General features: G+C 61.6%; 44 protein-coding genes and 1 pseudogene. 11 read left to right on the top strand and 34 right to left on the bottom strand.

What is annotated here, in order from left to right; translation table 11 throughout:
• The 5 genes and pseudogenes from MUU54_RS22660 to MUU54_RS22680 all read right to left on the bottom strand — a co-directional run.
• Positions 1-131: pseudogene (locus tag MUU54_RS22660) on the bottom strand (sugar ABC transporter permease); the annotation flags it as partial.
• Between the two features lie 136 nt (positions 132-267).
• The gene (locus MUU54_RS22665) at positions 268-1,581 is read right to left on the bottom strand and encodes an ABC transporter substrate-binding protein (RefSeq protein WP_247246223.1); all 1,314 of its coding nucleotides are present in this window, start codon (positions 1,579-1,581) and stop codon (positions 268-270) included.
• Positions 1,582-1,724: 143 nt separating this feature from the next.
• A complete protein-coding gene (locus tag MUU54_RS22670; protein WP_247246224.1) occupies positions 1,725-2,678 on the bottom strand; it encodes a sugar-binding transcriptional regulator in 954 nt (317 codons plus the stop codon).
• Positions 2,679-2,764: 86 nt separating this feature from the next.
• Positions 2,765-4,612: an ABC transporter ATP-binding protein gene (locus MUU54_RS22675; protein ID WP_247246225.1), complete on the bottom strand. Its 1,848-nt coding sequence runs from the start codon at positions 4,610-4,612 to the stop codon at positions 2,765-2,767.
• Between the two features lie 27 nt (positions 4,613-4,639).
• A complete protein-coding gene (locus tag MUU54_RS22680) occupies positions 4,640-5,803 on the bottom strand; it encodes a M20 aminoacylase family protein (protein WP_247246226.1) in 1,164 nt (387 codons plus the stop codon).
• A gap of 324 nt (positions 5,804-6,127) precedes the next feature.
• On the opposite strand from MUU54_RS22680, the gene MUU54_RS22685 reads away from it, so the two are divergent.
• The 3 genes from MUU54_RS22685 to MUU54_RS22695 all read left to right on the top strand — a co-directional run bounded on the left by MUU54_RS22685 (position 6,128) and on the right by MUU54_RS22695 (position 9,915).
• The gene (locus MUU54_RS22685) at positions 6,128-7,837 is read left to right on the top strand and encodes a peptide ABC transporter substrate-binding protein (RefSeq protein ID WP_247246227.1); all 1,710 of its coding nucleotides are present in this window, start codon (positions 6,128-6,130) and stop codon (positions 7,835-7,837) included.
• A gap of 148 nt (positions 7,838-7,985) precedes the next feature.
• Positions 7,986-8,996, top strand: a complete 1,011-nt coding sequence (locus tag MUU54_RS22690) for an ABC transporter permease (protein ID WP_247246228.1) — start codon at positions 7,986-7,988, stop codon at positions 8,994-8,996.
• Entirely contained in the window at positions 8,989-9,915 is a 927-nt protein-coding gene (locus MUU54_RS22695) for an ABC transporter permease (protein ID WP_247246229.1), read from the top strand. The genes MUU54_RS22690 and MUU54_RS22695 overlap by 8 nt, the downstream gene beginning before the upstream one ends.
• A gap of 234 nt (positions 9,916-10,149) precedes the next feature.
• Here MUU54_RS22695 and MUU54_RS22700 read toward each other — a convergent pair whose 3' ends face one another.
• Both MUU54_RS22700 and MUU54_RS22705 read right to left on the bottom strand, forming a co-directional pair.
• Positions 10,150-11,103 (bottom strand): sensor histidine kinase, encoded by a 954-nt coding sequence (locus MUU54_RS22700; RefSeq protein ID WP_247246230.1) that lies wholly within the window; start codon positions 11,101-11,103, stop codon positions 10,150-10,152.
• 315 nt (positions 11,104-11,418) lie between these two features.
• Positions 11,419-12,213 (bottom strand): response regulator, encoded by a 795-nt coding sequence (locus MUU54_RS22705; RefSeq protein WP_247246231.1) that lies wholly within the window; start codon positions 12,211-12,213, stop codon positions 11,419-11,421.
• A 169-nt stretch (positions 12,214-12,382) separates the two neighbouring features.
• On the opposite strand from MUU54_RS22705, the gene MUU54_RS22710 reads away from it, so the two are divergent.
• Both MUU54_RS22710 and MUU54_RS22715 read left to right on the top strand, forming a co-directional pair.
• Complete coding sequence (locus MUU54_RS22710; RefSeq protein WP_376742255.1) at positions 12,383-12,562, top strand: NepR family anti-sigma factor; 180 nt, start codon at positions 12,383-12,385, stop codon at positions 12,560-12,562.
• Complete coding sequence (locus tag MUU54_RS22715) at positions 12,559-13,122, top strand: RNA polymerase sigma factor (RefSeq protein WP_247246232.1); 564 nt, start codon at positions 12,559-12,561, stop codon at positions 13,120-13,122. The genes MUU54_RS22710 and MUU54_RS22715 overlap by 4 nt, the downstream gene beginning before the upstream one ends.
• On the opposite strand, the gene MUU54_RS22720 is transcribed toward MUU54_RS22715, so the two are convergent.
• Entirely contained in the window at positions 13,119-13,499 is a 381-nt protein-coding gene (locus MUU54_RS22720) for a hypothetical protein (protein WP_247246233.1), read from the bottom strand. The genes MUU54_RS22715 and MUU54_RS22720 overlap by 4 nt on opposite strands.
• A 121-nt stretch (positions 13,500-13,620) precedes the next feature.
• Here MUU54_RS22720 and MUU54_RS22725 point away from each other — a divergent pair, with 121 nt between their 5' ends.
• Positions 13,621-14,376, top strand: a complete 756-nt coding sequence (locus MUU54_RS22725) for a Crp/Fnr family transcriptional regulator (RefSeq protein WP_247246234.1) — start codon at positions 13,621-13,623, stop codon at positions 14,374-14,376.
• On the opposite strand, the gene MUU54_RS22730 is transcribed toward MUU54_RS22725, so the two are convergent.
• The 13 genes from MUU54_RS22730 to MUU54_RS22790 all read right to left on the bottom strand — a co-directional run bounded on the left by MUU54_RS22730 (position 14,377) and on the right by MUU54_RS22790 (position 27,197).
• The gene (locus tag MUU54_RS22730; RefSeq protein WP_247246235.1) at positions 14,377-14,868 is read right to left on the bottom strand and encodes a hypothetical protein; all 492 of its coding nucleotides are present in this window, start codon (positions 14,866-14,868) and stop codon (positions 14,377-14,379) included.
• Entirely contained in the window at positions 14,868-15,206 is a 339-nt protein-coding gene (locus tag MUU54_RS22735; RefSeq protein ID WP_247246236.1) for an ElaB/YgaM/YqjD family protein, read from the bottom strand. The genes MUU54_RS22730 and MUU54_RS22735 overlap by 1 nt, the downstream gene beginning before the upstream one ends.
• Positions 15,207-15,448: 242 nt before the next feature.
• Entirely contained in the window at positions 15,449-16,264 is an 816-nt protein-coding gene (locus MUU54_RS22740; RefSeq protein ID WP_247246237.1) for an ABC transporter permease, read from the bottom strand.
• Positions 16,264-17,214, bottom strand: coding sequence for an ABC transporter permease (locus MUU54_RS22745; RefSeq protein ID WP_247246238.1), 951 nt, complete (start codon positions 17,212-17,214; stop codon positions 16,264-16,266). The genes MUU54_RS22740 and MUU54_RS22745 overlap by 1 nt, the downstream gene beginning before the upstream one ends.
• Before the next feature lie 69 nt (positions 17,215-17,283).
• Positions 17,284-18,795 (bottom strand): ABC transporter substrate-binding protein, encoded by a 1,512-nt coding sequence (locus MUU54_RS22750; protein ID WP_247246239.1) that lies wholly within the window; start codon positions 18,793-18,795, stop codon positions 17,284-17,286.
• A 127-nt stretch (positions 18,796-18,922) separates the two neighbouring features.
• Positions 18,923-19,828, bottom strand: coding sequence for a LysR family transcriptional regulator (locus tag MUU54_RS22755; RefSeq protein WP_247246240.1), 906 nt, complete (start codon positions 19,826-19,828; stop codon positions 18,923-18,925).
• An 18-nt stretch (positions 19,829-19,846) separates the two neighbouring features.
• Positions 19,847-20,596, bottom strand: coding sequence for an ABC transporter ATP-binding protein (locus MUU54_RS22760; RefSeq protein ID WP_247246241.1), 750 nt, complete (start codon positions 20,594-20,596; stop codon positions 19,847-19,849).
• On the bottom strand, positions 20,593-21,426 hold the full coding sequence (locus tag MUU54_RS22765) for an ABC transporter ATP-binding protein (RefSeq protein WP_247246242.1): 834 nt from the start codon (positions 21,424-21,426) through the stop codon (positions 20,593-20,595). The genes MUU54_RS22760 and MUU54_RS22765 overlap by 4 nt, the downstream gene beginning before the upstream one ends.
• Entirely contained in the window at positions 21,423-22,355 is a 933-nt protein-coding gene (gene nikC, locus MUU54_RS22770) for a nickel transporter permease (protein WP_247246243.1), read from the bottom strand. The genes MUU54_RS22765 and nikC overlap by 4 nt, the downstream gene beginning before the upstream one ends.
• Complete coding sequence (locus tag MUU54_RS22775) at positions 22,352-23,419, bottom strand: ABC transporter permease (protein ID WP_247246244.1); 1,068 nt, start codon at positions 23,417-23,419, stop codon at positions 22,352-22,354. Before MUU54_RS22775 ends, nikC begins: the two co-directional genes overlap by 4 nt.
• A 17-nt stretch (positions 23,420-23,436) precedes the next feature.
• The gene (locus MUU54_RS22780) at positions 23,437-25,047 is read right to left on the bottom strand and encodes an ABC transporter substrate-binding protein (protein WP_247246245.1); all 1,611 of its coding nucleotides are present in this window, start codon (positions 25,045-25,047) and stop codon (positions 23,437-23,439) included.
• A 42-nt stretch (positions 25,048-25,089) separates the two neighbouring features.
• A complete protein-coding gene (locus tag MUU54_RS22785) occupies positions 25,090-26,139 on the bottom strand; it encodes a dipeptidase (protein ID WP_247246246.1) in 1,050 nt (349 codons plus the stop codon).
• 140 nt (positions 26,140-26,279) lie between these two features.
• Positions 26,280-27,197: a LysR family transcriptional regulator gene (locus tag MUU54_RS22790; RefSeq protein ID WP_247246247.1), complete on the bottom strand. Its 918-nt coding sequence runs from the start codon at positions 27,195-27,197 to the stop codon at positions 26,280-26,282.
• Positions 27,198-27,293: 96 nt separating this feature from the next.
• Between MUU54_RS22790 and MUU54_RS22795 the strand changes: the two genes are divergently transcribed.
• Entirely contained in the window at positions 27,294-28,481 is a 1,188-nt protein-coding gene (locus tag MUU54_RS22795; protein ID WP_247246248.1) for an acyl-CoA dehydrogenase, read from the top strand.
• A 254-nt stretch (positions 28,482-28,735) separates the two neighbouring features.
• On the top strand, positions 28,736-30,172 hold the full coding sequence (locus MUU54_RS22800; protein ID WP_247246249.1) for an NAD-dependent succinate-semialdehyde dehydrogenase: 1,437 nt from the start codon (positions 28,736-28,738) through the stop codon (positions 30,170-30,172).
• 72 nt (positions 30,173-30,244) lie between these two features.
• Here the strand turns inward: MUU54_RS22800 and MUU54_RS22805 are convergent, their stop codons facing one another.
• From MUU54_RS22805 to MUU54_RS22855, 11 genes are all read right to left on the bottom strand, one after another.
• Positions 30,245-31,267: a sulfate/molybdate ABC transporter ATP-binding protein gene (locus tag MUU54_RS22805; RefSeq protein ID WP_247246250.1), complete on the bottom strand. Its 1,023-nt coding sequence runs from the start codon at positions 31,265-31,267 to the stop codon at positions 30,245-30,247.
• On the bottom strand, positions 31,264-32,160 hold the full coding sequence (cysW, locus tag MUU54_RS22810; protein ID WP_247246251.1) for a sulfate ABC transporter permease subunit CysW: 897 nt from the start codon (positions 32,158-32,160) through the stop codon (positions 31,264-31,266). Before cysW ends, MUU54_RS22805 begins: the two co-directional genes overlap by 4 nt.
• Positions 32,161-32,162: 2 nt before the next feature.
• Entirely contained in the window at positions 32,163-32,984 is an 822-nt protein-coding gene (gene cysT, locus MUU54_RS22815; protein ID WP_247246252.1) for a sulfate ABC transporter permease subunit CysT, read from the bottom strand.
• 74 nt (positions 32,985-33,058) lie between these two features.
• Positions 33,059-34,045: a thiosulfate ABC transporter substrate-binding protein CysP gene (cysP, locus tag MUU54_RS22820; RefSeq protein ID WP_247246253.1), complete on the bottom strand. Its 987-nt coding sequence runs from the start codon at positions 34,043-34,045 to the stop codon at positions 33,059-33,061.
• Positions 34,046-34,220: 175 nt separating this feature from the next.
• Complete coding sequence (locus tag MUU54_RS22825) at positions 34,221-35,300, bottom strand: enoyl-CoA hydratase/isomerase family protein (RefSeq protein ID WP_247246254.1); 1,080 nt, start codon at positions 35,298-35,300, stop codon at positions 34,221-34,223.
• Between the two features lie 14 nt (positions 35,301-35,314).
• Positions 35,315-36,910 carry a GMC family oxidoreductase gene (locus MUU54_RS22830; RefSeq protein WP_247246255.1) on the bottom strand — a complete coding sequence of 532 codons (1,596 nt, stop codon included), beginning with the start codon at positions 36,908-36,910 and terminating at the stop codon, positions 35,315-35,317.
• 83 nt (positions 36,911-36,993) lie between these two features.
• A complete protein-coding gene (locus MUU54_RS22835) occupies positions 36,994-37,995 on the bottom strand; it encodes a branched-chain amino acid ABC transporter permease (RefSeq protein ID WP_247246256.1) in 1,002 nt (333 codons plus the stop codon).
• Between the two features lies 1 nt (position 37,996).
• On the bottom strand, positions 37,997-38,884 hold the full coding sequence (locus MUU54_RS22840; protein ID WP_247246257.1) for a branched-chain amino acid ABC transporter permease: 888 nt from the start codon (positions 38,882-38,884) through the stop codon (positions 37,997-37,999).
• A gap of 2 nt (positions 38,885-38,886) precedes the next feature.
• Entirely contained in the window at positions 38,887-39,588 is a 702-nt protein-coding gene (locus MUU54_RS22845; protein ID WP_247246258.1) for an ABC transporter ATP-binding protein, read from the bottom strand.
• Position 39,589: 1 nt separating this feature from the next.
• Positions 39,590-40,372: an ABC transporter ATP-binding protein gene (locus MUU54_RS22850; protein WP_247246259.1), complete on the bottom strand. Its 783-nt coding sequence runs from the start codon at positions 40,370-40,372 to the stop codon at positions 39,590-39,592.
• A 6-nt stretch (positions 40,373-40,378) separates the two neighbouring features.
• Positions 40,379-41,587, bottom strand: a complete 1,209-nt coding sequence (locus tag MUU54_RS22855; protein ID WP_247246260.1) for an ABC transporter substrate-binding protein — start codon at positions 41,585-41,587, stop codon at positions 40,379-40,381.
• Positions 41,588-41,757: 170 nt separating this feature from the next.
• Between MUU54_RS22855 and MUU54_RS22860 the strand changes: the two genes are divergently transcribed.
• From MUU54_RS22860 to MUU54_RS22870, 3 genes are all read left to right on the top strand, one after another.
• Entirely contained in the window at positions 41,758-42,690 is a 933-nt protein-coding gene (locus MUU54_RS22860) for a LysR family transcriptional regulator (protein WP_247246261.1), read from the top strand.
• Positions 42,691-42,807: 117 nt separating this feature from the next.
• Positions 42,808-44,778, top strand: a complete 1,971-nt coding sequence (locus MUU54_RS22865; protein WP_247246262.1) for a hybrid sensor histidine kinase/response regulator — start codon at positions 42,808-42,810, stop codon at positions 44,776-44,778.
• Positions 44,779-44,807: 29 nt separating this feature from the next.
• Entirely contained in the window at positions 44,808-45,083 is a 276-nt protein-coding gene (locus MUU54_RS22870) for a BON domain-containing protein (protein WP_247246263.1), read from the top strand.
• A gap of 92 nt (positions 45,084-45,175) precedes the next feature.
• On the opposite strand, the gene MUU54_RS22875 is transcribed toward MUU54_RS22870, so the two are convergent.
• Positions 45,176-45,358 (bottom strand): hypothetical protein, encoded by a 183-nt coding sequence (locus tag MUU54_RS22875; RefSeq protein ID WP_247246264.1) that lies wholly within the window; start codon positions 45,356-45,358, stop codon positions 45,176-45,178.
• A gap of 294 nt (positions 45,359-45,652) precedes the next feature.
• Entirely contained in the window at positions 45,653-46,873 is a 1,221-nt protein-coding gene (locus MUU54_RS22880; protein ID WP_247246265.1) for an IS256 family transposase, read from the bottom strand.
• Between the last annotated feature and the right edge of the window lie 134 nt (positions 46,874-47,007).

Here is a 47,007-nt window from a genome sequence, read left to right on the forward strand (position 1 = left end):
TTGAGGAGGTTGTAGTTCTGGAACGAGAACCACAGCGTCATCGAGAGCGGCACGATCATCCAGACCAGCAGAAGAATAACGGACGGCGCCATCATCAGGCGGGCCAGGCCCCGTGTGTTCTGTGTTGCCATGTCGACGCCCTCCTCCGTTTGCCGCGCGTCTTACCGAGCAAGAGACGCATGCAAAGCGAGCTTATTCTTGAGTTATCAGGCAGAGGTGGAAAAGGCCGCCCGGCACGAGACCGGGCGGCAACTGCTCGGGAGGAGCTTACTTGATATAGCCGGCGCGCGTCATGTCGCGAACCGTAGCCGACTGCGCCTGCGAGAGGGCGTCGTCAACCGACGACTGGCCCGCAACGACTGCAGAGAACAGCTGGCCGACATTGGTGCCGATCGCCTGGAATTCAGGGATCGCGACGAACTGGCCGCCCGTATAGGGAACCGGCTCTACCGTCGGCTTGGTGATATCGGCGGCCTGCATGGCAGCAAGCGTCTGCTCCGCGAATGGAGCCGCTTCCTGGTACTGCTCGTTCTCATAGAGCGAGGTGCGCGTGCCCGGAGGAACGTTGGCCCAGCCTTCCTTGGAAGCAACAAGCTCTGCATAATCTTCGCTGGTCGCCCAGGCGATGAACTTCTTCGCTGCATCGACCTTCTGCGAGCTCGCCGGGATGGCGAGGTTCCACGACCACAGCCAGTTGCCGTGATTGTCGACGCCTTCCTTAGACGGGAAGATCGCGTAGCCGACCTTATCCGCAACGGTGGAATCTTCCGGATTGGACACGAAGGAAGCAGCTACGGTGGCATCGATCCACATGCCGCACTTGCCCTGCTGGAAGAGCGTCAGGTTTTCGTTGAAGCCGTTGGAGGAGACACCGGCCGGACCGGCATCCTTCATCAGGTCGACGTAGAACTGCAGCGCTTCCTTCCACTCCGGCTGATCGAACTGCGGCTGCCAGTTCTCATCGAACCAGCGCCCCCCGAAGGAGTTGGTCAGCGCCGTGATGAACGCCATGTTCTCGCCCCAGCCGGCCTTGCCACGCAGGCAGATGCCGTTGAGGTCCTGCGAGCGGTCGGTGATCTTGCGGGCAGCTTCGCCGATGAATTCCCAGGTCGGGTTCTCCGGCATTTCGAGGCCGGCTTTCTCGAACAGGTCGGTGCGGTACATGATCATGGCCGACTCACCGTAGAACGGAGCGGCATAGAGCTTGCCGTCGACGGTCAAACCGCCGCGGATGGACGGCAGCAGATCGTCCACGTTGTAGTCTTCACCGAGATCGGCGAGCTCCGTGAGCCAGCCCTGCTTTGCCCAGATCGGCACTTCGTAGTTGCCGATCGTCATAATGTCATACTGACCGCCGGACGTCGCGATGTCTGTCGTCACGCGCTCACGCAGAACGTTTTCTTCGAGCGTCACCCATTCGAGCTGGATGTCGGGGTTCTTGGAGGTGAAGTCCTCCGTCAGACCCTGCATGCGGATCATGTCGCCGTTGTTGACGGTCGCGATGGTGAGGGTTTCGGCCGAAGCCACGCCGGAAAGCGCCAGCGCCGAGCATGCGCCCAGCAGGATTGTCTTGAAAGTCATGATCTTCCTCCCGAAGATGGAAACGAGCATTCGCTTTGCCCATGAGCAATTACCCACCTTCAGCTAGAGCAAGTCAACGGAAAATCATCGCTGCGGCGCAGCGAAAATCTCTATGCATCTGAAAACACAATGTAACTTTTTGCTCAGGCTCGCAGCAATTGCTCAGCTGTGGCTTCGTCGGTGATCAAGCCGTTGATGAGGTGGCCTTTCAACGCAGCCGCAATGGCCGGAAGTTTCTTCTTTCCCTGAGCAATCCCGATCACACAGGCCGTGTCGCAGGAAGGGATTGGCACGCTGGCGACGCGGTCGTTGATCGAGTCGGTCAGAAGCTTGCCGTCGTGGTCGAACATCCAGCCGCAGATCTCGCCTGCCGCACCGGCGTCGACGAGCTTTGCCATTTCATCTCGCGCCAAGAAGCCATCGACGCAGAGCGGCCCGTCGGGCCCAAGCTCGCCGATGCCGACGAAAGTCACGTCGGCTTGGGCACCAAGGGCAAGGGTGGAGCGGACGAGCGCCTGTTCGTGCAGCGTGTCCCGCTCCTCCGCCGAGGAGCAGAGCACCGGCAGCGGCATGGGAAAGTGCCGTGACTTGATGGCGTCTGCCATGGAGAAGATGACGTTGTAATAGGCCGCCGACCCGTCTGGACCGATGTTTCCAGTCAGAGACACGATGCGATGTTGCGGGCATTCCATCGGCGGCAACTGGTCCACGGCCGCTTTCAGCGTGCGGCCCGTGCCGACGGCAAGGATGATCGGCTCCTGTCGCCTCAGCCAGCGCTCGATCTCGGCAGCGCCGGCCTCGGCGATACCGACTGTCGTGGACGCGGCGCCGGGATCGCTCGGAACGACCTCGACCTGGCGCAAACCGTACTTGCTGCGCAGCGCCTCCCCCAGTTCGAGACAGGCAGCGATCGGATGGTCGAGCCGGACCTTGATCAGCCGTTCGGCGACCGCCAGCGATACCAGCCGCTGGGCCGACTGGCGGGAAATACCCATCGCGGTCGCGATCTCGTCCTGCGTCCGCCCGGCTACGTAATACATCCAGCCCGCGCGCGCCGCATCGTCCAGCCGCCCTTGAGCATCCGACCGTTTTCCCATTAAAGCACTCCTCCCGGCGCCGTTGCTGCCATGCTTCGCGACCGCCTGTCAAACGGACGTTGCAGCAGTGGATCCCCCAACGGAGATCAGGCGACCTGCACCAGATGGCCCGGGGAAATTTCCCGATACTCCCTCAAGGGCGGCACATAGCCGGCTGGGCGAATGGGGCTCTTGATCTCGTCGATCGCCATGTTGCGCTTGATGCCGCGGCGCGAAGGATCCGGGATCGGCACGGCGGCCATCAGCTTGCGGGTGTAGGGATGCTGCGGATTGTCGAAGACCGCCGCCCGCGGGCCGATCTCGACGATCTCCCCGAGATACATCACCGCCACCCGGTGACTGACCCGCTCCACCACCGCCATGTCGTGGCTGATGAAGAGGTAGGCAAGCTTGAGGCTCTGCTGCAGGTCGAGCAGCAGGTTGCAGACCTGCGCCTTGATCGAGACGTCCAGCGCCGAAACCGCCTCGTCGGCCACGATCACCTTCGGATCGAGCATCAGGGCGCGCGCGATGGCAATACGCTGTCTCTGGCCGCCGGAAAACTCGTGCGGGAAGCGCCGCATCATGTCGGGCGAAAGCCCCACCTTCTGCAGGAGATCCGCCGCCTTCTCGCGCGCCTGCGCCTTCGTCCCGAGCCGGTGCTCGATATAGGGCTCCATCACCGCTGAACCGATGCTCATCCGCGGATTGAGGCTGGCGAAGGGGTCCTGGAACACCATCTGGATCGATCGACGCATGGAGCGCAGTGTCGTCTTGTCGAGCTGCATCACGTTATAGCCGTCGATCGTCACTTCGCCGCTGGTGGGCGTTATCAAGCGGGTCACTGATCGACCCGTCGTCGACTTGCCGCACCCCGACTCGCCGACCAGGGCCAAGGTCTCACCCTCATGCACCTGGAAGGAGACCTTCTCCACTGCATGAACGGCACCGGTCTTGCGGCCAAACAGGCCGGAATGGATGTCGAAGCGCGTCGTCAGATCCCTGACCTTGAGGATCGGCGTCTTCGTTTTCGCGACTGTGTCCCTGACGTCCTCCAGCTCCACCTGCTCGCCCGTGCCGACATCGATGCTTGGGAAGCGTAGCGGCAGCTTGCGGTCGCCCATCGACCCCAGCCGCGGCACCGCCGAAAGCAGCGCACGCGTGTACGGATGCTGCCCGCGGTGGAAGATCTGCTCCGTTGGCCCGGTCTCGACCGCCTCGCCGCGGTACATCACGATGGTCCGATCGGCGACCTCGGCAACCACGCCCATGTCGTGGGTGATGAAGAGGACTGACATCCCCTCCTCGTCCTGCAGCGTCTTGATAAGATCGAGGATTTCGCCCTGGATCGTTACGTCGAGTGCCGTCGTCGGCTCGTCGGCGATCAGAAGCTTGGGCTTCGACGCCAGCGCCATCGCGATCATCACCCGCTGGCGCATACCGCCGGAGAACTGGTGCGGGAATTCGTCGTACCGGTTGCGCGCGTTGGGGATGCGGACTTTTTCGAGAAGACGGATCACCTCCGCCCGCGCCTCCGCCCGCGAGATGTCCCGATGCACCGTCAGGGCCTCGGCGATCTGCCTGCCGATCGGGAAGATCGGATTGAGCGACGTCATCGGCTCCTGGAAGATCATCGAGATCTCGTTGCCGCGCACCTGGCGCATCTGCTCGTCCGGCAAGGTCAGGAGTTCGCGGCCCGCGAGCTTGACGCTGCCTTCGATGCGGCTGGCGTTCTTCGGCAGGAGGCGCATGATCGAGAGCGAAGTGACGCTCTTGCCCGATCCCGATTCGCCGACAATGGCGACCGTCTCCTTCGGCGCGATCTCGAAGGAGATCCCCTTCACCACCGACCGCCACTGGTCTTCGACCTTGAACGACGTCGTCAGGTTGCGGACCGACAGAACCGGCTCCGTCAGGCCAACCACACCCTCGACCGCAGACTGCGCAAGCGACATGGGCTTCTCCTTTCCAGGACGAGGATGTCAGGCCGCAAGAGCCGTTTCGGCAAGCGTCACCCAATAGCTGATGCCATAGGGCAGCGCTTCGTCGTTGAAATCGTAGGCCGGGTTGTGGAGGTTTGCGGTGTCGCCGTTGCCGATGAAGATAAAGGCGCCGGGGCGACGCTCCAGCATATAGGAGAAATCTTCCGCGCCCATATGTGGGGCCATGCCGAGATCTACGGCGTTGGCGCCACCGACTTTACCGGCCACTCCGGCGGCGAAGTCTGTTTCGGCATCGTGGTTGAAGGTCACCGGATAGCCGCGGCGGTAGATGATGTCGGCAGACGCGCCGTGCGCGAGCGCGGTGGCCTGCACCACTTCCTTCAGCCGCTTCTCGGCAAAATTGCGCGTTTCCGGCAGAAGCGTGCGCACCGTGCCGCCGAGCTTCACCGTGTCCGGGATGACATTGTTTGCCTCCCCGCCATGAATGGAGGCGACTGTCACCACCAGCGAATGAAGCGGATCCGTCTGCCGCGAGACGATGGACTGCAACGCGACGACGACATGCGACGCCGTCAGCACCGGATCAATGGAATTGTGGGGCTGCGCCGCATGGCTGCCGCGGCCGTTGATGGTGATTTCGAACGTGTCGGCCGCCGCCATCACCGATCCCTTGCGGATTGCGAACTGGCCGAGCGGAAGGCCGGGCGAGTTGTGCATGCCGTAGACCTGGCTGATCGAATACTTGTCGAGGAAGCCATCTTCCACCATGGCGAGCGCCCCTGCCCCGCCCTCTTCCGCCGGTTGGAAGATGACTGCAACCGAGCCTTTGAAGTTGCGGGTTTCGGCTAGATACTGAGCGGCGCCAAGAAGCATGGCTGTATGGCCGTCATGGCCGCAGGAATGCGCCTTCCCCGGCGTCTTGGAGGCCCACGGCTTGCCGCTCGTTTCCGATATCGGCAGCGCATCCATGTCGGCGCGGAAGCCGACGACAGGGCCGTCTCCTTGCCGCCCCTTGATGATGGCTACCACGCCTGTGCGGCCAATCCCCGTTTCGACCGTGTCGCATCCAAACGAACGCAGCTTGTCTGCAACGAAGGCGGCCGTCACGTGCACGTCGTAGAGGATCTCGGGATGCTCGTGCAGGTGGCGTCTCCATCCCGCGACCTGTTCCTGCATCTCGGCGGCACGATTAAGCACTGGCATGCGATGACCTCGTTTTTCTTGTAGTCGTTCCCACTCTTTTGTGGTGGGATACTGTGCAGCCCGAGCGCGACTTGGCAAGCTTCAATTTTCGCGCTTGAACGAAAAATAGGCCTATGCTTAGATGGCCCAAAATTTGGTCAGGCACAACTGGGAGTGCCTGATCATCCGTGTGCTCATCAGCTTCGCATAAAGGAGGATCGATAGGGAATCTTCTGCGAAAACAGCAATCTAAGAAAACCGCGTTTCGCAGCGACGGGAACCGCCGGACAAACCGACGGCGAAGGCCTTTTACAACCCTAACAAGAATCATAAGGGGACATCAGCATGAAGAAGTTGAAGATCCTGCTTTCAGGAGCAGCCGCTTTCGTGGCGATTTCAAGCTCTCTCGCGCATGCCGAACGCGGCGCTGACGGGGAGCTCAAGATCCTGTTCTGGCAGGCAGTGTCCACCATGAACCCCTTCCTGTCCGCAGGCACGAAGGAAGTCTATGCCTCGTCCATGGTGATCGAGCCACTGGCGCGATACGACGAGAAGGGCGAACTCGTTCCATGGCTGGCAACAGAGATTCCCACAATCGAGAACGGCGGCTTTGCAGAAGACATGCTCAGCATGACCTGGAAGCTGAAGCCAGACCTGAAGTGGTCGGACGGCACTGATTTTACCGCCGACGATGTTGTCTTCACCTGGAAATACTGCACGGCGCCAGATGGCGGTTGCGCCCAGCGGGCCCAGTATGAAGGGGTGAAGAATGTCGAAGCGGTCGATCCTCACACCGTCAAGGTGACCTTCGAAGATCCGAAGCCCTATCCCTACAGCGCATTTGTCGGCGCCCAGTCACCCATCATCCAAGCCGCGCAGTTTAAGGATTGCCTTGGCGCCGCCGCTCCAGGCTGCACGGATGCCAACTTCAAGCCCGTCGGCACCGGCCCCTTCGTCGTAAAGGACTTCAAGCCGAACGACGTCATCACGCTCGAAGCTAATCCCAATTATCGCGAAGCCGACAAGCCCGCCTTCGCCTCTGTCACCTTGAAGGGTGGCGGCGACGCCGCATCGGCCGCGCGCGCCGTGCTGGAGACCGGCGAGTACGATTATGCCTGGAATGCCCAGGTGGAGCCCGAAGTGCTGGAAACGATGCTGGCTGCCGGCAAGGGCAGGCTGGAGATCTCTTTCGGCACGCAGGTCGAGCGTATTAACCTGAACTTCACGAACCCGGATCCTTCGCTTGGCGACAAGCGCTCGACGACGGAGGCCGGCCCTCACCCGTCGCTTAGCGATCCGGCGGTTCGCCGTGCGCTTTCACTCGCCATCGACCGCGACATCATTATCGAGGCTGGTTACGGTCAGTCCGGCAAGCCGACCTGCAACATTGTTCCCGCCCCTGAGAACGTCGCTTCCACCAAGAACGACGAATGGTGCCTGAAGCAGGACATCGAAGCTGCCAACAAGCTGCTCGACGAAGCTGGTTGGATGCCCGGTCCTGACGGCATCCGCCAGAAGGATGGCGTTCGCTTAGCCTTCCTGTACCAGACATCGACGAACTCGGTTCGTCAGGCAACGCAGGAACTCGTCAAGGCCATGTGGGCGGAGATCGGCGTCGATGCCGAGCTGCGCAATGCCAGCGCCTCCGTCTTCTTCGGCGGCGATCCGGCAAGCCCCGATACCTTCCAGAAGTTCTATGCCGACGTCGAAATGTACACCAACAACTTTGACGGCACGGACCCTGAAAAATATCTGGCGGAGTGGCTGTGCGACAAGATGCCGAGCCCAGCCAACGGCTGGCAGGGCCAGAACATCCCGCGCTACTGCAACCCGGACTACGACAAGCTGGTCGGCGAGCTTTCCAAGACCGCCGATCTCGAGAAGCGCGCTGAGCTGTCAAAGCAGCTCAACGACATGCTGACCGAGGAAGGTGCACATATCCCGCTCGTCCATCGCGGCGACCAGTCGTCCTTTGCCCTCTCTCTCGACGGCATCAAGATGAACTCATGGGACTCCCAGGTCTGGAACATCGCGGACTGGCACCGCAAGAAATGAGGTGACTGCCGAGCCCGGGTGATCCCGGACTCGGCATCTCTTGCCGCCCTGGCACATCGCCCGACACTTTGGCGATGGTCGTAGTTTCAGACACCTGCAGCACCCAGGACCGGAAAGCCTCTGCGGCGCTGCAGTCCGGGGAATTCCGATGTTCACATACACTCTGCGGCGATTGCTGTTTGCGATCCCGACGCTGCTGGTGATCAGCTTCGTCATCTTTGCCCTACTCGATCTCGCACCAAGCGATCCGACAGGCGACCTCCCTCTCACCATTCCACCAGAAGTTCGCGAGCAGATCCGCGCCTCGCTCGGCCTCGACCAGCCATTCCTTATCCGCTACATGAAGTGGCTGCAGCAGTTCTTCATCAACGAGCCGCTCAACATCCTCGAAAGCCTGACCGGCTGGCAGTTCGGCGACGGCGACCGCATGCGCGTCCTGTCCTGGGCAACCCGCAGCCCGGTGGTTGATCTGATCGTCCAGCGCCTGCCCCAGACCCTCTGGGTCGTCGGTCTCGCCTACGTCTTCGGCATCCTGATCGCCATCCCCATCGGCGTCATCTCCGCCTACAAGCAGTATTCTATCTTCGACCAGATCGGCACCTTCGTCTCCATGGTCGGCTACTCTGTCCCGACCTTCTTCACCGGCGTTCTGCTGATCGTCATCTTCTCCTCTTACCTGCAGTGGTTCCCGTCCGTTTATGACACCAATCTGAGAGTCACGGACTTCCAGAGTTTCATCGCGCAGGTGAAGCAGATGGCCCTGCCAGTTGCGGTTCTGGCGCTTTATAATGCCTCCCAGATCGCACGCTTCGTGCGCGCCTCGATGCTGGACAACCTGCACCAGGACTATGTCCGCACCGCCCGGGCCAAGGGTGTGAAGGAAAAGGCGGTGCTGCTCGTACACGTGCTGCGCAACAGCTTGATCCCGGTGGTCACTGTGATTGCGCTCGGCGTGCCGACGATCTTCTCAGGCGCCATCATCACCGAGCAGATCTTCCGGGTGAACGGACTGGGGCAACTTCTGATCACCGCCATCCAAGGCGCTGATATTCCGCTCGTTCAGACGCTGACCTTCATCTTCGCCGTGCTGATCGTCCTCTTCAACCTGATTGCCGATGTTCTTTACGGCATCCTTGACCCGAGGATCCGGTATGACTGACACCACTTTGCAAGCTGCACCGACGGTCAGGAACGAGTCGCCGGTCCGCACCCCGATGAGGGAGATGTGGCGCCAGTTCCGCGCTCACAAGGGCGGCGTTGCCGGTCTTGCCGTCTTCATCTTCATCGTGCTCGCTGTCTATGTTGGGCCTTATATCCACACCGTCGCGCCAAACGCCATCAACATCCGCGACAGGAACCAGGGGCCATCTTTCGCCCACCCGTTCGGCACCGACAACCTGGGTAAAGACATGCTGGCCCAGGTGCTCGCCGGCGGGCGTATCTCGCTGGCGGTCGGTTTCGCGGCGATGCTGCTTGCCCTCTTCCTCGGCACGTTGGTTGGGGTTCTTTCAGGCTACTTCCGCCGAGCTGACGGTCCGTTGATGCGGCTGACGGATCTCTTCCTCGCCTTGCCCCTGCTGCCGCTCCTGCTCGTGATCCTCATGCTTTTCCGCGATACCCTTCGGGCGGCGTTTGGGCCGGAGACCGGCATCTTCATCCTGATCGTTTTCGTCATCGGCATCACCAGCTGGATGCACACCGCACGCATCGTGCGGGGCGACGTGCTGGCGGTGAAGAGTCAGGAGTTCATCGTGGCCGCCAAAAGCAGCGGCATGCGCGAGCACAGGATCATCATCCGCCACATCCTGCCGAATGTTCTAAGTTCGATCATGGTTTCGGCGACTCTTGGCATTGCTGCTGCGATCATCACCGAGTCCGCGTTGAGCTTCCTCGGGCTCGGCTTCCCGTCCGACTTCCCCACCTGGGGGCGGCTGCTTTACGACGGCGCCAACTTCCTGCAGCTGACCCCGTCGCGGGTTCTCTGGCCGGGACTGGCAATTTCGCTGACGGTCCTCAGCGTCAACTACATGGGCGACGCCATTCGCGACGCGCTCGACCCGCGGACGCTGAAGCGCTGATGCGTTGAGTGGCGCGATTTAAGGGCCGCGCCACTTTTTTTTATGCTCCTGCATTTTCTTGGGAACGAAGGCCGGGGACCGCCGTTATGTCAGCGTCTGGAAGCACCCCCCGTCCCCCGCCCTACAAAGCTTCCAGGCGAGACTCTTCAGTCCCCCTCGAAGAGATGAGTTGGCTCGGTTTCGCAAGAAACCGGGCCAATTCAGCAATATCAGGTCGTTTTCCGTTGAGGACGCCTACTCGGCAACATCGAGCGGGAAGGCAAGATGGTAGGCGATGCGGTCACGGGAAATGGCATACTGCGCCTTGCCGTTGACCGACGCCGGTACGACACGCTCAAGAACCGTGCTCCCGAAATGCGACTGCAGCTGCTCTGCATCGTCCACCGGCTTTAGCGCACCCTGTAGAGGCTCGTGCCAGACCATTTCCACGGTATCGTGACCGTCCACATGCTTGCGAACACAGGATACCTCGATCGGCATCTTGCTGCGCAGCAGGGAGCCGTGGCTCACCGCATTGACGATCAATTCATGAAGGGCAAGCCCGAGATGCAGCGAAGCATTGGGGCTGAGCAGCAGGTTGTCACCGCTGACCTTCACCAGATCCCCGTTTTCGGGCAGGTATTTTTCTGTCTGCTGCTGGACCAGTTCGAAGAAATATGCGCCGCGCCAGCTGGAATCCGTGATCAGGTCCTGCGACTGCGAGAGCGAATACAGACGTCCCCGGAACTTGTGCAGGAAGAGATCGAGAGAGCCGGAATAGCGGGCCGTCTGCAAGGCGATGCTCTGAATGATCGCCAGGAGGTTCTTTGACCGGTGGCTGACTTCCCGCAGTAGTGCCCGCAGCAGCCGCTCGCGGTGACGCTCCTCCGAGCGGTCGACAATCGTGGTGACGAGATGAAGCCCGCCTTGCGCGAACTCCACGGTCTGCACCCGGAACTCGAAGAACTGCTCCGCCCCCACCATGACCTCCAGCTGGGCCTTCTGCCCCGTTGCTGTCATGTCGGCCTTGAGCGTCGCGAGGCGAGCCGCAACATCGGCACCGAAAACCACCTCGTCTGATGGAGACTGAAAGTCCTCTCTAGCCCAGATTTCGGGAAGGTTGGTGACGAACAGGTATTCGCGCTGCGCGTTCTGTATGATGATGCTGGCGCCCAGGTCCACCAGCGCCGGCATGAAGAACTCACGCAACTTGTCATCGCTCTGACCAGCGTGCTGCCATGTCAGCGGATGCACCAATGTGTTTCACTCCGTTCGTTCAATTTGAAGCACCGGCGCGGCCGGTACGTCCTGACGTGGCTGCACCTTCTTATAGAGAGTCGCGGCCACTGCAACAACTGGCCACGGCCTTCATATTTAAGGGGCGGGAGACCCGCACCCTTATCGATGAGTGGGAGGGATTGCAGGATAGGTGAGCGCAGGGAAGCAGGGGTTGCTCAGATCGTCTCCGGTGCGGGGACCACCACAGAATCGTGGCTCCCCCCGCTTGCTCCTGCGAGTTCCTGGTTACGCGGCAGCCTTGACGGTCTCGTTGAAGAACAACGCCTGGCTGATGAGAGCCTTTACCATGTCCGGATTGAACGGCTTCGTGACGAGGAATGCCGGCTCCGGACGCTCGCCGGTCAGCAGACGCTCCGGGAAGGCCGTGATGAAGATCACCGGCACCGTGGAGGCTTTCAGGATCTCGTTGACGGCATCGATGCCCGAGCTGCCGTCGGCAAGCTGGATGTCCGCCAGAACCATCTTCGGGTTCGTGGTCTGGAACAGGGACACCGCCTCCTTGTGCGTCCGTGCAATTCCCGTGACCCGGTGGCCGAGTTCCTGGACCATCTGCTCGATGTCGAGCGCGATCAGCGGCTCGTCTTCGATGATCATGATCTCGGTGGCGACCTGGCGGGAGATCTCCTTGGAGGCTTCGTCCAGAAGCTGCGTGGCTCTCTCGATGCTCACATCCAGAACCTCAGCCGTTTCCTCGAGCGTAAAGCCCTCGACCGAAACGAGCAGGAAGGCATGACGCGCCATCGACGGAAGTGCAGAAAGATTGGCGGCTGCGCGCTGCTCCCAAGCGAACGGAGAATCGATCGGCGGGATCTCGATGGCAGTGGAACCAAAGATCGCAACAAAGAGTTTGTAAAGCGAGACACGGTCCTTGGATGTTTCTGGAAATATTGAAACATCTGCGATCAGCGCTTCCAGGACCGCCGCCACATAGGCATCCCCGGAAGTCTGTGATCCGGTGACTGCTCGAGCATAACGACGCAAATATGGAAGGTGAGACGCAACACGCGTGGTCAGTGACATTCGGAATTCTCCCCTGACGCCCGGTCGGGCAATTGACAGGGAATGAACGTGGTGCCGGAAAAAAAGTTCCGCAAGAGGTGGAACTTTTTTTCCGCCTGCGCATTTTGAGATGACGATATCGTAACAGGCTGCCCGCGTGATGAGTGACGAAACCAGAAAAAAGCAGGACATGACCATTTCACATCATGAAATTAAGCCCGGGTCGATGCCGCCTAATGCCTCGATCTCCCGAAAGCTCCGCGAATTTTACGACGCGGTGCAAGAGGAGGGGATTCCTGATCGTTTTCTGGATCTTCTCGAAAAGCTGGAAGAAGCCGAACGGAATACCAATTCGGTGAAAGTAAAATGACGATGACCGAGATTGACGATCGCGGCTTTAAGCGCGACCTTCTCGCATCCTTGCCCAATCTGCGCGCGTTTGCCGTCTCTCTAACGGGACGTCACGACAAAGCCGACGATCTGGTTCAGGACACGATCATGAAGGCTTGGGCCAACCAGACCAGCTTCACCGCAGGTACAAACATGCGGGCTTGGCTCTTCACCATTCTGCGCAATGAATTCTACAGCCAGATGCGCAAGCGCGGACGTGAGGTGCAGGATACCGACGGTCTCTTCAGTGAGCGCTTCTCGGTTCATCCGGAGCAATATGGACGCCTGGACCTCCAGGATTTCCGCAAGGCACTGGACAAGCTGCCGGACGACCAGAGGGAAGCCATCATCCTCGTCGGTGCCGCAGGCTTTGCTTATGAGGAAGCTGCGACCATCTGCGGATGCGCCGTCGGGACGATCAAGAGCCGTGTAAGCCGCGCGCGGAGCAGGTTGCAGGAACTGTTGGGTGTGTCCGGTGAGGGTGAATTCGGGCCTGACGCCGGCCATGCGGCCATCACCTCCCGCGCCTTCGGCGGCTAGTATTCGGCCTCGGGCTTCGGAAAGGACAAGGTGTCAGTCACGGCCCTGATCAGGTCCTCATCGCGAAATGGCTTCGCCACCGTGGCGGAGCCTTTGAATTGTGGCAAGGCGTCCATTGCATCGTTCGCTAAGGTCGTGAAAACGAGGCCAGCTCCTCGTGCCTTCGCATCTATCAAGAGCTGCGGGTCGTTGTCTTCCGCAACGTTGGCATCAATGAGCAGCAAGTCGAAGCGATCCTGCGACAGCGCAAGTGAATAATCATGCGGCATCGCGATGCGAACCCGGCACGCGAACGCATCGAGAAGCACCCGCTCGGCTTCCATCGCAACAAGATACTCTCGATCGACGGCGAGGATGTGGGGGCCTTTGGGAATCATCCGCACCTTTCTCATAAAAATCTCGTAGAACAGCGCGGAGGAGACTGGTCATTTAAAAAAGACACAGTAACGCTAACTCGGGTGCGCTAGAGCGTTGCGCCCGTCGTTTTCTGTGAGTCTCATGGCCAATCCGAAGCCTGTCGTACCCCCGCGTGTCCCCTGTGAGCACTGCCTGCTACGGCGCCGCCCAGTGTTCCGTGACTTTAGTCCGCAGGAACTGGCCTTCGTTTCCAGCTTCAAGATCGCCGAAATGCCGGCCGAACCCGGCATGCTGATCATGGTGGAGGGTGAGCAAAACCCATCACTCTATACGGTGCTGACCGGCTGGGGATTTCGCTACAAGATCCTGGAGGACGGCCGACGTCAGATCCTGAATTACGTCCTGCCTGGCGACATGATCGGCCTCCAGGGCAACGTCATGGCGGAGATGCAGCACTCAGTTGAGGCGTTGACGCGGATGACGCTCTGCACGTTCGAACGCGAGCGCTTCCCGTCCCTCTTCCGCAACCACCCTTCGCTCGCTTTCGACATCACCTGGATGGCCTCGCGCGAAGAGTCCATGCTTGACGAGCATCTTTTGAGCATCGGGAGGCGGAGTGCCCAGGAGCGCGCGGCCTATCTGCTGGCCTTCCTGGACTGGCGAGCCAAAGGCACGATGAACGAAAGAAAAAGCGGCGTCCAGTTGCCCCTCACCCAGCAGCATGTGGCGGACACGCTCGGGCTCTCGCTCGTCCATACGAACAAGACACTTCGCAAGCTTGCAGATCAGGGGCTTGTTCGGTGGCTCGATCGAGGTTGCGCAGTCATGGAGCCGGAAGGCCTTTACCGAGTGGCAGGATGGCGGCCGCCCAATGAAGGAAAACGGCCGTTCATCTGATCAGTAGCGGTAGTCATCCTCTGGCCTTGGCCCAGGTCGCGGGCGATGCGACCTTCCCGTGATGCTGTCCATATTTCGCATCGCGAGATAACCGAGACCGCCCGCGACCGCCAAGATTGCGAGCGAGCGCGACTTCACGACAACAGGGAGCACCGAGAGGGCGGCAGTTGCCATTAATGCACGGCTCCCGCCGTCGATGGCAGCCTGCTTTCGTTTCCTCTCTTCGGCGCGTGCGCGCATCCGAACGACAAGCAGTAGAACCAGGGCCAGCAATACGGCCGCACCCGCAACAACGAGAAGCGCGCCTGCAGCGCCGATCTCTTCCGCCATCGCAACTGCTGCCGCGGCAACCAATGCGCCGTACGCGGTCAACGAGAACAGCAGGACCAGAGCATAGATGACCGCATTGCGGCGCATGCGGCTAATGAACTGGCCGACATCCATCGCCGCAAAAGAGGCCAGGAGCGGCGCCAGTCTGGTCAGCAGCAGCATCAACGGCGCGCCAACATAGCGATCAGGAAGCCGACGCCAGCAGCCATAGCCACCGATTGAATCGGGTTGGTGCGGATCTTTCGCTCCAGATCCCGCTCAAGCGACATTGCCTGCTCGCGAGCTGCTTCCACCATTTGAAGAGAAGCATCTGTGGCATCATTGGTGGCCCGACGAGCGCGGCGGCGATAATCGTCCGCCTTCTCGGACCCGACAGCGGCGACACTGCGTGCCAGTGCGGCCAGATCTTCGCGCAGCTGCTGGAGCTGCACTTCGATGTCTTTGCTCGAAGAGGCCGCTGTCGCGCGGGCCGGATCATTCGATGCGTTAACCTGTGCCATGTTTGTCTCCCGTGTAGATCTCGATCGGATGGTATTGATCGCAGTTGGGCAAATCTGAATTGGTCAAAGGAAGTTGAAAAGGTAAAGCAGGATGATGACGGGGATGGGTATACCGACAAGCCAAAGCAGGATGCCGCGCATCAAGTAAATCTCCAGGGCCGGACAGGACAAAGGCGCGGCCGCCCGCCATGCTGCAAGCAGTGAACGCCGTACTTCCGATTTTGTTCCAGGACCCGCAGAAGTCAGCGCGAGCGCGGATCCAGCAGCTCGCGCAGGCCATCGCCGAGAAGGCTGAACCCTATGACTGCCATCAGGGTGGCAGCACCAGGAAGGACAGCAAGCCACGGCGCTTGACCGATGAAGGTTTGTGCATCCGCCAGCATGCGACCCCAGGTGGGCGCAGGGGGCGTCAGCCCCAACCCAAGAAAGCTGAGGCCAGCTTCCGTCAGGATGGCGAGGCCAAGCTGGATCGTCACCTGCACGATGATCTGGTTGCTGATGTTCGGCAGCACGTGAACGAGGGTGATCCTCAGGGCGGAACGCCCCATGCCGATCGCCGCCAGCACATAAGGGCGCGTCCAGATCTGCAGCGCCCCCGCCAAGGTCAGCCGCGCGAAGACCGGGATCATGAAGGTGCCGATTGCGATGATGGCGGTGAACCGTCCGGCGCCGAGGAAAGCACCAAGGACCATAGCCGAAAGGATCGGCGGGACGGCGAAGATGACATCGCAGATGCGCATCAGCACCGTCTGCAGCAGGTCGCGCCCGGCAGCCGCCAGCAGTCCAAGCACCGAACCGATGCTAGCGCCGGCCGCGACGGCGAGGAATGCGGTTGATAACGAGTTCCAAGCTCCCGCCATCAGCATCGATGCCATGTCCCGGCCGAACTGGTCCGTTCCGAGCAGACCCTGTTCAAGCGGCGGCTTCAGTCGCTGAAGGATGTTGATCTGCGCCGGCGGCAAGGGCGTCCAGACCAGCGACAGGACGGCCGTCAGGATCAACGAGCCAGTGATCAACGCCCCCGCGAGCAGGATCGGGTAACGGGCGAGGATGCGCATCAGGAACGTTCCGCCCGAAGCCGCGGATCAACGAGAATATAGGCGAGCTCGACGAGAAAATTCATCACGATCACCAGCCCTGCGAAAAACAGCACCACATCCTGCATGACGATGACATCGCGCTGTGACAGCGCCTGATAGGCAAGTCGGCCAAGCCCAGGCAAGTTGAACACATTCTCCACCAGGACGGCTCCCGCAACGAGAAACGTCGCTTGCAGCCCGAAGACGGTGATGATCGGGACGAGGGATGCCGGCAAGGCATGTTGCCAGACGGCCCCGCCCTCCCCCAATCCCTTGGCGCGGGCGGTCCGGACGAAGTCCTCGTTGAGCGTCTCAAGCACGGCCGCGCGCGTGACCCGTGTCAGGACCGCCGCCTGCGGCAGCGCAAGGGCAACCGCCGGAAGAAGCAGGGCCTGAAGCGCCAAGAGAGTGCCGGCCTCCCATCCAGGAAAGCCGCCGGCCGGCATCCAGCCTAGATTGGTCGCAAACAGCAGGATGAGCAGCAGGCCGAGCCAGAAGGCCGGAACCGCGATGCCAACATAGGAAAACAGCCCCACGGCAAGATCGATCAGACGCTTCTGGCGCCGCGCAGCCTCAACCCCCAAAGGCACGGCGATAAGGAGAGAGATGAGGATCGCCATGGCTGCTAATGGCAGCGTCACCGCAAGTCGCTCCACGATCAGGCCCGCAACGGGAACGCCGTAGGTGTAAGAGGTTCCGAGGTCGCCCTGCAACACGCCGCTGATCCAGCCGAGGTAGCGCAGAGGCAGGGGCTGATCGAGCCCGAGTTCCCGCTGAAGGGCCGCAAGCGTGTCGGGGCTTGCCGACGTTCCGAGCATGACGGCTGCCGGGTCGCCCGGCAGCAGATCCATGGCGAGGAAGATCAGGAGAGATGTCACGAGAAGCGTGACCAGGAGACTGGTCAGCCGACGCGCGATGAGCGACGCCATTCTACCGCCTCCGCTGACGGGACGCCGAACTTTGCAATCCCGACGCTTTCACCGATGGCATGGCGGCTCCTACTCCTCCCAGTAAACCTCCCGCAGCACGTTGGAGGGAATCGGTTCGTTTTCCCAGAGGCCCCTCAGCTTTTTGTCCCAGACCCCGAGCTTCGGCATGACGAAGAGGTATAGCGCCGGCACATCCTGAGCCAGGATCTTCTGTGCCTCGGCGTAAAGCGCCGCCTGCTCATCCGGATCCGTCGTCTGCTGAACCTTGCCGAGGACCTCGTTGAAGGACGGGTTCTTGTAGTTGAAGTAGTAGGGATCGCGCGCATAGATGTCGATGTCCATCGGTTCGGCATGGGCGACGATGGTCATGTCGTAATCCGAGGCCTTGAAGACATCCGAGACCCATTTTGCCGGGAACTCGGTCGTCTCGATGTTCATCGTCACGCCGATCTGGGCAAACATGGCCTGCATGATCTGGGCGGTGCGCTGGGCATAGGCCATCTGGGGTGCCTTGATGATGAAGGTGAAGCCGTTGCCGTAACCGGCCTCCTCCAGCAGTGCCTTCGCCTTTTCGGGGTTGTAGGGATAGACGCCGGTGAGGTCTACATAGCCTGGGTCGTTCGACGTATAGTGGCTGCCGATAGGCGTCCCGTAACCCGACCATGCGCCCTCGACGATCATGTTGCGGTCGAGCGCCATCATCAACGCCTCGCGCACCCGTGCGTCGTCGAAGGGCTTGCGCGCGTTGTTCATTCCGGCAACCACCTTCATCTCGGTGTCGCCGATGACCGTCACGTGACGGTCGTCGCCTTCGAAGCTTTCCATCAGTTCGGGCGCCGCGAACTCGGGGAACCCATCGATATCCCCGGCCTTGAGCGCCGCAGCCTGGGCCTGCGGCTCGGAGATGAAGCGAAAGACTGCCGTTTCCAGCTTCGCCGCCTCACCCTTGTTCCAGTAGTTGGTATTGCGGGCCAGTTCGACCTTCTCGCCCTTCGACCAATTGACGAAGGTGAAGGGACCGGTCCCAACCGGCGTCGTCTTGTTGTTGTCAGCCGATTTCGTGCCCACCATGCTGGAGGATGGCCAGGCGAGCCAGTAGAGAAGGCTGCCCGTCGGCTCTCTGAGCTTCAGCACCAGCGTCTGCGGGTCCGGCGTTTCCACGCTTTCAATTGTCTGGAAGTAGCGTTTCTGCGGATTGACCGAATCTTCGCCGCGTGCGCGGTCGATCGCGAACTTGGCGACGGAGGAATCAAAAACCTCCCCGTCATGGAAGGTGACACCCGGGCGGAGCTTGAAGGTGTAGGTTCGGCCATCCTCGGAGATCTCCCAGCTTTCGGCGAGCTGGGGCTGGACAGCGCCGTTGCGATCAATGGTCGTCAGGCCTTCGAAGATGTTCTGCCACGTGACCTGGCCGATCGCGACCGGCGCCGCGATGGTGGGATCGAGGCCAGCGGGTTCGATAGACATTCCCAAGGTCACCGATGTCTTGGGCGTGGCTTCGACGGCGGGGGCCGCAGATAATGTGGCGAACAAGACGCTGCCGAAAACTGCGGCGGCACCGAAAAACTTCCTGATACGCATGGCGGCTTCGTCCCTGAGCAGGTGTTGCATGGCGTTTCAGCCCATATGGCACCGCTTCCGCGAACACACAATAGGAAATAAGACGGATCCGTGTAGCCTAAAACGCTACACGAGAACTGCCGGCGGATCACCTGTGTGTGTTGGGGATACCCATGTAGCTTTCGATGAACTCTACTAAGGCTTTTGCGGCGGCAGTGAGCTGCCTATCCGGCGAGACGCAGAGATCGATGGCGGTTCGAATGGCCTTGCCTTCGGCCACCGGCACCGCAGAGAGCAAACCTGCTTCCACCTCACGGCGCACCGAGAGTTCAGGAAGCAAGGTCACGGCCGCACCCCGCAGAACCAGTTCCTTCAGCATATCCAGCGAGCTGGTGACGAAGAGAGGATCGGGCGCCAGCTTCTCACGGTCAAACAGGTCGTCGATCGTTTGGCGCGCCGCAAATCCCCGATCGGGGAGCGCCAGCGGCAGCTCCATCAGCTCCGTGAGCGAAATCTCCTTCGCCTTGGACAGAGGATGCTGCCGGCTGAGGATTACATCGTAAGCGACCTCCGAGCTCAGGCGGACCTTCACGCCCGCTAGCGGCGGAGCAAAGAGCGTGACCGCGATATCCGCCTCGCCCGCAGCAAGGGCCTCGATCGCCTCGCGGGCGCTGCTGATCGTTACCTCGAAGCGCAGTCTGGGGTGGCGCAGGCTGAAGTCCGCAAGCACCGGCGCAATCACGTTCGCGACGGTCGCACCATTGGCATAAAGCACCACCTTGCCGCCCTGCAGCCCCTTCAGGTCCTCGATCAGTTGGTGAACATGATCCAGTTCGCGAAGGGTTTTGCCCGCCCGCTCCGCCAGCAGCCTACCGGCCGCCGTAAGCCGGATGCCGCGGTTGGTGCGCTCGACAAGCTGCGCACCGAAGTATTCCTCGAGGTTTTCGATCTGCCGGCTGACGGCCGTTGGCGCGACGTTCAAATTTTCCGCCGCCGCACGCATGGAGCTGGTGCGCACCAGCTCGTCGAAATAGAGCAGCGCCCTAAGGTTCATGCTCGTGCACCGGCAGCGTCAGTCACGACGGAAGCCCTCGCTCGCCACCATCAGCTGACGGGTATACTCCGCCGAGAGCTGCCGCTTTTCCAGTGCCTCGACCGGCACCGTTTCGACCGCCTCGCCGCTCTTCATCACGGTGAGGCGTTCGCACATGTGGCTGATAACGCCCAGATCATGGCTTACCATCACGAAGGTGAGGTTCCGGTCGCGGCGGGCCTGCTCCAGAAGATTGAGGATCTCCGCCTGGATGGACGCATCAAGCGCTGAGGTAGGCTCGTCGAGAAGCAGGATCTTCGGTTCGACGATGAGGGCGCGGGCGATCGCAATTCGCTGCCGCTGCCCGCCCGACAGCTGATGCGAGTAGCGGAAACGGAAGCCGCTCCCGAGCCCCACCTCGTCTAGCGCACGGGCAATCCGGGCATCCACGTTGTCAAACCCGTGGATGGTCAGCGGCTCCAGCAGCAACCGGTCGACCGTCTGGCGCGGATGCAGTGACCCGTAAGGATCCTGGAAGACCATCTGGACCGTCCGGTAGAACTCCTTGTCGCGTTTGCGGCCGCTATAGCTGCGCCCGTTGACGGTGAGACTGCCCGACTGGAAGCTGGCGAGCCCTGTGGTTGCACGAAGCAGGGTGGACTTGCCGGAGCCGGATTCGCCGACAATGCCGAAGGACTCGCCGAAGTTGACATCGAGGCTGACGCGGTTCAGCGCCGCAAAATCCTCGTACATCACCAGCATGTCGCGGATCGAAAGAGCCGCTGTCATTCTGCCCACTCCTTCTGACGCTCCAGAACCGGCAGCGGATGCCGGTGGCTGCCAATGCGCGGCAGGCAGTTCAGAAGCCCCTGGGTGTAGGGATGGTGTGCCTGCTCGAGAGCGGCGGAGGACAGCTCCTCCACCACGCGTCCCGCATACATGACCAGCACGCGGTCGCAGAAGGTCGAGACGAGGCGGAGATCGTGAGACACGAAGATCAGCCCCATGCCCCGTTCCGACACAAGCTTGTCGAGGATTGCCAGCACCTCGAGCTGGACGGTGACGTCCAGCGCCGAGGTCGGCTCGTCGGCGATCAGCAGGTCCGGGCCGCAGACCAGCATCATCGCGATCATCGCCCGCTGACCCATGCCGCCGGAAACCTCGTGCGGGTAGAGATCGAAGACGCGCTTCGGGTCGTTGATCTGAACCGCCTCGAGCATCTGCAGGACGCGCGTGCGGGCATCTTTGCTGCTGATCCGTTCATGGGTCTTCAGCGTCTCGACGATCTGCCGTCCGATCGTCATCACCGGGTTTAACGAGTATTTCGGGTCCTGAAGGATCATCGCGAGACGTTTGCCGCGCAGCAGGCGCCTTTCCTTTGGTGGCATCGCCAGAAGGTCCATGTCGCCGAAAAGCAGCTTCTTGGCCCGGACCTCCGCCTGACTTGGCGTCAGGCCCATGATGGCCCGCCCGGTCTGCGACTTGCCCGACCCGGACTCCCCGACGATCCCAAGCCGCTCGCGCCCAAGGGTGAAGGAGACGCCGCGCACCGCATCAACCGTTCCGGTTTGTGTGGGAAAGCTGACCCGCAGGTCCTCTACCGTCAGAAGTGGCGTCATTGTCCCGCCTCCTTCGGATCGAGCGCGTCGCGAAGGCCGTCGCCCAGCAGATTGAATCCGAGGCTGACGATCAGGATTGCAATGCCCGGCATGGCGGCAACCCACCACTGGTCGAGGATGAAGCGTCGCCCCGAAGCTATCATCGCGCCCCATTCCGGCAGCGGCGGCTGCGCGCCGAGCCCGAGGAAGCCGAGGCCGGCGGCGGTCAGGATGATGCCTGCCATGTCGAGCGTGACGCGCACGATCAGCGAGGACAGGCACAGCGGCATGACATGGCGCATGACGATGCGGAACGGCGACGCACCCATCAGTTGCACGGCTGAGATGAACTCCGACTGCCGGAAGGTCATGGTTTCCGCCCGCGCGATCCGGGCATAGGGCGGCCAGGAGGTGACGGCGATCGCCAGGATCGCGTTCTCGATGCCAGGCCCGAGAGCCGCGACCAGCGCAAGGGCCAGCACGAGCTTCGGGAAGGCAAGGAAGATGTCTGTGATACGCATCAGCACGGCATCGATCCACCCTCCGGCATAGCCGGACACAGTGCCGACGATTAGCCCGACCGGTGCGGCGATGACCGCGACCAGAACCACGACGAGCAGCGTCAGGCGCGAGCCGTAGAGCAGCCGCGAGAGGATGTCGCGACCCTGGTCATCCGTCCCCAGCAGATAGCCTTCACTACCCGGCGGCAAAAGGCGCGCATTGCGCAGGTCACCCTGCAGCGGATCATGGGGCGCAAGCACCCCGGCAAAGGCTGCGACAAACAGCAGCGCCAGGATGATCATGAGGCCCAGAAGCGCAAGACGGTTTTCGGCAAACCGCCGCCAGACGACGTAAGCCCGCCCCAGCTTGGCCTGCCGGCGCGACTGCGGACGGTCGGAAAGCAGCCACTCCCGCGAATAAGGTTTCACAGTCTGCTCCACGACGCTCATCGGCTGCGGGTCCTCGGATCGAGCGTCCGATAAAGAAGATCGGACAGGAGGTTGATGCCGACGAAGACGGCACCGATCACGACGGTCCCACCGAGCACGGCGTTCATGTCTGCGTTCTGCAGCGAATTGGTGATGTAGAGGCCAAGTCCCGGCCAGGCGAAGATCGTCTCGGTCAGGACAGAGCCTTCCAGCAGCCCTGCATAGGAAAGCGCGATCACCGTGACCAACGGCACGGCGGCATTGCGCAGCGCGTGAAACCAGATGATACGCGCTTCCGACAGTCCCTTTGCGCGCGCGGCAACAACATACTCCTGGCTGAGCTCGTTCAGCATGAAGGAGCGCGTCATACGACTGATATAGGCCAGCGAGAAATAGCCGAGCAGCGTCCCCGGCAGAATGATGTGGCGGAAGAGATCGCGCACCACGTCCCACTCGCCCTGCCAGACGGCATCGAGCAGGTAGAACCCTGTGGCCGGCGTGAAGGTGTATTCATATACGATGTCCATGCGACCCGGATAGGCGACCCAGCCCAGCTTTGCGTAGAAGAGCACCAGCGCGAGCAGCCCCAGCCAGAAGATCGGCACGGAATAGCCGACGAGCCCGATCACCCGCACCACCTGATCAGCAATGCTGCCGCGCTTGACCGCAGCCAGGACTCCGAGCGGAATGCCAAGCACGGCGCCGATGATGGTGCCAACGGTGGCAAGTTCGATCGTCGCCGGAAACACGCGGAGAATGTCGGTCAGCACCGGATTGGTGGTCAGGACGGACGTGCCGAAGTCTCCGGAAGCGACCTGCTTCAAGTAGATCCAGAACTGCTGGTAGAGCGGCAGGTCGAGGCCGAGCTCCAGCCGGATTCGCTCCACCACGTGCTGGGGCGCGCGATCGCCGACGATGGCAAGCGCCGGATCGATTGGGATGACCCGACCGATGAAGAAGGTGACGGCAAGAAGGCCAAGAAGGGTGGTCGCCGCCATGACGAAGAAACGCATGAGCGCGGACGCGAAGGCAGGTACCCGCCGCCTGTGACGGCGGGTGGCTGCGGATGTCTCCGTGAGAGCCAAGGATGTATTCCTTCAGCCTATTCCTTCGAGACCGGCGCGAGGAGGTTGGTGTCGAAGCTCGGGCCGAGCTTGTAGTTCTCGACATTCGCCCGATGTGCCGCCACTTCCGTCTGCTGGAAGATGATGGCAAACGGGCCGCGATCGAGAACTTCCTTCTGGATCTCCTCATACATGCCGGCGCGCTTGGCTTCGTCGCGCTCCAGCAAGGCTGCCGCCGTCTTCTGCGTCAGCTCCGGAATGTCCCAGGCGTTGCGCCACGCCAGCGGCTTTGCCGCAGCGTCGTCGGAATTATCCGGGTTGGCCGCGAAGGTATCGGCGTTCGAATGAGGATCCCAATAGTCCGTGCCCCACTGACCGATATAGATGTCGTGGTTGCGAGCGCGGTACTTGGTGAGTGTCTGCTTGCCGTCGCCTGGAATGAGCTCGAGCTTCACGCCCGCCTGCCCGAACGTCTGCTGCAAGGACTCGGCAATGCCGGTCACCGGCTGCGTGTTGCGCACGTCCATGGTGACGGAGAAGCCATCCGGCAGACCGGCCTTTGCCAACAGTTCCTTCGCCTTCTCGACGTCCAGCGAATAAGGGTTGCTGTCGAGCGAACCGAGCATGCCCTTCGGCAGGAAGGTCTGGTGGATTTCGCCGATGCCCTTGATGAAGGTAGAGCCGATGCCCTGGTAGTCGACAAGGTACTTCAGCGCCTCGCGCACTTCGGGCTTCGCCAGGTTTTCGTTCTTCTGGTTGAGGCTGAAGTAGTAGACGGTACCCTTCGGCGCCGATTCCGTTCCGATGTCCGCATTGTCCGCCACGGCCTCCAGATCGCCCGGCTCCAGGTTGCGGGCGACGTCAATGTCGCCGGCTTCCAGCGCCAGCCGCTGGCCGGAGCTTTCCTTCATGTGCCGGTAGATGGCGCGCTTCAGCTTAGCCTTATCGCCGTAGTAGTTGTCGTTGCGCTCGAGAACGAGAACCTCGTTCGCGCGCCACTGCATCATCTTGAACGGTCCGGAGCCGGCGTAGTTCGTCTTAAGCCACTCGTGGCCAAAGTCATCGTTGGCGACATGCTCCTGCAGCAGCGTCTTGTCCACGATCGACGCCACGTTGGCGGTCAGGCAGTTGAGAACGAAGCTCGGGGCATAGGCCTTATCAACGGTGAAGACAAAGGTCGACGGGTCGGCTGCCTTGGCCTTCTCCGTGACGTTCTCCTTCGTCAGCCCGAACTGGGTCAGGATGAAGGCAGGCGTAAGGTCCAGCTTGACCGCGCGCTCAAAGCTATAGGCGACGTCTTCAGCCGTGATTGGATTGCCGGAAGCAAAGGTCAGGTCTGGCTTTATCTTGAAGGTGTAGGTGAGGCCGTCGTCCGAGACCGTCCAGCTGTCCGCAACGCCCGGCGTGACTTTCGACGTATCATTGATGTCGAGCCTCACGAGCCGGTCATAGGTGTTGCCCATGACCTCACCTGCAGAGATCTCGAACGCTTCGGCCGGATCGAGCGAAATGATGTCGTCGATCGCCCAGGCAAGAACCAGCGTGTCCGGCGGGGTCGCCGCGAAGGCCTGCGGTGTCGCCGTTACCAGGAGTGCAAGCGCAGCGCTGGTGGTCAGCAGGCGGACGCGTTTGTTCAGCAAATCGATCATTTTCTTGTTCCCCATTTGATGAGCTGCTTTTCGATGAAGGCACTATTCATGCCAGGCGGAGGCCATGATTCTCAGCCAGTTCTCCCGGCAAATCTTGTTCAGGTCGGCACCAGCGTAGCCCGCGTCCTTGAGGGCCGCAACCAGATTTTGGTTGCCTGCCGCGTCACTTATCTCCTCGGGAATGGTCGCCCCGTCGAAGTCGGAGCCAAGCGCCACATGGTCTATGCCGAGGCGCTCCACGAGGTAATCGACATGCCGCACCATGTCGGAAAGCGGAGTATGGGCATCGTCACGTCCGTCCGGCCGCAACATGGTGACAGCGTAGTTCACGCCCACCAGCCCGCCGCTCTCGCGGATGGCATCGAGCTGCTTGTCGGTGAGGTTGCGAGCCACCGGCGTCAGCGCATGAACGTTCGAATGGCTCGCGACGAGCGGCTGGTCGGTCGTTTTGGCAACGTCCCAGAAGCCCTGCTCCGTGATATGGGCCAGGTCGATTAGGATGCCGAGCCCATTGCAGGCCCGCACGAGTTCGAAGCCTCGATCCGTCAGCCCCGGTCCGCTGTCCGGCGACATGGGGAACGCAAAGGGGACGCCATGACCAAAGATGTTGTGACGGCTCCAGACCGGCCCCAGCGAACGCAGACCCGCTGCGTGGAAGACCTCGAGATTCTCAAGATCTGGATCGATCGCCTCGCAGCCTTCCATGTGCAGGACGGCGGCAAATACGCCCTCGTCCATGGCGGCACGAACGTCCGACGTCGAACGGCAGAGACGCCAGGCGCCGGCACGCTCCAGCCGAAGCGCGATTGCAGCCTTCTCCATGGCAATTTCCAGAGAAGGCTCAAGTGTAAGTGGTGCACCAAGCGGCGTCTCGTAGCGCCCCTGCGCATCCGGCTCCTTCAAGATCAGGTCGCCAGACGGGATGTAGATGGCGCAGAAGCCTCCCGCGAGACCGCCCTTCCGAGCCCGAGGTCCATCGATATGCCCCTCGGTCGTTCCCTGTGTGAATTCGGCGATCGGATCGCCGCCCGCCTTCATGGTCCGCCAAAGCCGCAAGAGCACGTCATTATGGCCGTCGAACACCAGTTCCATGGGCATGTCCTAATTGTCGTGAGAAGCACCTGAAGTGTTGGATGGCGCTGATCCTAACGGCCTGTTGAACGACCGCAAGAGCGATTTCTGCTTCTTCCCGCGCCATTTCGCAACACGGCTCAGAGAAGAAGCAGCCGCCCTCACCAAGCCATGATCTCTCCGCGGTATCGCTCCACTTCCTCCAGCAACCAGGATCGGAAGGCGACCACCGGCCGGAAGTCCGTCTTCGTCAGTGGCGCAACGGCATAATAGGCGCTGGGGGAACGGACCTGATGCGGATCGGCCTGAACGATCTGGCCGCTGGCGAGCTCGGCGTCGATGAGGAACAGCGGCATCAGGGCAACACCCAGACCCGCCGCACAAGCCTGGGCGACGCTGGCGAACTGCTCGAAGCGCATGCCTTTCGAACTCACCCCGGAAAGACCTTGGCTCTGGAACCAGTGGCTCCAGGCGCCCGGCCGCGAGGCCATGTGCAGCAGCGGCATGCCTAGAATGTCATCCGGCCGTTCGATTGGATGGCTTGCGAGAAATGCGGGACTGCAGACCGGCGCCACCATTTCTTCCATGAGGAACGTGCAGTCGGCGCCTGGCCAATCCGGCTGGCCGATGTGGATCGCCATGTCGATGCCGTCGCGGTCGAAGTCGAAAATGCCGATGCGGGTGGCGAAGTTCAGCGTGATTTCCGGATGCCGCGCCACGAAGTTCGGGATGCGCGGCATCAGCCATCGCGTACCGAACGTGGGCAGTATCGCCAGGTTCAGCGTATCATTATGCCGTTTGGTCATGGCCTGAAGCGAGGCGGAGCGAATTTGCGACAGTGCCGCACCCACGGATTTCGCATAATCCGCTCCCGCCGGCGTGAGCACCACGCCACGGCTGGTCCGCTCGAAGAGAACCACCCCGAGAAGCTCCTCAAGCCCGGAAACCTGGCGGCTTATCGCTCCTTGTGTCAGCGCCAGCTCCTCTGCCGCAAGCGAGAAGCTGCGCAGCCGAGCGACGGACTCGAAGGCGGCAAGCGCGGCTGTGGACGGCAGGAGGCGGCGGCTGAGGCTGGTCATATGCTATGACTATCACTCATGGTGAAATGAGTAAACGCGGGTTGCCGCGATTGCCGTCGTCACCGATAATCTGCATCATCAACTGGAGATCAGACGGTGAGCGAACGCGTGGCATTTTCCTGGGAAGATCCCTTCCTTCTCGAAGATCAACTGACCGAAGAGGAGCGGATGATCCGCGATGCCGCAGCGGCGTTCGGGCAGTCTGAACTGCTGCCGCGCGTCCAGGAGGCCTATCTCAACGAGACGACCGACCCGGAGCTGTTCCGGCTTATGGGTCAGGCGGGGCTGCTCGGCGTCACGCTGCCGGAGAAATACGGCGCTGCCGATGCCGGATACGTAGCCTATGGTCTCGTCGCCCGGGAAGTGGAGCGGATCGACTCCGGCTACCGCTCCATGATGAGCGTGCAGTCCTCGCTGGTGATCTACCCGATCCATGCCTACGGATCGAAAGAACAGAAGGGCAAGTATCTACCGGGCCTGGTCTCCGGTGAGCTGATCGGCTGCTTCGGCCTGACCGAACCGGATGCCGGCTCCGATCCGGGCGGCATGAAGACGCGGGCGGAGAAGATCGAGGGTGGCTACCGCCTGCGCGGCGCAAAGATGTGGATCTCCAACGCGCCGATCGCCGATGTCTTCGTCGTCTGGGCGAAGTCTGAAGCTCACAACAACGAGATCCGCGGCTTCGTGCTGGAAAAGGGCATGAAGGGCCTGTCTGCCCCGAAGATCGGTGGCAAGTTGTCGCTGCGCGCCTCCGTGACCGGCGAAATCGTCATGGACGGGGTGGAAGTTGGCGAGGATGCTCTGCTGCCGAACGTCTCCGGCCTCAAGGGGCCGTTCGGCTGCCTCAACCGTGCCCGCTACGGCATTTCCTGGGGCGTCATGGGGGCGGCGGAAGACTGCTGGCACCGTGCCCGCCAGTACGGCCTCGACCGCAAGCAGTTCGGCAAGCCGCTTGCCGGCACGCAGCTTTACCAGAAGAAGCTCGCCGACATGCAGACCGAGATCGCGCTCGGACTGCAGGCTTCGCTCCGCGTCGGTCGCCTGATGGACGAGAAGAAGATGGCGCCGGAAATGATCTCCATCGTCAAGCGCAACAACTGCGGCAAGGCGCTCGATATCGCCAGGCACGCGCGAGACATGCACGGCGGCAACGGCATCCAGATCGAGTACCATGTGATGCGCCACGCGCAGAACCTGGAGACGGTCAACACCTATGAAGGCACGCACGACGTCCACGCCCTGATTTTGGGTCGCGCACAGACGGGCATCCAGGCGTTCTTCTGATCAGGCGCGGGACCTGCCGCCTGTAGCAGTACGTGCCTGGCTTCATGGTTGTCTGACAACGCCTCTTGGCTGCGCCCAACGAACCTCCTACATAGAGGCGCGACGGACATCGCGCCTCTCGCTATTTCAGCCTGCGGCCGTTCTTCGCCCCCGCCATCCGGCAGCGGCGCTGGCTCCGCATCACGCGGCTTTCGGTGCTGCAGCCTCCGTTCAGGCGCCCTCAGTCGACGCCGCCCGCAATGAAGGTCGATCCTATGCAGAACTATCCCGACGTGCAGCTTTTCATCAACGGCACCTGGCGCGACGCCATCGGCGGCGAGACGCTTCCGGTCTCCGATCCCGCCACCGAAGAGGTGATCGGCAAGATCGCGCATGCGCGCAAGGCGGACCTGGATCTGGCGCTCGAAGCAGCCGACAAGGGCTTCAAGGTCTGGCGTGAGACATCGCCACTGGAGCGATCGAAGATCATGCGCAAGGCAGCCGAGCTGCTGCGTCAGCGGGTCGATGCGGTCGCCTACATGATGACGCGCGAACAGGGCAAGCCGTTGGCCCAGTCGAAGGTTGAAATCCTCGGTGCTGCCGACACCATCGACTGGTTTGCCGAGGAAGGCCGCCGTACCTACGGGCAGAGCATTCCCTCCCGCTTCAGCGGCGTTTCGCAGATGACGGTCAAGCTGCCGGTCGGCCCGGTCGCAGCCTTCACGCCGTGGAACTTCCCGATCAACCAGATCGTCCGCAAGCTTTCCGCAGCGCTCTGCACCGGCTGTTCGATCATCGTCAAGGCGCCGGAAGAAACACCCGCCTCGCCCGCCGAGCTGATCCGTGCCTTCGCCGATGCCGGAGTGCCGGCGGGCGTCGTCAACCTTGTCTATGGGATTCCGGCGGAAATCTCCGAATACCTCATTCCGCATCCGGTGATCCGCAAGATTTCCTTCACCGGCTCCACGCCGGTCGGCAAACATCTGGCGGCACTCGCGGGCACGCACATGAAGCGCGCCACCATGGAACTCGGCGGGCATGCTCCGGCGATCATCTTTGACGATGCCGATCTGGAAAAGGCGATCGAAGTGACGGCAGCGGCCAAGTTCCGCAATGCCGGCCAGGTCTGCGTCGCGCCTACCCGCTTCCTCGTGCAGGACGGGATCGCCGACCGGTTCATGGATGGCTTCGTCAAGGCTGCCGAAGCGATCAAGGTCGGCAACGGCCTCGACGATGGAGTCGGCATGGGTCCGCTGGCGAATGACCGTCGCATCCCCGCCATGGAGGACATGATCCACGATGCCGTTGCCAAGGGCGCGGAACTGAAGACCGGCGGCAAGCGCATCGGCAACAAGGGCTACTTCTTCGAGCCGACGGTTCTGACCGACGTTCCGACCTCAGCCAAGATGATGAACGACGAGCCGTTTGGCCCGCTCGCCATCGTCAACCGCTTCTCGCATCTGGACGATGCGCTGGAAGAGGCAAACCGGCTGCCGTTCGGCCTCGCCTCCTACGCCTTTACTGGTTCGGTGAAGACGGCGCATGCCTTAAGCCGTCACATGGAAGCGGGAATGCTGACCATCAACCACAACGGCCTCTCAATTCCGGAAGTGCCGTTCGGCGGCATCAAGGACTCCGGCTACGGCACGGAAGGCGGATCCGAAGCCGTCGAAGCCTATCTGGAAACGCGCTTCGTCACGCAGATGAACTGACGAGAACGACACAAGCCGGCAGGACATCCCGCCGGCTTTTTTTTTCTTACTGCCTTGGTTTCGGAAGCGCCTTTAGCTTGCGGTAAACACCTGCGCACGTCGCAGTGTCACGAAGCCTTGGTCCCCGGCCCGCACGGCAAGCTCCGGCTCGACGTCGAACTCCACGTGTTCTCCGGCGGCGGTGACCGCGATGACGCGGCGTCCGCCCGGCCGGTCCAGCACGCGCGTGACCGAGGCGGAAATCCCCGGTCCTGCAGCAGACCAGTCGAGGTCTCCGGGCCGAGCATAGATCTCCGCTGCACCATTGGCCACGCCTTCGGCTGCGATGGCCGCACCGTCGGCATAGGCCACGCCGCCACGAACTTCCGCCGACAGCCGGTTAGCGTCGCCCAGGAAGCGGGTCACGAAGGCGGACTTCGGATCGCGGCACACCTGTTCCGGCGTTCCCTGCTGCACGATCTGCCCCTCGTTGAGAATCACGACGCGATCGGCCAGATCCAGCGCCTCCTCCTGGTCATGGGTGACGAAGAGCGTGGTGATGCCAAGCTCGTCATGGATCTCGCGCAGCCAGCGCCGCAGGTCACGGCGAACGGCGGCGTCCAGCGCGCCGAACGGCTCGTCGAGCAGCAGCACCTTCGGGTCCACCGCAAGCGCCCGCGCTAAGGCCACGCGCTGCCGCTGGCCACCGGAGATCTGAGCCGGGAAACGATCGCCCAGACCTTCGAGCCGGACCAGTCGCAGGAGTTCTACCACGCGGGCCGCGATCGCCGCCTTCTCGCGCTTCACCTTCGAGACTTTCATGCCGAAGGCGATGTTCTCCTGCACCGTCATGTGCGGAAAGAGAGCGTAGTGCTGGAAAACGAAGCCGACGCCGCGGTCGCGCACCGGAATGTCGGTGGCGTCCTGGTCGCCGAAATAGATGTGGCCGCCATCGGCGAATTCGAGGCCGGCCACCATCCGCAGGATGGTCGTCTTGCCGGAGCCGGAGGGCCCCAGCAGTGCCACGAGCTCGCCGCTCTCGATCTCGAGCGAGACATCCCGCACGGCGCGGAAGGTGTTGAAGGTTTTGACCACGTGGTCGAGACGGATCTTCATGGCTTGGGCTCCACGGCAGGAACGGCCGGCGTAGACAATGCGGGACGGCGGACGCGACCTGCACCCTGCCGCTCCAGTGCCACCTTGGCGATAATGGTGAAGACGGCAATGACGGCGAGGATGGAGGCGGAGGCGAAGGCTCCAGCCGCCTGGTAGTCGTGATAAAGCAGCTCGATGTGCAGCGGCAGCGTGTTCGTCTGCCCGCGAATGTTACCCGAGACGACGGAAACGGCCCCGAACTCGCCCATCACTCGAGCGTTGCAAAGCACCACACCGTAGAGCAGCGCCCATTTGATGTTCGGCAGCGTCACGGAAAAGAAGGTGCGCCAGCCGGACGCGCCTAGCGAGGTTGCCGACTCCTCCAGATCACGCCCCTGCGCCTGCATCAGCGGGATGAGTTCTCGCGCCACGAAGGGCGCGGTCACGAACATGGAGGCGAGAATGATACCCGGCAGCGCGAAGAGGATCTTGATGTCGTAGACTTCCAGCAAAGGCCCGAAGAAGCCCTGCAGGCCATAGACGAAAAGATAGGCTACGCCCGCAACGATCGGGGAGATCGAGAAGGGGATCTCGATCACGACCAGCAGGAACCGGCGGCCGGGAAAGTCGAACTTGGTGATCGCCCAGGCGGCGGCGATGCCGAAGACGGTGTTGATCGGGACGGCAATGAGGGCCGTGACCACTGTCAGGAAGATCGCGTGACGCGTGTCGGGGTCCGCCAGCGTGGAGGCATAGACCCGCCATCCTTCGGAGAAGGCTTCCACACCGATGACGATAAGAGGCGCCAGGATCAGCAGCGCCCCGACGACCAGCACGATGCCGATCAGAAGGCGCCGGAAGAGCGGCTGGTCACCGACGCGGGGCGGCTTGCGGGCCGAAGATGCATTGGACATCGTCAGCTCCTCGCCGTGTAGCGCAGGGCCCGTGCCTGCAGCAGATTGGTGACGGCCAGCATGACAAAGGCAGTGATAAGCAGGACGGAGGCAATGGCCGCCGCCGCCTGGTAATCGTATTCCTCAAGGCGAATGAAGACGAGAAGCGCCGTAATCTCCGTCGACATCGGCTGGTTGCCGGCGATGAAGATGATCGCTCCGAACTCACCGAGCGAACGGGCGAAGGAGAGGGACAGGCCAGCGAGCAGTGCCGGCGTCAGCAACGGGAAGATCACCTTTCGGAAGATCGTCCAGTCGGAGCCGCCAAGCGATTGTGCCGCTTCTTCAAGTGCCGGATCGAGATCCTCTAGCACCGGCTGCACGGTGCGCACGATGAACGGCAGGCTGGTGAAGCACATTGCCACCATAATACCGAGCGGCGTGTAGGCGACCTTGATGCCGAACTCGGAAAGCACGGAGCCGAACCAGCCGTTGTTGGCAAAGAGCGCCGTAAGCGAAATGCCGGCGACAGCCGTCGGCAGCGCAAAGGGGAGATCTACCATGGCGTCGATCAAACGCCAGCCGGGGAAGCGATAGCGCGTCAGCACCCATGCAAGCGCCAGACCGAAAACGAGATTGAATGCGGTCGCCCCAAGCGCCGACAGCACCGTCACCCGGTAGCTTGCGACAGCGCGCGACGAGGAGATGATCGACCAGTAGTCGACCGGCCCAAGGCTTGCCGCCTTGATGATCAAGGCCGCCAGCGGCAGCACAACGATCAGGCCGACATAGAAGAGCGTGACACCGAGCGATAGCGATAGCCCGGGCAGAACATTGCGTCTCAAGCGCGTTCCCCTGTCCTTTCACACAAAACCCGACGGCAAGGTGCCGTCGGGATCGCAGTGCTGATGATAAGGGCTTAACGGCTGCCGTAAAGCTTGTCGAGCGTCGCGCCGGAAGCGAAATGCTCTTCCTGGATCTTGTCCCAGCCGCCAAAGACGTCATCCACGTTCACCAGGCGGATTTCCGGGAACTGGTCCTTGAACTCTGCCGCAACCGTTTCATTGTGCACGCGGTGGCCGAACTCGGCGGCAATCCGCTGACCTTCTTCCGTGTAGAGGAAATCGAGATATGACTTGGCGAGATCGCGCGAGCCGCGCTTATCCACCACCTTGTCGACGATCGCGACGGGAAATTCTGCCAGCAGGCTGACCGAAGGCACGACGGTATCGAACTTATCTTCGCCATACTGCTTGGCGATCGCACGGGTCTCGGCCTCGAAAGTGACAATGACGTCACCGAGCTCGCGCTCGACGAACGTGGTGGTGGCCGCACGGCCACCGGTGTCGAAGACCGGAACGTTGTCGAAGATCTTTCCGACGAACTCCTCGACCTTCTCTTCATCACCATTGAACGCTTCCATGGCATAGGCGGTTGCCGCCAGATAGGTGTAGCGGGCGTTACCGGAGGTCTTTGGATTCGGGAAGATCACCTGCACATCGTCACGTGCGAAGTCGCTCCAGTCCTTGATGTTCTTCGGATTGCCTTCGCGTACGAGGAAGGACGGGAAGGAGTAGAAAGGCGAGGCGTTGTTCGGAAAATCCTGCTGCCAGTCGTCCGACACGAAGCCCTGCTTCACCAGGAAGTCGATATCCGTCACCTGGTTGAAGGTCACGACGTCCGCTTCCAAACCCTCGACGATCGCGCGGGCCTGCTTGGAGGTACCGGCGTGCGACTGGTCGATGGTGACGCCCGGATGCGCCTTGACGAAGGCCTCGTTCTCGGCGGCAAAGATTTCGCGCGCGATGTCGTAGGATGCGTTCAGCAGCGTGTTCGGCGACTGCGCGAAAGCAGGTGCGGCGAAAAGGGCGGCAACGGCAGTGCCGAGGATCAGGAGGCGGTTCATTTAGGTGTCTCCGGTATTCGTTGATGCCGAGAACCTACCGGCGAAGCGTGACAGGAGCGAGGAAGCGCGAACCCTCAGCAGGCCCGGCCTTAGAAATTCTGTTCTTTTCGAGACACGTTCGGCGATGGATCAACCGGTGCCGGCTACCGGAGGTCCTGGTTCGGAAAAAGCGATGCTAAAGCCGGTGCTCGGGGAAGAGCGTCCCGTGCCTACCCTCAACATAGGGAGCGATGTCGTCAGGCGTTACCTCCGAGAGCGTCGGCGGCGACCACTTCGGGTTTCGGTCCTTGTCGATGATTGCAGCCCGCACACCCTCGTAGAAGTCGTGGTGGCAAAGGATTTCAGTTCCGGCACCGAATTCCCGCTCGAGGCACTCCACGAGACCCGAACTGTTTCGGCCGTCACGCAAGAGACGCAGGGTCAGCTTCAGGCTGGTGGGCGAGCGCTTGAGGATCGCTTCTCGACTGCGTCGCGCGAAATCACCGTCTTCCCCCTCCAGGTCGGATATGATCTGCTCGACGCTGTCATGGCCGAAGCAGCGGTCGATCAGGGTGCGATGTTTCTGAAGTTCGCTCTCGCCGGGCGCGGTCGCAAACCAGCTCAGCACGGCTTCAACCGCCTCGTCATCCGCCTCCGGCGCCAGTCCACTCAACGCCTTAACCAGCTCGGACAACTGCTCGGCGGGTACGAAGTCATCGGCAAGTCCGGCGAAGATAGCGTCGGACGGGCTCACCTCAAGTCCGGTCAACCCCATCCAGGTGCCGGTCTCTCCGGGCGCCTTTGGCAGCAACCAGCTTGTGCCGACATCCGGAAAGTACCCGATGCCCGTTTCCGGCATGGCAAGCCGCGTCCGCTCCGTAACGACCCGATGCCGACCGTGGGACGAGAGGCCGACGCCGCCGCCCATGGTGATGCCGTCCATCAAGGCGATGTAGGGCTTGGGATAATGTGCAATCAGGTAGTTCAGCGGAAACTCCTCTCGCCAGAACCGTGTGGTCTCCGCGTCGCCGGCACGCCCCATCTCGTACAGCACCCGGATGTCACCGCCCGCGCAGAGCCCCCGTTCCCCCTCGCCCGTCAGGACGACGACCGATACGTCCGCGTCGTCGGCGAAAGCCTCTAGCGCCGCACACATGGTCCTCACCATGGCGAGGTTGAGGCTGTTGAGCGCCTTCGGCCGGTTGAGCCGGATGACGGCGGCGGAACCAATGCGCTCCAGGATGACTTCGTCGCTGGTAGCCGCTGATCCCTGCATGCTTCGTCTCCCTGTCACCGGTTGTCGGCCAGGATCATCTCGGCCGCCTTTTCGGCGATCATGATCGTGGGCGAATTCGTATTGCCGGAAACGATATTGGGCATGATGGAGGCGTCCGCCACCCTCAAACGGCCAAGGGCACGAAGCCTCAGCCTCGGATCGACGACACTGTCGGGGTCGGCGCCCATGCGTGCGGTGCCGACCGGGTGAAAGATCGTGGTGCCGATGTTGCCTGCAGCCAGCAACAGATCCTCTTCACTCTGGTACTCCGGCCCCGGCTTGTACTCTTCCGGGTGATACCGCGCGAATGACGGCTCGGCGATGATTTTCCGGGTGAGCCGGATTGCCTTCACCGCAACGTCCCGGTCCGCCTGCACCGACAGGTAATTGGGCTTGATGGCAGGGGCGGCCGCGAAGTCGCTGGTCTTGACGTGCACCGACCCGCGGCTTTCGGGACGTAGATTGCAGACGCTCGCGGTCATTGCCGGGAAGCCGTGGAGCGGATCGCCAAACTTATCGAGCGAAACCGGCTGCACATGATATTGCAGGTCCGGTGTCTCCTTCTCAGGGCCCGAGCGGGTGAAGATACCGAGCTGGCTCGGCGCCATCGACATCGGGCCGGAACGCCGGAAGAGATATTCGAGGCCAATCGCCGCTTTGCCGATCATCCGCGACGCCTTTTCGTTGAGCGTCGGCACGCCGCTCACCTTGTAAACCATGCGGAGCTGCAGGTGGTCCTGCAGGTTCTCACCTACGCCCGCCACTTCCTTGACGACCTCAATGCCCGCCTGCTGTAGGGCGTCGCCGCGCCCGATGCCCGAGAGCTCGAGGATCTGCGGTGAGCCGATCGACCCGGCACAGAGAATGGTTTCGCGGGACGCGAGCGCTTGCTTGGCCGTGCCGTTGTGCTGGAACTCGACGCCGCGCACCTCCCCTTCCTCCACGATCAGCCGCCGCGCATGCGCCTTGGTCAGAACCCTCAGGTTCCGCCGGCTCTTTGCCGGGCGCAGGAAGGCCTTCGACGTATTCCAGCGGATGCCAGAGCGCTGGTTGACGTCGAAATAGCCGGAGCCTTCGTTGGCGCCGCGGTTGAAATCCTCTGTAATCGGGATGCCGGCCTCCTCGGCCGCCTTCTGGAAGGCGTCCAGCACCGCCCAACGGACGCGCGACTTCTCCACCCGCCACTCGCCGCCGCTGCCGTGCAGTTCGTCGCTTCCCCTGTAGTGGTCCTCCGACTTCTTGAAATACGGCAGCACGTCGTCCCAGCCCCAGCCGTCACAACCCATCTGCCGCCAGAGGTCGTAGTCGCGCGCCTGGCCGCGCATGTAGATCATGCCGTTAATGGACGAGCATCCACCGAGGAGCTTGCCGCGCGGGTAGGACAGCGAACGACCGTTCAGCCCCTCTTCCTGTTCCGTGGTGAAGCACCAGTCGGTACGCGGATTGTTGATGCAGTAGAGGTAACCAACCGGGATGTGAACCCAGTGGTAGTTGTCGGTCCCGCCCGCTTCGAGAAGGAGCACCCGGTTGCGGCTGTCGGCGGAAAGGCGGTTGGCCAGCACGCAGCCGGCGCTGCCTGCTCCCACCACGATGTAGTCATACCGCTCCATGCACTTCTCCAAGGCCTGGCAATGACTGAGGGCTCAGCCTCCGCTCAGGCGTCCATCCGACCCGCTCGACGGAAACGCTTTTGCTAGTGGCGATGCTCGAAGCCGAGCCACCGCCCGACGCGGGACGCATAGAACTCACCGATGATGCCGCGCCGGAAGAGCAGCACGCAGACCATGAAGACGACGCCGGTGATGATCGTGACGGGAAAGTCGGAGGTTGCCAGGTAGTTCTGCAGGGTCACGACGAGCCCGGCGCCGAAGATCGGGCCGATCAAGGTGCCGATACCGCCGAGCAGCGTCATCAGGATCACCTCGCCCGACATCTGCCATGCGACATCCGTCAGCGTTGCAAACTGGAAGACAAGCGATTTCACGCCGCCCGCAAGGCCCGCCAGCGCCGCCGACATCACGAATGCACCGAGCTTGTAGTGCGCGACCGAGTAGCCGAGCGAGGTCGCCCGCGCCTCGTTCTCGCGGATCGACTTCAAGATCATGCCGAACGGCGAATTGATGAAGCGCCATATGATCACCAGCCCAATGACGAATACGCCAAGCACAAAGTAATACATGTTGGTGGAGACGCTGAGGTCGATGAACCCGAGCAGGTAGCCGCGCGGCACCTGCTGGATACCATCTTCGCCCTGTGTGAAGCCCGCCTGCAGGCAGAAGAAGAAGAACATCTGCGACAGCGCCAGCGTAATCATGGCGAAGTAAATGCCCTGGCGGCGGATCGCGACGAAGCCCATCACAAGACCGAGAAGGGCTGCGCCGACGACGCCGAGCAGAACCGCCAGCTCCGGAGTCCAGCCCCAGACCTTGGCTGCATGCGCTGTAAAATAGGCCGCACCGCCGAAGAAGGTGGCATGGCCGAAGGACAGGAGGCCCGTATACCCCAACAGCAGGTTGAAGGCGCAGGCAAACAGCGCGAAGCACAGAAGCTTCATCAGGAAGATCGGGTAGAAGAACAGCGGCGCAACCACCAGCAGGGCGAGCCCCGCAAGGAGGAAGATGGTCGCGCTGGTGGTAATCTTCACACCGGGCTCTGCCGCCGGTTTGGAGTTCGTGGAATGTGCGACGTGGCTCATCTCAAGCATCCCGTCCAAAAAGGCCGGCTGGCCGGATCAAAAGTACGATCGCCATGATCACGAAGATGACGATGTTGGACGCCTCGGGGTAGAAGACCTTCGTCAGCCCTTCCGTGATGCCCAGCATGTAGCCGGTGATAATCGCCCCCATGATGGAGCCCATGCCGCCGACCACCACCACGGCGAAAACGACGATGATGAGATTGCTGCCCATCAACGGCGAGACCTGGTAGATCGGAGCGGCCAGCACTCCGGCGAACGCAGCAAGCGCCGCGCCAAAGCCGTAGGTGAAGGTGAGCAGCAGCGGCACATTCACCCCGAAGGCCTGCACCAGCACTGCGTTTTCCGTGGCTGCCCGCAGATAGGAGCCGAGCTTCGTCTTCTCGATCAGAAGCCACGTTCCGATGCAGGCGATCAGCGAGATCACCACGACCCAGCCGCGATAGATCGGCAGGAACATGAAGCCGAGGTTGGTGCCGCCTGCGAGCGCAGAGGGCACCGAGTAAGGCTGGCCGGCCGCGCCATAGAGATAGCGGAAGGTGCCCTCGATCGTCAGCGCCAGCCCGAAGGTGAAGAGCAGTCCGTAGAGGTGGTCGAGCTTGTAGAGCCGGCTCAGCATCGTACGTTCGATGATCGCGCCAAGGACGCCGACGATGACCGGCGCGACAATAAGCGCGAGCCAATAGTTGATGCCGAAATACTGCAGGAGCAGCAGCGCGACGAAGGCGCCGAGCATGTACTGCGCGCCATGCGCAAAATTGATGACGCGCAGCAGCCCGAAGATGACGGCGAGGCCGAGGCTCAGCAGCGCATAGAACGAGCCGTTGATGAGACCGATCAGCAGTTGGCCAAGAAATGCCTGGATGGGAATACCGAAGATCATCGTCATGTTCAGACCCCCAGCACGCTGTGCAGCATGTCCATCCGCTCCGGCAATTCCCCGACCGGAAAATCGGCCACCATCTGCCCGTGATCCATCAGGTAGAAGCGGTCGGCGACCCGGCTTGCAAAACGGAAGTTCTGTTCCACCAGAAGAACGGTCATCCCGCGATCCTTCAATTTCCTCAAGACTTCGCCGATTCGCTGAACGATAACGGGTGCCAAGCCTTCCGTCGGCTCGTCGAGGATCAGCAGCCGCACGCCAGTGCGCAGGATGCGGGCGATCGCCAGCATCTGCTGTTCGCCGCCCGACAGCTTGGTGCCCGGGCTATGGCGGCGCTCCTGGAGGTTGGGGAAGAGATCGTAGATCTCGTCGAGCGACATGCCGTTGCCGGCGACCACCGGCGGCAGCATCAGGTTTTCCTCGACCGTGAGGGTCGCGAAAATCCCCCGCTCCTCCGGCACGAAGCCGATGCCCGCATGTGCGGTGCGGTGCAGCGGCACGTCCATCATGTCCTTGCCGTCGAAGATGATCTGGCCCTTTCGTTCGCGCAGGATGCCCATGATCGTTCGGAGCGTGGTCGTCTTGCCCACGCCGTTGCGGCCGAGAATGGTGATCATCTCGCCTTCGCCAACCGTCATGTCGACGCCGTGCAGCACGTGACTTTCGCCATACCAGGCATTGAGCCCGGTGACTTGGAGCAGCGTCTTCATCTCACGCCTCCTCCGTGCCCATGTAGGCAGTGCGCACACGCGGATCCTGGCTGACGGTGGCGTAGTCGCCTTCCGCAAGAATCTCGCCGCGCTGCAGCACTGTGACGTGATGGCAGATGTCGGCCACCACTGAAAGATTATGCTCCACCATCAGGACCGCGCGCTGTTTGGCGACTTCGCGGATGATGCTGGAGACGTTGCCGATGTCCTCCTGCCCCATCCCGGCCATCGGCTCGTCGAGCAGCAGCACCTTCGGGTCGAGCGCGAGCGTCGTCGCTATCTCGAGCACGCGCTTGCGACCATAGGAGAGATCGGCCGCGAGCGCGTTCCGCTCGTTCGAGAGACCAACGGCGGAAAGCAGTTCCTCGGCCCGCTCGTTGAGCCGGTTCAATGACGCCATCGGCAGCCAGAACTGCGTTGCGAGATGGTTGGGGCGCTGGAGCGCCACGCGCACATTGTCGAGCACCGTGAGGTGTGGAAAAACGGCGGAAATCTGGAAGGAGCGAACGAGGCCCATGCGCGCCACCTTGTCGGGTGCAGTGCGAGTGATGTCCGTTCCAAGAAGGTTGATGCTTCCGGCAGAAGGCTGCAGGAACTTGGTCAGCAGGTTGAAGACCGTGGTCTTGCCCGCCCCGTTTGGTCCGATCAGCGCATGCACCTGTGCGTGGCGCACATCGAGATCGACGTCCTTCACTGCGGCGAAGGCGCCGAAAATCTTTGTGAGACCGCGGGCGGAAAGGACCACCCGCGGCTCGTTATGGGGCTGGACTGCAGCTTGCGCCATGATGGCTTACTGCACCAGCTCGCAACCGCTCTTGGCGGGGTCGATATAGGCTTCGTCGCCCGGGATGGTCGACAGCACGTTGAAGTAGTCCCACGGCTCGTCGCTTTCACCCGGCTTCTTCACCTGCAGCAGATACATGTCGTGGATCATACGGCCGTTGGCGCCGACCTTGCCGTTACGGGCAAAGAAGTCGTCAACCGGCATCTCGTGCAGTGCCTTGGCGACCGCCTCGGTCTCGTCGGTGCCCGCCTGCTTGATAGCCTTCAGGTACTGCATGACGGCCGAATAGGTGCCGGCATGGACCATGTTCGGCATGGAGCCCGTGCGCTCGAAGAAGCGCTTGCCGAACTCACGGCTCTGCTCATCGAGGTTCCAGTAGTAGCCTTCCGTCAGCGTCAGCCCCTGTGCCGCTTCGACACCCAGGCCGTGAACTTCAGCGAGCGTGAAGAGCAGTGCCGCCAGGTTCTGGCCACCGGCAGTGATGCCGAATTCGGCCGCTTGCTTGATTGCATTTGCCGTGTCGAGACCTGCGTTCGCAAGGCCAATCACCTTCGCCCCGGAAGACTGCGCCTGCAGCAGGAAGGACGAGAAGTCGTTGGTTGCCAGCGGATGGCGCACCGAGCCCACGACGTTACCGCCGGCCGACTTCACGAACTCGCTGGTCTGCTCCTCGAGCGAATAGCCGAAGGCATAGTCCGCCGTCAGGAAGAACCAGCTGTCGCCGCCCTGCTTCACGAGAGCGCCACCGGTCCCGACAGCGAGTGCGTGCGTGTCATAGGCCCAATGGAAGCCGTAGGGGCTGCACTGCTTGCCGGTCAGATCGGTGGTCGCCGCGCCGGTGACAATGTCGATCTTCTTCTTTTCCCGGCTCAGCGCCTGAACCGCGAGAGCGACGGATGAGGTTGTCAGCTCCATAATCGCATCCACCTGCTCGGTGTCGTACCACTGGCGTGCGATGTTGGAAGCAATGTCAGGCTTGTTCTGGTGGTCGGCGTCAACGATCTCGATCGGCATGTCGAGGACCGTGCCGCCAAAGTCCTCCACGGCCATCTTGGCGGCCTCCACCGACGACTTGCCGCCGAAGTCGGCATAAACGCCGGACTGGTCGTTCAGGATGCCGATCTTGACCTTGCCGTCCGACACGGCGTCCTGAGCCAGCGCAGCCGTGCTCCCCGCCAGCAGAATTGCAAGCGACGCAATCAGGTTCTTTCGCATGATTTCTCCTCCCAGAGAATGCAGAGTGCGAGTCTGTTCAAATTTGGGAGACCGTCCTCCTCAAGACGACCATTCCATCCACCATCGTTTCGGAATTCGCCGGTTGACGCAAGGCGATTTCAGCAACTAATTGCAAACAGAGCCTGTGCATATTTGAACAGAATGGCGGGATGAGCACCAATCCGAACTTCACCTGGGACGACCTGCAGTATTTTCTGGCGGTCGCCAGAACCGGCCAACTTTCCACCGCCGCCCGACACTTAAGAACAAGCCACGCAACCGTCTCCCGCCGTATCGATCGCCTGGAGTTTTCGCTGAAGGTAAAGCTTTTCGAGCGCAACCCCCGCGGCTATGTCCTGACGGCCATCGGGCAACGCTTCATCGAGACAGCAGAGAAGATCGAAGCGGAAACGGAGCGGCTTCAGGCCGACGTCGCTGCTGGCACCACCGCCCAGAGGGGGGTGATCCGGCTCAGTGCGCCCGAAGGGTTTGCCAACTTCTTCTTTAGCCACCGTCTGCGCGAGTTTCAGACGCAGCACCCGAACATCTCGCTGGAACTGGTGACGATCCAGCAGATCATGTCCCTGTCGCGCAAGGAAGCCGATCTTGCGGTGACCTTGGACCCGCCGAAGGGCGGACCTTACAAGACCCAAAAGATCAGTGATTACGTGCTGAACGTCTATGCCTCCCGGGAATATCTCGCCAAAGCCCCGCCGATCACCTGTCGAGACGACCTGCTGGCGCACCCCTTCATCGGCTATATCGAGGACATGATCTTCGCCCCGGGGCTCGATTACATGCGCGACGTTCATCCCAGCTTGAAGCCGCACTTCCAGAGTTCCAGCATCTTCGCTCAGCTCACAGCGGCCAAGAGCGGCCTGGGGCTTTGCGTCCTGCCCCACTTCATCGCGCGGCATCAACCGGATCTTCAGATCCTGCTGCCGGAGGAGCTGACACTCACGAGAAACTATTGGCTCGTCTGCCACAAGGACCTGAGCCATGTGCCACGCGTGCGTCTGGTGGCGGATTTCATCTTCTCTGCTGTGCATACGAGCCAGGACGTCTTCCTCCGAAAGGGTGAACTGATGGCCAATGCCAGATAGCAGCAGCCAAGCCTCTAAAATCGCGCCGAAAGAAAATTTTAAGTGGGGCGGAACAAAAGCAGCTATCAGAAATTGATTGGGGTTAACTGCCACGCGTTGGTGGTGGGGGAGCATGCCTTGAGGGACAGTCTTGCACAGGTGAAGTTGAACGAAGAGGAGCGGTACCGGCTGCTCGTCGACGCCATCACTGATTACGCGATTTACATGCTCGATCCGAGCGGACGGATCAGCAGTTGGAACCCGGGAGCTCAGCGTTTCAAGGGTTATCGGACGGAAGAAATCCTCGGACACCACTTTTCCCGCTTCTACACAGAAGAAGATCGTGCCGTGGAGTTGCCCGCCCGTGCGCTCCGCGTTGCCCAGACAGAAGGCCGCTTCGAAAATGAAGGCTGGCGAGTCCGCAAAGACGGCAGCCGCTTCTGGGCCCATGTGATCATTGACCCTATCTGGAGCCCTTCAGGAGATCTTCTGGGTTTTGCAAAGGTCACCCGTGACCTGACTGAGCGCAAGCGCGCCGAGATCGAGCTGAAGAAGAGCGAGCAGCAGTTTCAGATGCTGGTACAAGGCGTCTCGGATTACGCAATCTTCATGCTCGATCCGGACGGCTATGTCTCGAACTGGAACCTTGGTGCCCAACGCATCAAGGGATATCGCGCCGAGGAGATCGTTGGCTCGCACTTCTCACGCTTCTACACCGAAGAGGACCGGGCTGCGGGCGTTCCGGAGCGAGGGCTCGAAACGGCAAGGCGCGAAGGACGCTTTGAGAAGGAAGGCATTCGTCAGCGCAAGGACGGCTCGCACTTCTGGGCGCATGTCGTCATCGACGCAATCCGCGATGAAACCGGCAGCCTGATCGGCTTCGCGAAGGTGACGCGCGACATCACAGAGAAGGTAGAGGCGCAGAAAGCTCTCAATCAGGCTCGGGAAGATCTTTTCCAGGCACAGAAGATGGAGGCGATCGGCCAGCTTACCGGCGGCATCGCGCATGACTTCAACAATCTGCTGATGGCGGTGCTTGGCAGCCTAGAGATCCTGAAGAAGAGAATGCCGGAAGATCCGTCGCTGGTGCCTCTGCTTGACAATGCGATGCAGGGTGCGGAGCGCGGTGTGGCGCTTGTCCAGCGAATGCTGACCTATTCGCGCAAGCAGAACCTCAACATGACCGCGGTTGGCGTCCCGCAGGTCATTGCCGACATGATGGAGCTCATCCCACGATCGATCGGAGCCAGCATCTCCTTCGAAACGAACTTCGAAGAGGCTCTGCCGCCCGTGGTAACGGATCCGGTGCAACTGGAGACAGCGATCCTCAACCTCATCGTCAATGCGCGTGACGCCATGCCTGACGGCGGAAGCATAAGCGTGCGCGCCGATGCCGTCCCAGGGTTGGCGGGATTGAGTCCAGATGCTGCCTTCGTGCGCATCTCCGTTAGCGATACGGGAGAAGGCATGGACACGGAAACGCTTCAGCATGCGACGACCCCCTTCTTCACCACCAAAGGGGTCGGCAAGGGGACCGGGCTGGGGCTTTCCATGGTGCAGGGATTGGCGGAACAGTCCGGCGGCCGCCTGTTGATCGAGAGCACCAAGGGCAAAGGGACCACGGTCTCGCTCGTCTTGCCTGCTGCGGATGCAGACGCAGACGAAACACCGGCCAATGAGTCCCTCCCCGGAACCAGGACATGCATCGAGCACGATCATGCCAGACGTCCTCTCACCGTCCTTGCCGTCGATGACGACGCCCTGGTGCTGATGAATACGACGCTGATGCTGGAGGATCTGGGGCACACGGTAATCGAAGCCTTTAATGGTCAGGCGGCATTGGAGACGCTCGGCACAGCCGGAACGGTGGATCTGGTCATCACCGACCATTCCATGCCACGCATGACCGGCGCGGAGCTGGCGGAACGGATCAACGCACAGTGGCCTCACCTGCCGATCATCCTCGCCACGGGATATGCCGAACTCCCGTCCGGTAACGGAGACCAGTGGCCGAAACTGTCAAAGCCGTTCTCGCAGGAGCAACTGGCGGAGGCGGTTGCCCTTGCCATGCACAGATGTCCTGAACAAAAAACCGCCGCCGCGCGTTGAATCGACAGTTTACCCTTGGAGAGAATGTCATGGTTTTCAAACACCAGAGTTTCCACGAGGAGCCCCCGGTCGTTGAGAAGGAGTATCCGCCGGAGGCTGCACTTGAAGGTGCGGTCTCCGATGCACTGGGCTCAGCAGGTGGCATCGATGCAACCGGCATTCATGTTGTTGCCGAGGGAACGACCATCATCCTGACGGGGTCGGTGATGTATGAGAGCGAGGTTGTGCGCGCCGAAGAAGTAGCCTGCAGCATTGCAGGCGTTTCAGATGTTCGCAATGAAGTGACGACCGGCAGGATCGCCTAAGCCATTACAGCTAAACGAAGAAGGCCCGGATCATCTGCAGGCTGTGTGGAAACTGAATGGAGGCTCCGGTTTAACCGGGGCCTCTTTTGGTTTCAGGCGGCGGCGGTGCGGATGTTGATGGCCCGGGCATCCATGCGGTTGAGCGCATCGTCATCGAGGTGGCGCTTGACGGTGCGCCGTTCGGCGGTGGTGCAGGACGGCTTGAGCGCACAGCCGGAACAGTCCTGCGAGACGTAGGTGACGTTGCGTTTCTTGCGGTGGAGCTGCTTGCGCACGAGCGTGCGGCCCGCCGGGCAGGCGAGAGTGTCGGTTGCGGTATCGTAGGCGAAAGCGGTGCGGTCAACAGCGTGCCGTCGCCCTGATTGTTGATCGAGCGCTGCGAGGGCACGCAGGCGACGATGCCATCGCGCTCGCAGGCGCTGGCGTGCTCGCCGTTGTCGAAGCCCTTGTCGGCCACGACCGTCAAGATGTCGAGGTCGAGGCTCTCCTTCGTGGCGCTGGCCATTGGATGAAGCTGGCGAGGGACTGTCAGGAATTTCGTGTACGGGCGTGCGGTTGAACATTTCTGTTTACGCCCTCGCGGCCTGGAAGCGGTCCGCGAAGAGAACGGCGAATTGGGATTTTGCCATAGCCCATTCTCTTGCTGGCATTTTCCACTCTTTCTCCGATCTGTTCAAGACCAGATACAGGAGTTTGGTCGCCGCCTCATCTGATGGAAAATGTCCCCTTGCACGGACGGCGCGGCGTAGCTTGGAATTTAGAGCCTCTATGGCGTTCGTGGTATAGATGATCCGGCGCACGTCCCTGGGAAAGGCAAAGAAGGGAATGACCTCCTGCCAGGCGCGTCGCCACATCTGGCCGATAGCCGGGAATTTCTGGCCCCAGAAGCCGGCCTCGAACGAGGTCAGGGCAGCCTCGGCGGCCGTGTCATCGACGGCCGAATAGATCAGCTTCAGCGCACGGGCCAGATCCCTCCGGTCCTTCCAGGAGGCAAAATCCAGCGAGTTTCGGAGCAGGTGAACGATGCAGGTTTGCACGGCCGTTTCCGGAAAGACTGCATTGATGGCATCGGGGAAGCCCTTCAGCCCGTCCACGACGGCAATGAGAATATCCTCCACGCCGCGGTTCCTCAGCTCGTTCATCACCCGCAGCCAGAACTTGGCGCCCTCGTTGGTCTCGACCCAAAGCCCGAGGATTTCCTTGGTTCCGTCGCCGCGCACGCCGAGAGCAACATGGACCGCCTTGTTACGCACCGTGCCTTCGTCGCGAATCTTAACCCGACGCGCATCGAAGAACACCAGAGGGTAGACCGGCTCCAGCGGTCGCGACTGCCAGGCCGCGATCTCATCAAGCACCGCATCCGTCACCGCCGAGATCAGATCGGGAGAGACATCCACACCGTAGAGCTCCTGCACATGACCGACGATCTCGCGGGTGCTCATACCTCGCGCATACATCGAGATGATCTTGTCATTGAAGCCGGGAAACCGCCGCTGATATTTGGCCAGGAGCTGCGGATCAAAGCTCGATTGCCGGTCTCGCGGTATGGAGAGCTCCAGAGACCCATCATCCGTCAGAACCGTCTTCTTCCCATAGCCATTGCGGCTGTTGCCACTGGAACCTTCACTTGAGAGATGATGATCCATCTCCGCGTTCAGCGCCCGCTCGGCCAACGCCTTCTTCAACTGGTCGATCAGCCCGCCGCCATCAAACGCCGTCTTCGCGTCAGCCCCGCCGAGCAATTGATCCAATATTGCGTCCGGAATAACCGGTTCTTTCCGTCGTGCCATGGGTGATCTCCTTCAAACCCATTATGCACGCCCGTACACGAAATTCCTGACAGTCCCGCTGGCGACGGTCTGTCGGCTCGTCCGTGATCGCGTGATGCACGATCAGGCGCGTGTCGGTATCGACGGCGGTCTGT

The organism is Pseudorhizobium tarimense, assembly GCF_022968135.1.
GTDB classification, from domain to species: domain Bacteria; phylum Pseudomonadota; class Alphaproteobacteria; order Rhizobiales; family Rhizobiaceae; genus Neorhizobium; species Neorhizobium tarimense.

Coding starts and splice junctions, on each gene's coding strand:
- MUU54_RS22665 (WP_247246223.1), bottom strand. CDS start 1,581: ATGACTTTCAAGACAATCCTGCTGGGCGCATGCTCGGCGCTGGCGCTT.
- MUU54_RS22670 (WP_247246224.1), bottom strand. CDS start 2,678: ATGGGAAAACGGTCGGATGCTCAAGGGCGGCTGGACGATGCGGCGCGC.
- MUU54_RS22675 (WP_247246225.1), bottom strand. CDS start 4,612: ATGTCGCTTGCGCAGTCTGCGGTCGAGGGTGTGGTTGGCCTGACGGAG.
- MUU54_RS22680 (WP_247246226.1), bottom strand. CDS start 5,803: ATGCCAGTGCTTAATCGTGCCGCCGAGATGCAGGAACAGGTCGCGGGA.
- MUU54_RS22685 (WP_247246227.1), top strand. CDS start 6,128: ATGAAGAAGTTGAAGATCCTGCTTTCAGGAGCAGCCGCTTTCGTGGCG.
- MUU54_RS22690 (WP_247246228.1), top strand. CDS start 7,986: ATGTTCACATACACTCTGCGGCGATTGCTGTTTGCGATCCCGACGCTG.
- MUU54_RS22695 (WP_247246229.1), top strand. CDS start 8,989: ATGACTGACACCACTTTGCAAGCTGCACCGACGGTCAGGAACGAGTCG.
- MUU54_RS22705 (WP_247246231.1), bottom strand. CDS start 12,213: ATGTCACTGACCACGCGTGTTGCGTCTCACCTTCCATATTTGCGTCGT.
- MUU54_RS22710 (WP_376742255.1), top strand. CDS start 12,383: ATGACCATTTCACATCATGAAATTAAGCCCGGGTCGATGCCGCCTAAT.
- MUU54_RS22715 (WP_247246232.1), top strand. CDS start 12,559: ATGACGATGACCGAGATTGACGATCGCGGCTTTAAGCGCGACCTTCTC.
- MUU54_RS22720 (WP_247246233.1), bottom strand. CDS start 13,499: ATGATTCCCAAAGGCCCCCACATCCTCGCCGTCGATCGAGAGTATCTT.
- MUU54_RS22725 (WP_247246234.1), top strand. CDS start 13,621: ATGGCCAATCCGAAGCCTGTCGTACCCCCGCGTGTCCCCTGTGAGCAC.
- MUU54_RS22730 (WP_247246235.1), bottom strand. CDS start 14,868: ATGCTGCTGCTGACCAGACTGGCGCCGCTCCTGGCCTCTTTTGCGGCG.
- MUU54_RS22735 (WP_247246236.1), bottom strand. CDS start 15,206: ATGGCACAGGTTAACGCATCGAATGATCCGGCCCGCGCGACAGCGGCC.
- MUU54_RS22740 (WP_247246237.1), bottom strand. CDS start 16,264: ATGCGCATCCTCGCCCGTTACCCGATCCTGCTCGCGGGGGCGTTGATC.
- MUU54_RS22745 (WP_247246238.1), bottom strand. CDS start 17,214: ATGGCGTCGCTCATCGCGCGTCGGCTGACCAGTCTCCTGGTCACGCTT.
- MUU54_RS22750 (WP_247246239.1), bottom strand. CDS start 18,795: ATGCGTATCAGGAAGTTTTTCGGTGCCGCCGCAGTTTTCGGCAGCGTC.
- MUU54_RS22755 (WP_247246240.1), bottom strand. CDS start 19,828: ATGAACCTTAGGGCGCTGCTCTATTTCGACGAGCTGGTGCGCACCAGC.
- MUU54_RS22760 (WP_247246241.1), bottom strand. CDS start 20,596: ATGACAGCGGCTCTTTCGATCCGCGACATGCTGGTGATGTACGAGGAT.
- MUU54_RS22765 (WP_247246242.1), bottom strand. CDS start 21,426: ATGACGCCACTTCTGACGGTAGAGGACCTGCGGGTCAGCTTTCCCACA.
- nikC (WP_247246243.1), bottom strand. CDS start 22,355: ATGAGCGTCGTGGAGCAGACTGTGAAACCTTATTCGCGGGAGTGGCTG.
- MUU54_RS22780 (WP_247246245.1), bottom strand. CDS start 25,047: ATGATCGATTTGCTGAACAAACGCGTCCGCCTGCTGACCACCAGCGCT.
- MUU54_RS22785 (WP_247246246.1), bottom strand. CDS start 26,139: ATGGAACTGGTGTTCGACGGCCATAATGACGTGCTCTTGCGGCTTTGG.
- MUU54_RS22790 (WP_247246247.1), bottom strand. CDS start 27,197: ATGACCAGCCTCAGCCGCCGCCTCCTGCCGTCCACAGCCGCGCTTGCC.
- MUU54_RS22800 (WP_247246249.1), top strand. CDS start 28,736: ATGCAGAACTATCCCGACGTGCAGCTTTTCATCAACGGCACCTGGCGC.
- MUU54_RS22805 (WP_247246250.1), bottom strand. CDS start 31,267: ATGAAGATCCGTCTCGACCACGTGGTCAAAACCTTCAACACCTTCCGC.
- cysW (WP_247246251.1), bottom strand. CDS start 32,160: ATGTCCAATGCATCTTCGGCCCGCAAGCCGCCCCGCGTCGGTGACCAG.
- cysP (WP_247246253.1), bottom strand. CDS start 34,045: ATGAACCGCCTCCTGATCCTCGGCACTGCCGTTGCCGCCCTTTTCGCC.
- MUU54_RS22825 (WP_247246254.1), bottom strand. CDS start 35,300: ATGCAGGGATCAGCGGCTACCAGCGACGAAGTCATCCTGGAGCGCATT.
- MUU54_RS22830 (WP_247246255.1), bottom strand. CDS start 36,910: ATGGAGCGGTATGACTACATCGTGGTGGGAGCAGGCAGCGCCGGCTGC.
- MUU54_RS22835 (WP_247246256.1), bottom strand. CDS start 37,995: ATGAGCCACGTCGCACATTCCACGAACTCCAAACCGGCGGCAGAGCCC.
- MUU54_RS22840 (WP_247246257.1), bottom strand. CDS start 38,884: ATGACGATGATCTTCGGTATTCCCATCCAGGCATTTCTTGGCCAACTG.
- MUU54_RS22845 (WP_247246258.1), bottom strand. CDS start 39,588: ATGAAGACGCTGCTCCAAGTCACCGGGCTCAATGCCTGGTATGGCGAA.
- MUU54_RS22850 (WP_247246259.1), bottom strand. CDS start 40,372: ATGGCGCAAGCTGCAGTCCAGCCCCATAACGAGCCGCGGGTGGTCCTT.
- MUU54_RS22855 (WP_247246260.1), bottom strand. CDS start 41,587: ATGCGAAAGAACCTGATTGCGTCGCTTGCAATTCTGCTGGCGGGGAGC.
- MUU54_RS22860 (WP_247246261.1), top strand. CDS start 41,758: ATGAGCACCAATCCGAACTTCACCTGGGACGACCTGCAGTATTTTCTG.
- MUU54_RS22870 (WP_247246263.1), top strand. CDS start 44,808: ATGGTTTTCAAACACCAGAGTTTCCACGAGGAGCCCCCGGTCGTTGAG.
- MUU54_RS22880 (WP_247246265.1), bottom strand. CDS start 46,873: ATGGCACGACGGAAAGAACCGGTTATTCCGGACGCAATATTGGATCAA.